This is a genomic window from Pseudomonas sp. S3(2024) (genome assembly GCF_036861315.1).
GTDB lineage: Bacteria > Pseudomonadota > Gammaproteobacteria > Pseudomonadales > Pseudomonadaceae > Aquipseudomonas > Aquipseudomonas putida_A.
Genome location: NZ_JAZAQQ010000001.1, coordinates 1 through 56145, shown reverse-complemented (window position 1 = coordinate 56145; position 56145 = coordinate 1). Strand labels below are relative to the sequence as shown.

The following is a 56145-nucleotide window of genomic DNA, read 5'->3' as shown; positions in this document are numbered from 1 at the left end:
AAAAGACTCTTGCGAACTCTGACAGTTCGTTGAAACCGGCGCGCGACAAGGTTGCCGACAACAGCGACAAGAAAGATTTCGCCAAGGATAAGTCTGCCGCCACGCAACAGACCGTTGCCGATAGCGGCAATGCCTTGCCTGCCGACAAGACCGCGTCGACCACCACCGATGATCAGGCCGCCGCTGACAAGGCCGCCGCCGATGCTGCCGCTGACAGCGCGCAGACGCCAGTGGCCGACACCACCCCGGTGGATCCGGCGCTGGATCCGGCACTGGCGCAAACCGTGCAGCCGCTGGTGACCGCGCCGGTGGTGGCAGCGCCAGTCGCTGCAACACCGGAACCGGCCAAAACCGAAACGCCGGTCGTGGCCGCCACCTTGGCGCCAGCCGTGGTCAAAGATCCGGCGGCATCAACCGATAGCGCGTTCGACCCGGCGGCCGATCCACTCGACTCGTTGCCGGCGCTGCGTATGGCGATGGAGCAGGGCGGGCACATTTCCGCCAGCAGCCAGGCCCAACCGAAAGCTACACCGGCCCAGGCTCAGGCCGACGGTGAATTGACTGCGGCGCAGAACTTCGCTGCCGGCATGGCGAGCATGCTCGACGTGCAGGCCGACAAGGACAGCACCAGTCAGAATGGTGAAAAGGCCTTCAGCGGCCTGATCGACGATGGCCTGAAAGATCTGAAGGCTGCTACCAGCGACACCCGTGTCGATGATTTCGCCAACCGTCTGGCGGCGCTGACTCAGGCGGCCACTCCGAAAACCGCGAACGCGGTGCCGGTGAATCAACCGATCGCCATGCATCAGAGCGGCTGGACCGAAGAAATCGTCAACCGCGTCATGTACCTGTCCAGCGCCAACCTGAAGGCGGCGGATATTCAATTGCAGCCGGCGGAACTGGGGCGTCTGGATATCCGGGTCAACATGGTGCCGGATCAGCAGACGCAGGTGACCTTCATGAGCGCGCACCCAAGCGTGCGCGAAGCGCTCGACGGTCAGATGCATCGCTTGCGTGACATGTTCACCCAGCAGGGCATGGGCCAGGTCGACGTCAATGTCTCCGATCAGAGCCGTGGCTGGCAGGGTCAGGGTCAGGAACAGGCGCAGCAAGGCCAGAGCGGTCGCACCAGCGCTGCAGGTGGTCGACTGGATTCGGCGGAAGAGGAGCTGACGCCGGCGGCGGTGGCTGAAGCCGCTGCACAAACCACCAGCGTGATCGGCAGCAGCGCCGTCGACTATTACGCCTGATACAACGCTGTATCCCCCCTGTGGGAGCGGGCTTGCTCGCGAATGCGGTTGTTCAATCGACATCAATGTCGGCTGACACACCGCATTCGCGAGCAAGCCCGCTCCCACATTGGTTTTACAGTGCCTTCCAATCTGTCCCGACACTTCTGGCATAACACTTGCTCTTGCCTTGCCGTGCGACTGTGAAAACCCGATTAGTGACGGATTATTGGCATGGCGAAGAGCGAAGCAGCAGCTGTAAAAGACCCCGCGACCAAAGGCAAACTCAAGATGATCATCCTGATCGTGGTGGCTCTGCTGCTGGCGATCGGTGTGTCCGTGGGCGCGACCTGGTACTTCATGCACAGCGCTCAGAGCAAGCCTGCCGCAGCGGCCGAGGCTGCGCCGGTCGGCAAGCAACCGGCGATCTTCGAGCCGATGGCGCCGGCGTTTGTCGCCAACTACAACCAGAACGGCCGTCAGCGCTACATGCAGGTGAGCATCACCATGCTGGCGCGTAACCAGGCCGATCTGGAAGCGCTCAAAGTGCACATGCCGGTGATCCGCAACAACCTGGTGATGCTCTTCTCCGGTCAGGATTTCGCCACGCTGGCGACTCCGGTCGGGCAGGAGATGTTGCGCCAGAAGGCTACCGCCAGCGTCCAGGAAGTGGCGCAGAAAGAGCTGGGCAAAGTGGTGATCGAACAGTTGCTTTTCACTAATTTCGTACTGCAGTAGGAACACGACATGGCCGTGCAGGATCTGCTGTCCCAGGATGAAATCGACGCGCTGTTGCATGGCGTCGACGATGGTCTGGTACAGACCGATAACGCTGCCGAACCCGGCAGTGTCAAAAGCTACGACCTGACCAGCCAGGATCGCATCGTCCGTGGACGCATGCCGACTCTGGAAATGATCAACGAGCGTTTTGCCCGTTACACCCGCATCAGCATGTTCAACATGCTGCGCCGCTCGGCGGACGTTGCCGTCGGTGGCGTCCAGGTGATGAAGTTCGGCGAATACGTGCACTCGCTGTACGTGCCGACCAGCCTCAACCTGGTCAAGATCAAACCGCTGCGCGGCACCGCGCTGTTCATCCTTGACGCCAAACTGGTGTTCAAACTGGTGGACAACTTCTTCGGCGGCGACGGCCGTCACGCCAAGATCGAGGGGCGTGAATTCACCCCGACCGAATTGCGTGTGGTGCGCATGGTGCTGGAGCAGGCGTTCGTCGATCTGAAGGAAGCCTGGCAGGCGATCATGGAAGTCAATTTCGAGTACATCAACTCGGAAGTGAACCCGGCCATGGCGAACATCGTCGGCCCGAGCGAAGCGATCGTGGTCTCCACCTTCCACATCGAACTCGATGGCGGTGGCGGCGACCTGCACGTGACCATGCCGTACTCGATGATCGAGCCGGTGCGTGAAATGCTCGATGCCGGTTTCCAGTCGGACCTCGACGATCAGGACGAGCGCTGGGTCAACGCCCTGCGTCAGGACGTGCTCGATGTCGATGTACCGATCGGCGCCACTGTGGCTCGCCGCCAGTTGAAGCTGCGCGACATCCTGCACATGCAGCCGGGGGATGTGATCCCGGTCGAGATGCCGGAAGACATGATCATGCGCGCCAACGGCGTACCGGCCTTCAAGGTCAAGATGGGCTCGCACAAAGGCAACCTCGCGTTGCAGGTTATCGAGCCGATCGAGCGTCGCTGAAGCGGCGCTCTTACCCCACGTATTTAACTGAATTGTTGCCCGCCGAGGACACATGATGAACGACGAAATGAACGCCCAGGACGATCAGGCACTGGCCGACGAATGGGCTGCGGCCCTGGAAGAGACCGGTGATGGCAGCCAGGCTGACATCGACGCGCTGCTGGCCGCCGACGCTGGCGCCGCAAGCTCCAACCGCCTGCCGATGGAAGAGTTCGGCAGCGTGCCGAAGAACAACGATCCGGTGACGCTGGACGGTCCGAACCTGGACGTGATCCTCGACATCCCGGTGTCGATCTCGATGGAAGTGGGCAGCACCGACATCAACATCCGCAACCTGCTGCAACTGAACCAGGGTTCGGTGATCGAGCTCGATCGTCTGGCCGGCGAGCCGCTGGACGTGCTGGTCAACGGCACGCTGATCGCGCACGGTGAAGTGGTGGTGGTCAACGAGAAGTTCGGCATCCGCCTGACCGACGTGATCAGCCCAAGCGAACGCATCAAGAAGCTGCGCTGAGTGAAACGGTTTCTCTGGGCTTTGCTGGCACTGCCATTGAGCGTGCTGGCCGCCGAGCCGTCGACGGCGACCACCGTGCCTGCTGCCACCGCGCCGATGGTCAGCAGCGGCGTGGCCGGGCAACTGACGCAACTGGTGTTCGGTCTGTTGCTGGTGCTGGGCTTGATCTTCTTCCTCGCCTGGCTGCTGCGCCGGGTGCAGCAATCGGGGCCAGCAGGCAAGGGCCAGGTGATCGAGCTGATCGGCTCCCGCGCACTCGGTCCGCGTGACCGGTTGATGCTGGTGCAGGTCGGCAACGAGCAGATTCTGCTCGGCTTGAGCCCTGGCACCATCACTGCGCTGCATGTGCTCAAGGAGCCGGTGCAAGTGCCGAGCAGCAGCGAAAAAGCGACCCCGGAATTTGCCCAGCATCTGCTGAAGATTCTCGGCAAGGATCAGAAGGATAAGAAGTAATGGGTGCGCTACGCATCGTCTTGACGCTGGCCTTGATGCTGGCCGCGCCGCTGGCGTTCGCCGCCGATCCGTTGTCGATTCCGGCGATCACGCTGGGCACCAACGCCGACGGCGCGCAGGAGTATTCGGTCAGCCTGCAGATCCTGCTGATCATGACCGCCCTCAGCTTCATTCCGGCGGCCGTGATCCTGATGACCAGTTTCACCCGGATCATCATCGTCTTCTCGATCCTGCGTCAGGCCCTCGGCCTGCAACAGACGCCGTCGAACCAGATCCTCACCGGCATGGCCCTGTTCCTCACCATGTTCATCATGGCCCCGGTGTTCGATCGGGTGAACAACGATGCGCTGCAGCCGTATCTGGCGGAAAAGCTCACCGCGCAGCAGGCGGTGGAAAAGGCTCAGGTACCGATCAAGGACTTCATGCTCGCCCAGACCCGCACCAGTGATCTGGAGCTGTTCATGCGCTTGTCCAAACGCACCGACATCGCCACGCCGGATCAGGCGCCACTGACGATTCTGGTGCCGGCGTTCGTCACCTCTGAGCTTAAAACCGCGTTCCAGATCGGCTTCATGATCTTCATTCCGTTCCTGATCATCGACCTGGTCGTGGCCAGTGTGCTGATGGCGATGGGTATGATGATGCTCTCGCCGCTGATCATTTCGCTGCCGTTCAAGATCATGCTGTTCGTGCTGGTGGATGGCTGGGCGCTGATTATCGGCACCCTGGCCAGCAGTTTCGGAGGTGTCTCGCCATGACGCCGGAAGTTGCGGTCGATATCTTTCGTGAAGCCCTTTGGCTGACCACATTGATGGTCGCGATTCTGGTGGTGCCGAGCCTGTTGGTCGGTTTGTTGGTGGCGATGTTTCAGGCGGCGACGCAGATCAACGAACAGACCCTGAGCTTCCTGCCGCGTCTGCTGGTGATGCTGGTGACCCTGATCGTCGCCGGCCCGTGGATCGTGCAGACGTTCATGGAATACATCATTCAGTTGTACAAAAACATTCCGATGGTCATCGGCTAAGCCATGCAATCGCTGCTTCAGTTGACCGACACCCAGATCAGTACCTGGGTGGCGTCGTTCATGTTGCCACTGTTTCGCGTCGCCTCGATGCTGATGGTCATGCCGGTGTTCGGCACCACGCTGGTGTCGCGGCGGATACGCCTGTATTTCGCCATGGCCATCACCGTATGCATTGCCCCGGGGCTGCCGCCGATGCCGGACGTCAGTCCGCTTGCTCTCAGCGGCTGGTTGCTGATTGCCGAGCAGATTCTGGTCGGTGCGGTGCTGGGGTTTTCCCTGCAACTGTTTTTCCAGGCATTTGCCGTGGCCGGGCAGATTGTCGCGATCCAGATGGGCATGGGCTTCGCCTCGATGGTGGACCCGGCCAACGGTGTCTCGGTGGCGGTGATCGGGCAGTTCTTCACCATGCTGGTGACCTTGCTGTTCCTGTCGATGAACGGCCACTTGGTGGTCTTCGAAGTGCTCACCGAAAGCTTCACCACGCTGCCGGTCGGCGGCGGATTGATGACGGCGCAATACTGGGAGCTGGCCGGCAAGCTTGGCTGGGTTCTCGGGGCGGCGTTGCTGCTGGTGCTGCCGGCGGTCACCGCGCTGCTGGTGGTCAACATCGCCTTCGGCGTGATGACCCGCGCCGCGCCGCAACTGAACATTTTCTCCATCGGTTTCCCGCTGACCCTGGTGCTGGGCCTGTTCATCGTCTGGGTCGGTCTGGCGGACATCCTCAATCAGTATCAACCGCTGGCCTCCGAGGCCTTGCAGTTGTTACGCGAACTGGCACGGGCGCGCTGAGCCATGGCAGAGAGCGAAAGCGGTCAGGACAAAACAGAAGACCCCACGGACAAACGCAAAAAAGACTCCCGTGAGAAGGGTGAGATTGCCCGTTCCAAAGAGCTCAACACCCTCGCCGTGATGATGGCCGGTGCCGGTGCGCTGCTGGTGTTCGGCGGCATGCTGGCCGAAGACCTGATGGAGCTGATGCGCCTGAACTTCACTCTCTCGCGCGAGGTGATCATGGATCAGGGGGCCATGGGCAGGTTCCTGTTGCAGTCGGGCCAGATGGCGCTGTTGGCGATCCAGCCGATCATGATCACCCTGTTGCTGGCGGCGCTGATCGGGCCGATCTCCCTCGGTGGCTGGCTGTTTGCCGCCGGTTCCATGGCGCCCAAATTCAGGCGGATGAACCCGGCGGCGGGCCTGAAGCGGATGTTCTCGTTCAAGGCTGTGGTCGAGCTGCTCAAGGCGCTGGCCAAGTTTCTGATCACCCTGGGGGTGGCGTTGGTGGTGTTGTCGGCGGACGTCGATGATTTCTTGCGGATCGCCCACGAGCCGCTCGAAATGGCGATCATTCACAGCGTCACGCTGGTCGGCTGGAGTACGCTGTGGCTGGCCTGCGGCCTGATCATCATTGCCGCCGTCGACGTGCCGGTGCAGCTCTGGGAAGCGCACAAGAAACTGCTGATGACCAAGCAGGAAGTGCGCGACGAGCACAAGGATCAGGAAGGTCGGCCGGAGGTCAAGCAGCGCATCCGTCAGACCCAGCGCGAGATGTCGCAGCGGCGGATGATGGCGGCGATTCCCGACGCCGACGTGGTCATCACCAACCCGACCCACTACGCCGTCGCGCTCAAGTACGACTCGGAGAAGGGCGGCGCGCCGGTGCTGCTGGCCAAGGGCAGCGACTTCCTCGCGCTGAAGATCCGCGAAATCGCCGTCGCCAACAACGTCATGCTCCTCGAATCGCCGGGGCTGGCGCGTTCGATCTACTACTCCACCGAACTCGAGCAGGAAATCCCCGGCGGCCTGTACCTGGCGGTCGCTCAGGTATTGGCCTACGTCTACCAGATCCGCCAGTACCGCGCCGGCAAGGGCAAACGCCCGGATCCGCTGAAAGACGATCTGCCGATCCCGCCGGATCTGCGGCGCGATTCCTGACTTGACAGTAACGCAATAAAAACCGCCATCCCGATTGAACGGGGCGGCGGTTTTTTTAAGCCTGAAGACATGTGTCGACTGTGAGGCCGCCTTCGCGAGCAAGCCCGCTCCCACGGGTTCGGCGTGCAGGCACAGGTTTGTGATCGACACCAATCCCTGTGGGAGCGGGCTTGCTCGCGAAGACGTCAGCAGCCACAACGCTTCATTCAAGGCTTGTCACCGATTCCTGCTACTGCGGCAACCCCAGATTATCCAGCACCCGATTCACCGCCAACTCGCCGAGCATGATCAGTTGCGCGATCCCCAGCAGCGTCCTGCGCTGCGACGCCGGTATCAGATGGGCGAAGTCATTGGCGATGGTTCTGGCTGAAGCGAGTGTTTCGCAAGCATCGGCCAGCAGTTCTTCGTTTTTGAAGTCTGCGGTCACGGCGTACATCGAGCGGGTTTTGCGTTGAATGGGCGTGGCGCCGGGCGAGCAGAGGTAGTGGTCGAGGGCGCGGTCGGCGGCTTCGTGGAGCTTTTTTGAATCGAGGGATTCGTAGGGGGAGGTGGCGTCGGATTCGGGTGGGTTGGGTGTTGGTTTGATCATGGTGAAGCTCCGTGGTTGATTTGGCCGCCACGGCTCATCGCTAAACAAGTAAAGGTGGCGGCTGTACGCAGGTTAGCGATCCGGGTCACAGAAACCCCGGGTAGACCCGAAGGTCTCCCGCGCACAGCCACCATGACGCCAAGTGCAGATAGACAAACCTGCAATTGAGACTGGGGATTGAGCGTCTGTAAGGTATCGGATCGCTAAACCCGATCGCTGATTCGTCAGCGACCGACCCACAATAGAACCCGCCCCCAAAGCGCACAAGCCGGCGGATTCTGGCGTAGCTGTAGGCAATGGCGCAAGGATGTGTAGCCTTGGAGGCGTGTCTGGAAGTGTTCTTTAAACGCTAGGATTTAAAAGGCAAAAAAGTCGGAGTGACTGCGCAGAGGGCTATCCCACTTCCCTTGTAGGATTCGCCGTCACACCGAGCACGGCGAAATGTGCTGTGCTCGGCGATTTATGCCGGAAGAGAGAAGTTTCTCAATAGTTCATTGAGAAGTTGTCTAGGATTGAGTCGCCACCTCCATCGGTTATATCTATGTATTTAATTTTTCTATTTGGTGTTTCGGTGATGTCAACCCATATTTGATTTTGTCCATCATATGGTGGTGTGGGTTCGGCTTTGACTAGTTGTAAGTTTTCTTCATAGCATTTGTAAGATGATGGGATTCTTAAATTGTCGGCAATTCCGAATCGTATGCTTTTTGCTGGGTGTTTTAGTGTGAGTCTTATAGTTGTGCGGGGGGCAAGGTATAAATGCATAGATGTTATCTGAGGGGCATGAGTATCGCCGTAAATTAAGACTTTTACATGCCCCACAACTACCGTTACCGTCATGCTGGGGAAATCCATGACTGTACCAACAGGTTTATCACCAACTGAGCCTGTCTCGAAATCCTCTAAAGTTACTAAAGGATTTTTCAATAATTTTAAAATCAAAGTCGGAAACATAATGGGCGTCAAATTATTGGTGGTGTCTGGCAATACTTCAAAGGGTAATTTCAATTCGGTGTCATGTTTAAGGGTTGCGAGTTTTTCTCTCGTCAGTGTTTCTTTTATTCCAGAGGTTGTTTCCGTATGGGTTATTTTGTGGTTGGTCAATATCGGGATTGTGTAGTCGTCATTGTTGTCGTCTTTTCCCGAAAGTTTAAGTTGTACGATGTTATCAGTGCTGATGCCTGTCCATGGCCGTACGGTAACCTCAGCGTTTCCTTCAAAAGAATTCAAATCCAGCACGTTGTCATCCGATGCCTGTGGGATTTTCGGCGAGGGTAGCCGTGGATCTTCATCTGTGATCTTCAGCAAAGTCACCCTGGCCGCATCTGATTCACCCGCTTGTCCACCATCGCGATTCAAATCCCAGCGCAATTCGATCACCTTGCCATGTCGCGCCGCCAGAAACGCCGGGCTCAATACCGTATCCACCCGCTTGTTGTTGAACTCCACCAAAGGAAACGGTGGCGTGCCTGCTGGGGGATCGACCTCCACCAAGCGTGCCTGGTCGCCGCTCAATGCTTCAAGGAATTCGATGCGCACCGTCACCCCGTCCGGGTAGGCCAGGACATCAATCGGATCGGTGGCCGGTGCTACAAGAAACGGTGGCGGCAGTTCCCCCAGCGCCGCCCCGATGCGCAACGTCAACTCATGAGAATGCCCCAGCGTCTCGCCCGTCCGCTGAATGCTGTAATCCGCGACCACCGTGCCGTTCAGGTTGGCGGTCACGTATTTTTTATCCACGGTGATGCGTACCGGCCGGCCAGCGGTGGCGGGGATCAGGTCGACATGACTACTGATGCTGCCGCCACTGGCGGAGCCGCGCCAACGGTAGCTCACGCGATCCTTGTCGCGGGTGCCGAGGTACGGCACCACCAGCGTGGCACCGGTGGGTGGCACGTTGTCCGGATCGAGCACGTCGTTGGCATCTGCGCCCTCGACTTCCGGCCGGTCGAACGTCGGCAGTGCCACGCCGACCTGCATCATGAACGGCAGCGACTCGCGAACGCTCAACAGCCCCGTTTCGCTGTTGGTGACGACGTAATAGACCTTGACGTTCAGGCCATTGAAACGCTGGATTTCGACATTGCTCACGCTGCGCAGGACGGGCTGATTGTCCGCTACGTTGCCGACCGGGCGGGGATCTTCGTAATAAACGGTGTCGTTACCGGGCGCCTGGGCCGACCAGATCAGGTTGATCAGGTCGCTGCTGTTGCGACCGGGATACCAAGGGATCTGCACGGTTGCCCAGCGCGTTTCGGGTGGCAACGTCCCGCCCGGTGCCTCGTCGACGGTGGGGGCGACTAACTGGCTGATGTCGCCAATCACGGTGACGCTGGCATTTTTTGAGCGGCGGTCGCTTTCATCGCTGCGACGGCGCACATAGCCGACCGAGGCTGCGCCTTTGGCGATGGCTTTGACGGCGGCATTGGGGATGGGGAAATCGAGTTGGAAGGGCACATACAACACCTCTTTCTCCAGCGGCCCGACGATGATCTGCGAGCCTTGCGCCGGGGTGCCGATCCAGGTCAGGAGAACCTTGTCGCCCACCGCAAAATCGTCCTTGGTGATGTACACGCGGGCGGTCACATCGTCATCCCCGAGCTGGTCGAGGTCGATGCTGTCGGTTGGAATGCCGTTGACCAGCACCTGCGGTTCGTCCAGCCGATTGCCCCCCAGGTCCACCAGCAATTCACGCGTCGCTGACCACGGCGCACGTTCGTCCGGGTAATTACCGCAGCGGTCAATGACCTGATAAGCCACCGCGACACGATCACCGTCCCCGGCGGCGTCGATAACGGCGCGGCTGAAGACAACCTCGATCGGGTTTCTGATCGGGTCCTGGGCCTGTTCCGGCGTAACGACATGCACCACTTGCTGGCTGCCCCAGCGGGCGAGAATGCGGTCGTATCGGGTGAGGTTGCGGTAGGGCACGATGTACATCGTCACCCCGCTGGGCGGCAGGTTTTCATCGACCTCGTCATGAGAGAGGGAGAACTTGAGATCGGAGTGGCCGTCATCGCCGGGAATGTCATCGTACTCGCCGGGACGCGTGAGTTTGACCAGCAGGGTCATGACCGGTTTCGAGTCCTCCGGGGCGCCCTGGTTCTTGCGCGTGATCCGGTAGAACACTGGCGTGGCATCCCCCTCAAGTACCTGGCCCTTGGCAATGGTGAAAACCAAGTCCTGGTTGAGCTCGGCATCGTGCTCTAAGGTCTTGCTCCAGACCGCGGCGCTGTCATTGCCCCAGAACACCTCGGCCAGATCGCCAATGGACATGGTCAGCCAGGCGGGGATGATGCCTTGCAGATCGCCTTCCACGGCTCTGATGGGGATGCCGCCGTCATAGTGTTCGGCAGGGCTGAGGCTGACCAGCGCCGGAAAGTACGGAGGTCTGAGGGCTTGAGGGGCGGGGTCTGCTTGGCTGGACATTTGGCGAACTCAGGTCGGGTGGCTGGGTGACGGAGTTATTGAGCGCGCGTTGGAGGAATTAGGCACCTGTCAGATCTGACAGGTGCTGGCGGGTTTCCGACAAGTGGTCATGTGGGCTGAAGGAAAGAGCCGACAAACCGCCGCCCGGTTAAATGAGGTGGCGGTTTTTTTATGCCTGAAGACATGTGTCGGCTGTGAGGCCGCCTTCGCGAGCAAGCCCGCTCCCACAGGTTCGGCGTGCAGGCACGGGTTTGTGATCGACACCAATCCCTGTGGGAGCGGGCTTGCTCGCGAAGACGTCAGCAGCCACAACGCCTCACTCAGGGCTTGTCACAGATCCCTGCTACTGCGGCAACTCAAGATTATCCAGAGCCCGATTCACCGCCAGCTCGCCGAGCATGATCAATTGCGCAATACCCAACAGCGTCCTGCGCTGCGACGCCGGTATCAGATGGGCGAAGTCATTGGCGATGGTTCTGGCTGAAGCGAGTGTTTCGCAGGCATCGGCCAGCAGCTCCTCGTTTTTGAAGTCTGCGGTCACGGCGTACATCGAACGGCTTTTGCGTTGAATGGGCGTGGCACCGGGCGAGCAGAGGTAGTGGTCGAGGGCGCGGTCGGCGGCTTCGTGGAGCTTTTTTGAGTCGAGGGATTCGTAAGGGGAGGTGGCGTCGGTTTCGGGTGGGTTGGGTGTTGGTTTGATCATCGGTAAAGCCTCTAGAGTAATGAAGCTGACACCGTTCGCTGCTAACGAAGGAGGTGGCGGCTGTACGCGGGTTAGCAGACCAGGACTCTAGAACCCGGCGCACCGAAGTGCCCCACGCAAAGCCGCCATAACGACAACGGACTTTGTGCGTCTAGAGAAAACCCGGGCTGCTAAACCCGATCACTGAACAATTAGCGACCGACCCACAATAGAACCCGCCCCCAAGGCGCACAAGCCGGCGGATTCTGGCGTAGCTGTAGGCAATGGCGCAAGAATATGTAGCCCGCAAGGCGTGTCTGGAGGTGTCTTTTAAACGCCAGCGTTTAAAGGTGCTGCGCATGATTCTGTGGTGTCGTAGATGGCCTCTTCGCGAGCAAGCCCGCTCCCACAGAGGATCTGTGTGATACCGCCAATCTGTGTTCATTGCGGCGCGATTCCTGATAATTCAGAAGACCGCGACCTTCCGTTTATCTGAAAAAGACCTCTACCTGTTAGTTCTGACAGTGGACACACAGGGCATTCAGCTATTCCATGTTCCTTGGCAGGTTTCACGGGCAAGTCGCCTTCTGACCTGTCTTTAACATTCGCCAAGGAGAAGGTCATGCCAGAGAATTACAGAAAGCTTGAAGGAATGAGGTTTGATTTCGTTTCCGGGTCGGTGGCGAAAGAGTCCGATCATATCGCTTGCACGTTCACTTTTAATGCGGTGTTGGACTTCACGCATTTCGTGCACATGAGCGATGCGTATGTGCCGGGCTATCTCGATTCGTATATCAATGCGATCACGCCAAGGTTGGACGGGGTAGCCCACCATGCTCTCTACAACAGATTCAATAGTGCCGCTGGCAACATTGGCACCGTTAAAGAGTTGGTCAGCGTTTTTTCTTCGCCCAACAACTACTACGATATATGGAGCAGCATTGGCGGTGGCCTGCTGATGCGTTATCACAAACCACAATTTCACATGATCGGTGATCAGTTACAGGTCACGGGTGGACAGGACTTTCGATGGGAGATCGAGCCGCAGATCAAGCGGAAGATCGAGCCGCAGGATGTGCCGGACATTTACTTTGTCTGGGCACTGATTGTGTTGAAGGCATTCCCCGAAGATCCTTTTCATCAGCCTGAGGAAATCGTGACTTTGGGCGATTCTGAGGAAGCGCTTGTCGACGTGGGAGGGAAGCCGATCCGTAAGGGTACGCGCTACCTGGTGGGCCGCGATTTGCGCCTTGGTGAGATTAATCCAGAGCAAATTTTGACTGCCGGGTATCCGTGAGTGCGCGGGTTTTCTGATTTTTTTCACCTGGGCTAAGGGTGATAGCCGTCTGCGTCTGTTTTGCGGTCGGCTCCATGGCGCCCAGCTTCTGGCAAGACAATTCCCTGAAGCAAACCTCAATTTCAATCCCCGGCAAAAGTTGGAAGGCTTCTTGCAGTAGCCGCCGTGCGCCTGCTTTGGGCGTCAAAAGTTTGCTTTAAAGGAACGGGGAAAACCGGTGGATCGCTCTCAGTTATTCAACACTGCTCGCTCGAATGTTGCCGACCTCAGTCGAGGCAATCTGGGCGTGCCGTTGTTGCTGCTGGTCATGCTGGCGATGATGATGTTGCCGGTGCCGCCGTTCCTGCTGGACGTGTTTTTCACCTTCAACATCGCCCTGTCGATCGTCGTCCTGCTGGTCTGCGTGTATGCGCTGCGGCCGCTGGATTTCGCGGTGTTCCCGACCATTCTGCTGGTGGCGACGCTGCTGCGGTTGGCGTTGAACGTGGCCTCGACGCGGGTGGTGATGCTCCACGGTCAGGACGGCCACGCCGCTGCCGGTAAGGTGATTCAGGCCTTCGGTGAGGTGGTGATCGGCGGTAACTACGTGGTCGGTATCGTGGTGTTCGCGATCCTGATGATCATCAACTTCGTCGTGGTGACCAAGGGTGCCGGGCGGATTTCCGAGGTGAGCGCACGCTTCACCCTCGACGCGATGCCCGGCAAACAAATGGCGATCGACGCCGACCTCAACGCCGGTCTGATCGACCAGAACCAGGCCAAGGCCCGCCGTCAGGAAGTGGCCCAAGAGGCCGAGTTCTACGGTTCGATGGACGGTGCCAGCAAGTTCGTCCGTGGTGACGCCATCGCCGGCCTGCTGATTCTGTTCATCAACCTCATCGGCGGTATGGCTGTCGGTATCTTCCAGCACAACATGACCTTCGCCGACGCGGGCAAGGTGTACGCCTTGCTGACCATCGGTGACGGTTTGGTGGCGCAATTGCCATCACTGTTGTTATCGACAGCGGCAGCGATCATGGTGACCCGTGCTTCCGGTTCGGAAGACATGGGCAAACAGATCAACCGGCAGATGTTCGCCTCGCCAAAAGCGCTGGCGGTGGCCGCTGGTTTGATGGCGGTCATGGGTCTGGTCCCGGGCATGCCGCACTTCTCGTTCCTGAGCATGGCTGCGCTGGCTGCCGGTGGTGCGTACCTGTTCTGGAAAAAACAGAACGTCGCCAAGGTGCAGGCCCTGCAAGAGGTTCAGCGTCAGCAGGAACTGTTGCCGTCGCCGGCCCGCGCCATGGAAACCAAGGAGCTGGGCTGGGATGACGTGACGCCGATCGACATGATCGGCCTGGAAGTCGGCTATCGCCTGATCCCGCTGGTGGATCGCAATCAGGGCGGGCAGTTGCTGGCGCGGATCAAGGGCGTGCGCAAGAAGCTCTCGCAGGACCTGGGCTTCCTGATGCCGACCGTGCACATTCGCGACAACCTCGATCTGGCGCCGAGCGCCTATCGCCTGACCCTGATGGGCGTGATCCTGGCCGAAGCCGAGATCTACCCGGACCGCGAACTGGCGATCAACCCGGGGCAGGTCTACGGCACGCTCAACGGCATTACCGCCAAAGATCCGGCTTTCGGCCTGGAGGCGGTGTGGATCGAAGTCAGCCAGCGCGCCCAGGCGCAATCGCTCGGTTACACCGTGGTCGACGCCAGTACCGTGGTCGCGACCCACTTGAACCAGATTCTGTACAAGCACTCCAGCGAGCTGATCGGCCACGAGGAAGTGCAGCAACTCATGCAATTGCTGGCCAAAAGCTCGCCGAAATTGGCTGAAGAGCTGGTGCCGGGTGTGGTTTCGCTGTCGCAGTTGCTCAAAGTGCTGCAGGCGTTGCTCGCCGAACACGTGCCGGTGCGCGATATCCGCAGCATTGCCGAGGCTATCGCCAACAATGCCGCCAAGAGTCAAGATACCGCCGCCTTGGTGGCCGCAGTACGCGTCGGCGTATCCCGCGCCATCGTCCAAAGCATTGTAGGCACTGACTCCGAGCTGCCTGTGATCACCTTGGAACCAAGGTTGGAACAAATATTGCTCAATAGTCTGCAGAAGGCAGGACAAGGCTCGGAAGAGGGCGTTCTGCTGGAGCCAAGCATGGCCGAGAAGCTGCAGCGTTCGCTCATCGAAGCGGCGCAGCGCCAGGAAATGCAAGGTCAGCCGGTGATCCTGTTGGTAGCAGGCCCGATCCGCGCGATGCTCTCGCGTTTCGGCCGCCTCGCAGTCCCGGGGCTGCACGTGCTGGCCTACCAGGAAATTCCGGACAACAAGCAAGTGACCATCGTTGCGACAGTAGGGCCCAACGGCTGAGGTAGTGGTTTATGCAAGTTAAGCGTTTTTTCGCCGCCGATATGCGTCAGGCCATGAAGCTGGTTCGTGATGAGCTGGGCGCTGATGCCGCCATCATTGGCAACCGCCGCATTGCCGGCGGCGTCGAGCTGACGGCGGCGCTGGATTACAAATTGTCGGCGCTGGCGCCACGGGTTCCGAACATGGAACTCGAGGACGAGCTGCGCAAGACCCAGTCGCGCATCGTGACCGCCCAGGCCGAACTGAGCCTGCGTGGCGAAGCCGACGGCAACACCAATCGCCAATTGTTCGCCGGGCTGCCGTTGACGGCCGGCCTGCCGCTGACCGCTGCCGAGCCGTTGAGCGAACCGACTTACGCCGCCCCGGCGCGTCCGGCTCCGGCACCTGCACCGGCGGCCGCTGGTGTCGATCCGCGTGCGCTGGATTCGATGCGTTTCGAATTGAACAGTTTGCGTGAGCTGATGGAAGTGCAGCTCGGCACGCTGGCCTGGAATCAGCTGCAAGGCAGCCGTCCGGCACAAGCCAATCTGTATCGTCGTCTGCAACGCATCGGTCTGTCCGGGCCGTTGTCGCGCGATCTGCTGGCAATGATCACTGACATCGAAGAGCCGCGTCAGGCCTGGCGCATGCTGCTCGCGCACCTGGCGCGAATGATTGCCGTACCGGAAGTCGAGCCGCTGGAAGAGGGCGGGGTGATTGCCATGGTCGGTCCGGCCGGCATGGGCAAGACCACCACCCTGGCCAAACTCGCTGCGCGCTACGTGCTCAAGTACGGCGCGCAGAATGTCGCGCTGGTCAGCATGGACAGTTTCCGCATCGGTGCCCAGGAACAACTGAAGACGCTGGGGCGGATTCTCAACGTGCCGGTGACCCACGTCGATCCGGGCCAGTCGCTGGTGCAGGCGCTCGACCCGCTGCTGCGCAAACGCGTGGTGCTGATCGATACCGCCGGCTTGCAGGCCAGCGATCCGGCTTTGCGCATGCAGCTGGAAAGTCTGGCCGGGCGTGGCATCCGTTCAAAAAATTATCTGGTGCTGGCAACCACCAGCCAGAAACAGGTTCTAACCGCCGCGTACCACAGTTACAAGCGTTGCGGGCTAGCCGGCTGCATCCTGACTAAACTGGATGAGACGGCCAGCCTTGGCGAAGTGTTGAGCCTGGCGATCAGTCATGAACTGCCGGTCGCGTACCTGACCGATGGCCCACGGATTCCGGATGATCTGCATCTGCCGCGCCGTCATCAACTGGTCAGCCGCGCCGTCAGCGTGCAAATGCAGGAAGAACCCAGCGAAGAAGCCATGGCTGACATGTTCGCTGATATCTACCACAGCCCGACCAAGCAGGTTGGCTGAGGTAATGAACCGTTTTTGTACCTACATCGATGGTCTGCCATGCATTGTTCCGGTTGAGAACGCGCAGCCAGTAATGTGGCCTCCGTCTATGCAAGACAAGGTAAAGAAATAACATGGGCAGCATGCATCCCGTACAGGTGATCGCGGTGACCGGCGGCAAAGGTGGCGTCGGCAAGACTAACGTGTCAGTGAACTTGTCTCTGGCGCTGGCAGAGCTTGGCCGTCGGGTCATGCTGCTGGACGCCGATCTGGGGCTGGCGAACGTCGACGTTCTGCTGGGACTGACCCCCAAACGTACTCTGGCCGATGTGATCGAAGGCCGCTGTGAGCTGCGCGACGTGCTGTTGCAGGGCCCCGGCGGGATCAGGATCGTGCCGGCCGCTTCCGGCACCCAAAGCATGGTGCACCTGAGCCCGGCGCAACATGCCGGTCTGATTCAGGCCTTCAGCGACATCGGCGACAACCTCGATGTGCTGGTGATCGACACTGCTGCGGGTATCGGTGACTCGGTAGTCAGTTTTGTCCGCGCCGCGCAGGAAGTGTTGCTGGTGGTCTGCGACGAGCCGACCTCGATCACCGACGCCTACGCGCTGATCAAACTGCTCAACCGCGACTACGGCATGAACCGCTTCCGCGTCCTCGCCAACATGGCGCAGAGCCCTCAGGAAGGGCGCAACCTGTTCGCCAAGTTGACCAAGGTCACGGATCGCTTCCTCGACGTCGCCTTACAATACGTCGGCGCCGTGCCGTACGACGAAAGCGTGCGCAAGGCAGTGCAGAAGCAGCGAGCGGTCTATGAAGCCTTTCCGCGTTCCAAGTGCGCGCTGGCGTTCAAGGCGATCGCGCAGAAGGTCGATACCTGGCCGCTGCCTGCCAACCCGCGTGGCCACCTTGAGTTTTTCGTCGAGCGCCTCGTGCAGCAAACAGCAGGGCCTGTGTTATGACCGCAAGCGGTATGAACTACTACAAGAAGTCGGCACGTGACGCGCAGTACGAGTTGATCGAGCGTTACGCGCCACTGGTCAAGCGCATTGCCTATCACTTGCTGGCGCGCTTGCCGGCGAGTGTGCAGGTTGAAGACCTGATTCAGGCCGGGATGATCGGCCTGCTCGAAGTCTCGACCAAATATGACGCCAGCAAAGGCGCCAGTTTCGAAACGTACGCGGGCATCCGGATCCGCGGCGCGATGCTCGATGAAGTGCGCAAAGGGGATTGGGCACCGCGCTCGGTTCACCGCAATACCCGTATGGTCAGCGATGCCATTCGCTCAATTGAAGCTAAAACCGGCCGTGACGCTAAAGATCACGAGGTTGCGGCCGAACTCCAATTGAGTCTCGACGATTACTACGGGATTTTGAATGACACCCTGGGCAGCCGGCTGTTCAGTTTCGACGACCTGTTGCAGGACGGCGAACACGAAGGGCTGCACGAGGATGGCGCCAGTGCTCATCTTGAGCCGTCACGCGATCTGGAAGATGAACGCTTCCAGGCGGCGCTGGCGGACGCGATTGCCAATTTGCCGGAGCGTGAGCGACTGGTGTTGGCGCTGTACTACGACGAAGAGCTGAACCTCAAGGAGATCGGTGAAGTCCTTGGCGTCAGTGAATCGCGGGTCAGCCAGTTACACAGCCAGTGCGCGGCCCGTTTGCGGGGGCGTTTGGGGGAGTGGCGAGCGCGCTGAAGGCAGTGTGGGGACACTGCGAACGAGGCTGGTGCGGTGAGAACGGCACCGGTCTTGCTCTGTTGTGCTCCAGACAGTCTTCGAGTGCTGCGCCGATTGATTGAAGTGGCGCGTCCAGGTGCTGGGCGCGTTTAAGACTGCTTGGAGGTCGAATTGAACAAAGACATGAAAATCCTCATCGTTGATGACTTCTCAACGATGCGGCGGATCATCAAGAACCTGCTGCGCGATCTCGGGTTCACCAACACCGTCGAGGCCGACGATGGCATTACCGCCATTCCGGTACTCAACAGCGGCAGCATCGACTTTCTGGTAACGGACTGGAACATGCCGGGCATGACCGGTATCGACTTGCTGCGCCACGTGCGTGCCGATGAAAAACTCAAGCATCTGCCGGTGCTGATGGTGACCGCTGAAGCCAAGCGCGAGCAAATCATCGAGGCCGCTCAGGCCGGTGTGAACGGCTACGTGGTCAAACCTTTCACGGCTCAGGCGTTGAAAGACAAAATCGAGAAGATTTTCGAACGCATCGGCTGATGACGCGCGGGGGAGCTATGGAGCATAACGAATCTTCACAGGGCGATTTCGAGTCGACCCTGAAAAAACACGCGGTCGAACTGGTCGAGAGCCTTGAAAAAGGCAGGTTCGGCGACGCTGTGCAACTGATCCATGAGCTCAATCAGACCCGTGACCGCGGCCTGTATCAGGAAGTGGGCAAGCTCACACGCGAACTGCACAGTGCGATCGTCAATTTCCAGATCGATCCGCACATGCCGCAGGCCGAGGAAGTGTCGCAAATCACCGACGCCACCGAACGCCTGGGCTATGTGGTCAAGCTGACCGAAGCCGCGGCCAACCGCACCATGGATCTGGTGGAAAGCGCCACCCCGGTGGTCAATGGCCTGGCTGAAGAAGCCCAGGCTCTGAGCACCGATTGGGGCCGCTTCATGCGTCGTGAGGTCGGAGCTGAAGAGTTCCGCGAACTGGCGCGCCGGGTCGACGGTTTTCTGTCACGCAGCAGCACGGACAACCGTGCGGTGTCGAGCAACCTCAACGACATCCTGCTGGCTCAGGATTACCAGGACCTCACCGGTCAAGTGATCAAGCGTGTGACCCAACTGGTCACCGAAGTCGAAAGCAATTTGCTCAAACTCGTCCTCATGGCTAGTCAGGTTGACCGCTTTGCGGGCATCGAACACGACCGTGCCGCGATGCTTGCAGAAAAAGATCCACAAAAACATCTCTCGCAGGGTGAAGGTCCGCAGATTCATGCCGATAAACGAGAAGACGTTGTGTCCGGTCAGGACGATGTGGACGATTTGTTATCCAGCCTCGGATTCTAGAGTTTTGGAATTTTAGGTTTTTTGGGTTTTTAGACCTGTAGGAGCACCCCATTAATGAGCTTCGGCGCCGATGAAGAGATCCTTCAGGATTTCCTGGTTGAGGCCGGCGAGATTCTTGAGCAACTGTCCGAGCAACTGGTCGAGCTGGAAAGCCGCCCGGATGACGCAGATCTGCTCAACGCAATTTTTCGCGGTTTCCACACTGTAAAAGGGGGCGCCGGCTTCCTTCAGCTCAACGAGCTGGTGGAGTGCTGTCACATCGCCGAAAACGTGTTCGACATCCTGCGCAAGGGTGAGCGTCGCGTTGATGCAGAACTGATGGACGTGGTGCTTGAAGCACTGGACGCGGTGAACAGCATGTTCAGCGAAGTCCGTGAACGTGCACCGATCACTGCTGCAACCCCGGAACTGCTGGCCGCGCTGGCGCGTCTGGCCGAACCGCAAACGGCCGACGAAGCACCGGCTTCGCCAGTGGCCGAGATGATCGAAGAACTGGTCGTCGAAGGCGATTCGAGCGATTCGGGCGACATCACCGATAACGAATTTGAACAGCTGCTGGATTCGCTGAACGCCGTCAAGGCCGAGGCCGAAGCCCCGGTTGCTGTTGCACCTGCGCCGGCTGCCGATGCGGCCGCCAGCGATGAAATCACCGACGCTGAATTCGAGTCGTTGCTCGATCAGCTGCACGGCAAAGGCCAGTTCGCGCCGGACGCCGTGGCACCGACCGCGGCCGCTCCTGCGGCACCGGCGGCGGGTGACAGCTCGGACATCACTGACGACGAATTCGAAGCACTGCTCGATCAGTTGCACGGCAAGGGCAACTTTGCCGTGGAAGCGCTGGAATCGGCGATCGCTTCGGCGCCGGCTGCACCTGCCGCACCGGCGGCCGCCGCTGCCGGCAGCGATCTGATCAGCGATCACGAATTCGAATCGCTGCTCGACGAGTTGCACGGCAAAGGCAAGTTCACCGATGTTGGCGCCGCTGCTGCGGGCACCGCGTCGACCGTGGCCGCGCCAGCCGCCAAGGCCGCGGCTGCGCCGGTTGCAGCACCGAAAGCAGCGCCCAAGCCTGAGCCGAAAGCCGAAGCGCCAAAACCGGCCGCCGCTGCTGCACCGGCGCCGGCCCGTGCTGCCGCTGCTCCGCCGCCGGAAAAACCGGCCAGCGAAGCCGAGACCACCGTGCGGGTCGATACCGCGCGTCTCGACGAAATCATGAACATGGTCGGCGAGCTGGTGCTGGTGCGTAACCGTCTGGTGCGCCTGGGTCTCAACAGCGGCGACGAAGCCATGTCCAAGGCCGTGTCGAACCTCGACGTGGTCACGGCTGACTTGCAGACCGCGGTGATGAAGACCCGGATGCAGCCGATCAAGAAGGTCTTCGGGCGCTTCCCGCGTCTGGTTCGCGACCTCGCGCGTCAGCTCAAGAAAGAGATCAATCTGGAACTGGTGGGTGAAGAAACCGACCTCGACAAAAACCTGGTCGAGGCCCTGGCCGACCCGTTGGTCCACTTGGTGCGCAACGCGGTCGACCACGGCATCGAATCGCCGGAAGAGCGCGAAGCTTCGGGCAAGGCCCGTGGCGGTCGCGTGGTACTGGCCGCCGAGCAGGAAGGCGATCACATCCTGTTGTCGATCTCCGACGACGGCAAGGGCATGGACCCGAACGTCCTGCGTTCGATCGCGGTAAAACGCGGTGTGATGGACAAGGACGCGGCCGATCGCCTGAGCGATACCGAGTGCTACAACCTGATTTTCGCCCCGGGTTTCTCGACCAAGACCGAGATCTCCGACGTGTCCGGCCGCGGTGTCGGCATGGACGTGGTGAAAACCAAGATTTCCCAGCTCAACGGTTCGATCAACATCTACTCGACCAAGGGCCAGGGCTCGAAGATCGTCATCAAGGTGCCGCTGACGCTTGCGATCATGCCGACCCTGATGGTGATGCTCGGCAATCAGGCGTTTGCGTTCCCGTTGGTCAACGTCAACGAAATCTTCCACCTTGACCTGTCGACCACCAACGTGGTGGATGGCCAGGAAGTGGTGATCGTGCGGGACAAGGCGCTGCCATTGTTCTACCTCAAGCGCTGGCTGGTCAGCTCCGCCGCTCACGAAGAGCAGCGCGAAGGCCATGTGGTGATCCTTTCGGTGGGCACCCAGCGGATCGGCTTCGTCGTCGATCAACTGGTCGGCCAGGAAGAAGTGGTCATCAAGCCATTGGGCAAAATGCTGCAGGGCACTCCGGGCATGTCCGGCGCCACCATCACCGGTGACGGCCGCATCGCGCTGATTCTTGATGTTCCAAGCATGCTCAAGCGTTACGCGACGAAGCGTATTTGAATCCGGGGCAGCGGGGCGACGACGTCCCGCTGCACCTAATGGAGTGTTTATGGCAGTCAAAGTCCTGGTGGTGGACGATTCGGGTTTTTTCCGCCGCCGCGTCTCGGAAATTCTTTCAGCGGATCCGAGCATCCAGGTGGTCGGTACGGCCACCAACGGTAAAGAGGCGATCGATCAGGCCCTGGCCCTCAAGCCGGACGTGATCACCATGGACTACGAGATGCCGATGATGGATGGCATCACGGCGGTGCGGCACATCATGCAGCGCTGCCCGACCCCGGTGTTGATGTTCTCCTCGCTGACGCACGAAGGCGCCCGGGTCACCCTGGATGCGCTGGACGCCGGTGCGGTGGATTTCCTGCCGAAGAATTTCGAAGACATCTCGCGCAACCCCGAGAAGGTCAAGCAACTGCTGTGCGAGAAGGTCCACAGCATCTCGCGCAGCAATCGTCGTTTCAGTGCCTACAGTGCGCCGGCTCCGGCCGCTGCACCGACGCCTGCGCCAGCCCCGGCGGCTTCGAGCTTCAGCAGCCACAGCGCTGCTGCACCGACGCGTCCGGCGCCTGCTCCAGCACCTGCGCGTGCGCCAGCCGCCAGCGCTTCGTCGCCGGCACCGAAACGCAAAGCCTACAAACTGGTTGCCATCGGCACCTCGACCGGCGGCCCGGTTGCCCTGCAACGGGTGCTGACCCAATTGCCGGCGAACTTCCCGGCGCCGATCGTGCTGATCCAGCACATGCCCGCGGCGTTCACCAAGGCGTTTGCCGAGCGTCTGGACAAGCTGTGCCGCATCAGCGTCAAGGAAGCCGAGGATGGCGACATCCTGCGTCCGGGCCTGGCGCTGCTGGCTCCGGGTGGCAAGCAGATGATGATCGACGGCCGTGGCGCGGTGAAAATCCTGCCGGGCGACGAGCGTCTGAATTACAAGCCGTGCGTGGACATCACCTTCGGTTCCGCAGCCAAGTCCTACGGTGACAAAGTTCTGGCGGTGGTGCTCACCGGCATGGGCGCCGACGGCCGCGAAGGCGCACGTTTGCTCAAGCAGGGCGGCAGCTCGGTATGGGCACAAGACGAAGCCAGTTGCGTGATCTACGGCATGCCGATGGCCATCGTCAAAGCCGATCTGGCTGACGCGGTCTACGGCCTGGACGACATCGGCAAGCACATCGTCGAGGCGTGTATCTGATGGATGTTTTAAGCCTTATCGGGATTATTCTGGCGTTCGTCGCCATCATCGGCGGCAACTTCCTTGAAGGCGGCCACCTCGGCGCGCTGGCCAACGGCCCGGCGGCGCTGATCGTTCTCGGGGGCACCATCGGTGCCGCGCTGCTGCAATCGCCGATGAGCGCGTTCAAGCGCGCCATGCAGATTCTCGCCTGGATCCTGTTTCCGCCACGGGTGGACCTGGCCGGCGGCATCGACCGCGTGGTCAACTGGAGCCTCACCGCGCGCAAGGAAGGCCTGCTCGGCCTGGAAGGCGTCGCCGATGCCGAACCGGACAACTACTCACGCAAGGGCCTGCAACTGCTGGTCGATGGCGCCGAACCGGAAGCGATCCGCAGCATCCTCGAAGTGGACTTCTACACCCAGGAAGCGCGCGACATCGAGGCCGCCAAAGTCTTCGAAAGCATGGGCGGCTACGCGCCGACCATCGGCATCATCGGTGCGGTGATGGGCCTGATTCATGTGATGGGCAACCTCGCTGATCCGACCCAATTGGGCAGCGGCATTGCCGTGGCATTCGTCGCGACCATCTACGGCGTGGCCAGTGCCAACCTGGTGTTGCTGCCGGTGGCGGCCAAGCTCAAGTCAATCGCGTTGCGGCAGTCGCGTTATCGCGAAATGTTGTTGGAAGGTATTTTGTCGATCGCCGAAGGTGAAAACCCTCGCTCTATCGAGCTGAAGCTTCAGGGCTTCATGGATTGATGGGGGTAATGGACTATGGCTCGCCGCAGGCATCAGGAAGAACACGTTAATCACGAGCGCTGGCTCGTGTCCTACGCGGATTTCATCACGCTGTTGTTCGCGTTCTTTGTGGTGATGTACTCGATCTCGTCGATCAACGAAGGCAAGTACAAGGTCATTTCCGAGGCGCTGATCGGGGTTTTCACTGACTCCGATCGCTCGCTCAAGCCGATCCCGATCGGTGAGGAACGGCCAAAGACCGTGACCCCGGCCAAGCCGTTGGTCAAGGACAGCGAGCAGGTCGATGCCGGTATCGCCGGGGCCAGCGATCCGCTGAAAAGTATTGCCGATGACATCAGTGCCGCGTTCGGCGACTTGATCGCTTCCAACCAGATGACCGTGCGCGGCAACGAGTTGTGGGTCGAGATCGAACTCAATTCCAGCTTGTTGTTCGGCAGTGGCGACGCAATGCCGAGTGATATCGCGTTCAACATCATCGACAAGGTGGCGGCGATCCTCAAACCGTTCGACAACCCGATCCACGTCGAAGGCTTCACCGACGATCAGCCGATCCGTACCGCGCAGTACCCGACCAACTGGGAACTGTCCTCGGCGCGTTCGGCGAGTATCGTTCGGATGCTGGCGATGCAGGGCGTCAACCCCGGGCGTCTGGCCTCGGTGGGCTACGGTGAGTTTCAGCCGGTGGCCAACAACGCCACCGCCGAAGGCCGGGCGAAAAACCGTCGTGTGGTGCTGGTGGTGTCGCGCAACCTCGATGTGCGCCGCAGCCTGACCGGTACCGGTACTGCCAATGCACAACCGGACGCGGCATTGAAGCGCGCTGGCACACAAACTGCACCGTCCCCGGTCAAGACGCCGGGACGCGAGAGTGCCGTCAATTCTCCGTCGCCCGCATTAATACGCTGAGCTATGTCTCGGTCGAGCATCTCGACCGGGAGGAACGAACCGAATGAGAGTCTGGGCAGTCGCCAATCAAAAGGGTGGTGTCGGTAAAACCACATCTTCCATCGCTTTAGCCGGATTGCTGGCGGAGGCGGGCAAGCGCGTGGTTGTGGTCGATCTCGACCCGCACGGCTCGATGACCAGCTATTTCGGCTACGACCCCGACAGCCTGGAGCACAGCAACTACGACCTGTTTCTGCACAAGGGCAGCGTGCCGCAAGGCTTGCCCGGGCAGTTGCTGCTGTCGACCAGCGACGAACGTATTTCCCTGTTGCCGTCGAGTACCGCACTCGCCACCCTTGAGCGCCAGTCGCCGGGGCAGAGTGGTTTGGGCCTGGTGATCGCCAAGAGTCTGGCGCAGCTGTGGCAGGATTTCGATTACGCGATCATCGACAGCCCGCCGTTGCTCGGTGTGCTGATGGTCAACGCCCTGGCCGCGAGCCAGCAACTGGTGATCCCGGTGCAGACCGAGCACCTGGCCGTCAAAGGCCTGGAACGCATGGTCAACACCCTGGCGATGATCAACCGCTCGCGCAAACAAGCGCTGCCGTTCAGCATCGTGCCGACCCTGTTCGACCGCCGCACCCAGGCGTCGCTGGGCACCTTGCGCGTGCTGCGTGACAAATTCCCGGAAGAGATCTGGCAGGGTTACATCCCGGTCGATACCCGTCTGCGCGACGCCAGCCGGGCCGGGGTCACGCCTTCGCAGTTCGACGGCAAGAGTCGTGGCGTGCTGGCTTACCGCGCGCTGCTCAAGCATCTGCTGGCGCAACAACTTGTTCCGCAGGTGGCTTGAGCATGAATCGGCCGATCAAACTGACGTCGCGTCCGCAACTGGCGTTGCAGTCCTATCTGGACAGCTTGCTGCAGGAAATCCCTGACGAGTTGCCGCCGGTGGAAGTGCCGGTCGAGACGCCGGTCGAGGTGGTCGAAAGCGCTGCGGCGCTGGATGAATTCCAGGCTGCGGTACTGGAAGAGCAGGCGCGTGATGCGCAGAAAGCCGCCAAGCCTGCCGCCCCGGTTGCCGCGCCTGCCGCCGCACCCATCGCCAAGGCGCCAGTGGCGTTGATCGAAGAAGCCGAGCCGCCACGCGCGCCGGTTTCGACACTCGCACCGCTGTTGCAAACCCAATTGCTGAAAACCGCGCCGGAACCGGTCGTGGCCGAACCGGTGCCGGTGGCACCGGCCCCCGTCGAACAGACGCTGGTGCCGCCAGTGGTGGAAGTGCACCTGCCACCGAGCAACACGCCGCCACCGGTGGAAACCGATGGCCGTCCGGCCTGGGCCTCGGAAGCCTTCGAATGCCTGTTGTTCGACGTCGCCGGCCTGACCCTCGCCGTGCCGCTGGTGTGCCTTGGTTCAATCTATTCGCTGGCCGGCCATGAGCTGACGCCGCTGTTCGGTCAGCCGGAGTGGTTCCTCGGGATCCTGCCGAGCCAGGCCGGCAATCTGAAAGTGTTGGACACGGCGCGTTGGGTCATGCCGGATCGCTATCGCGATGACTTCCGTCAGGGCCTGCAGTACGTGATTTCGGTACAAGGTTACGAATGGGGCCTGGCGGTGCATCAGGTCAGCCGTTCGTTGCGTCTGGATCCGAATGAAATCAAATGGAGAAGTCACCGGGGTCAGCGGCCATGGCTCGCCGGCACGGTGATCGAGCACATGTGTGCATTACTTGATGTAGCCGCGCTGGCCGAGTTGATCGCCAGCGGCGGGGCAAAGCACTTGGGTGGCCACAAGCCGCTACATAAATCGACATAGCAGCCGACATAACAGTCAGGCGAAGGCATTGTTCAATGCCTCCACACAGAACACACACCGCCCAGTGCGGTTTTTTCGAGGGGTCAGGGTATGAGTAGTCAGGCGACGAATGCAAAAGGTTCTGAAGATCCGATCCTGCAATGGGTGACCTTCAAGCTGGACAACGAAACCTACGGCATCAACGTGATGCGCGTTCAGGAAGTCCTGCGTTACACCGAAATCGCGCCGGTACCGGGTGCGCCAAGCTACGTGCTGGGCATCATCAACCTGCGCGGTAACGTGGTCACCGTGATCGACACCCGTCAGCGCTTCGGCCTGAACAGCGGCGAGATCAGCGACAACACCCGTATCGTCATCATCGAAGCCGACAAGCAAGTGGTCGGGATCATGGTCGACAGCGTGGCCGAAGTGGTTTACCTGCGTCAGTCGGAAATCGAGACTGCGCCGAACGTCGGCAACGAAGAGTCGGCCAAGTTCATCCAGGGCGTGTGCAACAAGAACAACGAGTTGCTGATCCTGGTCGAGCTGGACAAGATGATGAGCGAAGAAGAATGGTCGGAACTGGAGAGCATCTGATTGATTCTCGAGGTAGCGGTCATTGTCCTGTTCCTCTTTTGGGCAGGCACGCTGGCAATGTTTCTGGCGTACATCAAGGCGCAGCGGGTGATCGCTGCGCAACAGGCCCAGGGCGATGCGCTGCGTGACCAGCGCATCAAGGACCTGGCCAAGCGTGTCGACGACTATCAGAACGGCAACGTGCGCATGGGCGAAGCCCTGCACGAACTGCGCTCGGTAGTCGGTCCGTTGCCGGACAAGATTGTCGCGCTGGAACAACGCGACCCGTCGAGCCTGTCGTTCGCCCAGGCGGCGAAACTGGTGGGCATGGGCGCGAGCGTCGATGAGCTGACCCAGTCCTGCGGCTTGACCCAGGCCGAGGCGGAGTTGATGCGCAAGCTGCACAGAAGCTGATATGCGTAGAGGCATGTCATTTGAATAAGAATCGCCGGTCATGCCGGCGATTTTTTTTGCGCTCGATTTTGTTGCCTGATTCGCCCATGGCCGTCTGTCTGAACTGGTATTTCTGACAGTAGAGAATCTCGCTCATCGCTCCTCACACTTCTCGTGACTCGCGATAGTCCCGTCGGCTTTTTCAGGCAGACGCGTCTGATCGCCAATTCACCGATCCAGCCAATCGTGGAGTGGGTATGCATTTGCCAGCCAGAATCGAGCGCGTGAAAAAAGTCCGGTCACCCGGTGTTGCCGCCCTGTGGCTGGCAGTCGTGCTGCTCCTGACGGCTTGTCAGGCTCAGGTCAGCAGGCTTGCTCCAGAAGCCGATATTGCTGACCGGCAAAATTGTCACGGTGTCCACCTGGTCAATGTCGTTGCGCATATGGACGACGATCTGCTGTTTATTGATCCGCGGATTTCGCAAGTTCTGGCTGCCGGCGGCTGTGTGACCAGTATCTTCATGAACGGTGGCAGTTCTGGCGCCGGTTTCGACTATGTACTGAAGCGCGAAAGCGCATCGAGAAAAGCCTATGAGAAAATGCTGGGTTTTGCGATCGGGTGGACGCCTTACCTGATATTCACTGATTCAGCCATTGTGATGAGCGTCAAGGCCAATGAGCGACCTGGATTGAAGCTCATATTTTTGCGTGTGCCGGGAGGGGACGTTCGTGGTGGAGATGTGCCGCTGGCCGATTTGCTCGACCTCGATAAAACTGTTCGGAGTTGGCCCTATCTGGACTCGGCTTCAGGTCCGGTAAACCTCTACAGTCGAACATCTTTTGTGCAGCTCTTGACTGAGCTGATCGTCAATGAAGGAGCCACCCGGGTGTATGCACTCAATCCGGACACCGTCCCGTACACGGAGCATCCTGACCATATTTATTCGGCACGTTTGACGCGCCTGGCCTTGCGCGGGATCAGTGCAGATATCCCGGTGGTTTATCACGAGACCTATCCCTCGGCGGCCGTCGCTCCTAACGTGGACCCGGCAGCGGTGCAGGCGAAACGGCATGTTGTCGCCAGTTACTTTCATTTTGAAGGGGCTGAGCCAGTCAGCAGTGCGTACAGTGAAGCCACCTGGAATGGCAATTGGGTGGCGCGACTCAATTTCACGCTCAGCCATGCTCACGCTGCCGGGCCACTGGTCAATATCCCTTTCAGACCGCTAGTCAATTTCCAGACGCAACAGTGCCTGGTTGCCAATGGATTGGGGCAGCAGGTGACACTGGATGGATGTGAGCCAGACGCTGACCAGCGCTGGGCGTTTGTGCCCTCCGACATTGCAGTCGGCGCGAGCAGGGGAGTTGCACTGCTGAAAACAGCCTCTGGCCATTGCATAGCGCGTCAGAATGGCCAATTGATCGAACGCGCATGTGAAAGCAATGAGCCCTCTCAACACTGGACTCCGTGGGATTTCGGGAAAATCTATGTTCCCGGAGCGCAGGGGCAATGCCTGGACGGAGTACAGCCGAGCTTGATAGCGGATTGCAGGGAGTTTGCGGGTTCTACGTTGTGGGTGCGCAGCATCGATAACATCGACAGCAATGATTCGATGGAAGTGGCGCTGACGGGGGATGTCATCGGTGACGGGACGAACCGGACGGTACAAGTGCAGCGCCGGCAGGATGGTCCAGGTGTCGATATTTGGGTCACGTCGCTGGACGCAGACGCGATTGCATCCGAGAAATGGCATGAGGACAGACTTCTATTTGATCCAGACTCTTTTGATTCCGGGTGTGCTACAGCCCTTTGCTACGACACTACGCGCTATCTGCTGGCGGATTTCACAGGTGACGGCAAGGCTGATCTGATGGCGATATCGCCCGGAAACGCTGACGAAACCATTTTCAGGCTATTGAAGAATGAAGGCGGGCATTTTGCTGATCCGGTTATCTGGCGTTCGGTTCCGCAAGGGCATGCCTACCGGCAAGCTCAGCAATATCTGGCTGGCGACTTCAGAGGCGTCGGCAAGCAAGATGTGTTGATTGTGCAAACCCTGAATAACACAGTGTCCGATTTTTGGCTGATGGAGAATAAAGGGGCGAGTCTGGGCATTCCCGCTCATTGGGGAGATGCTCGAAAAAACCCATTGCCGGTCCATTTCTACAGCGCCAGACTGGACAACGATGGCAAGGATGATGTGCTCGCTGTTGATTCAAGTGAGCAGTTCTTGAAGCTGCTCACCTACAGGAGCAGCGGCCGTTCTCTGGATTTTGAAAAAGTCTTGGAATTGCCGGGCTTCTATTCTGCGCGTTCAAAGACCGCAGTGCTGGATTCGCCGATTACCAAACTGACCGATGTATGGGTGCTGCACGCTCGATCAGACGGTAGTGATATCAATTTCTGGAAAGTCGCAAATCCTGGCGGCGGAGAGTTCGAAGAGCCTTCGTCTCCGGCTTTCGAGACGAGCGTGCTTAATTGGGCCGACGTGCGGCCTTACGGGCTGGGGACGGGCAGGCAGATCCTGCTTCCCTATCGCGTCAACGATCCTGTGCATGAGTATTACTGGCGAATCGGGAAAGTCGGCTTCAAGGCACTGAATCTGTCCGAGCAAGGTAGGCCCGTCGGGATCAGGGATTATGGACGTTCACAGCGGTTTGAATGGGCGAACCTGCAGTGGCGAGCGCGCTTGAATTGAATGTCGAGCGGGAACGCGTGCACTTGAGCCTGTATCCGGCGCGGACTAGTAATCAGCCCCGCGTTCGGTAACGTCCTTCTCGACCATCGGCGCATCCGGGTCCTGCCCCTCGGGGAATTTCCCCTTCAGATTCCACGCGAACGCGATGATCTCGGCGATCGTGCGGTACAGCTCCTCAGGGATGCTGTCGCCCAGTTCCATCCGCGCCAACAGCCGCACCAGCTCGGCGTTTTCATAGATCGGCACTTCACAGTCGCGGGCGATGCGCAGGATTTCTTCGGCCAGTTCCTCGTCGCCCTTGGCGGTGAGGGTCGGGGCGTGGTTGCCGTCGTATTTGAGGGCGATGGCCTGGCGTGGAGCAGTGGAATCGTTCATGCGGTTTCATCGACCCAGCGATGTTCGAGGCGGGTTTGGTTGCCTTGCGGCGGGGTACCGAGGTGGCAATCGAGATCGCCGACATTCAGCCCGCGATCGAGTAGGCGCTGGCGCAGGGCGAACAGATTGGTTTCGATCAGGTCGGCGGTGTATGGGCGCTCGGCCCAGAGCTGACTCGACAGGCTGCCGGCAATCAACTGCGCCTGAATCTGCATCGGCCCCAACGGCTCCATGTCGAACGCCAGGTCGACGCGCCACAGCTGCTGTTTGGGCTCGCGTTCGTCACGGCGTTCGTTGGGTTGCGGTTCTCTTTCCGGCGCTTCTTCGCGCTGAAACTTGACCTGCAACGGCACGATGTCCTGCAGGTTGCGCATGGGGATTTCCAGCTGCCAGGTGCTGAGCAGACGGCCGTCATCGGTGACACCGGTCTGTTCCAGGCTCGCCAGCTGATGGCTTTGCAGGCGCGACACGGCGGCTGCAGCGAGGCGCAGCAGATGCTCAAGATCGCCTTCGCCGTCGAGGCTTTGCAGCAGACGGTCGGGCAACGGGAAACTGCTCGGCAGTGGTTTGGCGCTGACCTGACCGAGGGTGCCGAGGGCGTTGCGCACGAAACTCGGCAGCGCCTGTGCCAGGGTGTTAGCAGCGATGATCGCGTTGAAACTGGCATTGCCCGGCGCACCCGGCGACAGTTGCGCGATCAGCTTGAGCAGATCGGCTTTCATGTCCGGGGCCAGCGCAGGATTTTGTCCGGTCAGCAATTTGGCTTCGAGGAAGGCGCCGCTGTTGGCCAGTGCCAGGGCCACGCCTTTGGCGCTGCTCATCTGCTGCACATCGGGCAGGTTGGCGAGCAGACGCACGACGGCAGCGCGCAGATCCTGTGAGGTCTGATCGTCGTCGCTCGGCAGGTTTTGCAGAGCATTGAGCAAACCGTCCAGCGAACCTTGGCGACTCTGCTGGCCGAGCAGTTGCTGGCTCACCGCCAATTGCTCCTGGCGGCTGCTCAGCGGCACGAACTTGAGGGTTTGCGAATCTTCGACCAGTGCCGAGAGCAGAGTGCCGATGCGCAGCGGCGTCGGGCTGTCGATGTCCAGCGTGGCACCGCTCTGCGCGGTGTTGAGCAGGCTCACCAGCGAGCGGTACACCGTCGGCTGTCCCGGCACTTGCGGCAGTGTCTGCGAGGTCAGCACCTTGCCTTGCAGCAGCGTGCCGACCGGCAACTGCGCGGTGTCGATGCGGGTGAGGGCGGCGACGCTGCTGGCAATCGCCTGTTGCACGGTGATCGCCAGATTGCCCGCCGACGGCTGAGTGACGGCCAGGTTGGTGCCGGTCGGCAACGGCAGGTTGCTGCTGGCTTGCACGGTGGTCTGCCGACCGCCGTCGACGGTGACCTTGAGCAGCAATTGAAAGGTCTGATCCGCCTGCTTGAGTGACAACACCTCGGCCTGAGCGCTTTGCCCGGCGCCGATCAGGCCTTCGACCGGGGTCAACAGCTTGAGCAACTCACCGCTCATCACCAGCGGACGCGTGTTCGCCGGGGTGGTGGGCGGAAGCGGGAGGATGTTCATTTCGCCTGTCATACGCGGACACAACCTGAGGAAATTGCGCTCTTGGGAGTAAGGCACGGCATGTATAATGCCGCGCGTCTTGCGCTTCGTTCAGAAAACATAGCAATTGTTTGATCCAGCTCTCTGCTTCGCACCGTCATTGCATTTATCCTGCATCTCTTTAACGGCCGCGCCAGAGCCGACTTGAACCGTATAAGGCCCGTGATCCCTTGACCAGTCCTGTCCTGCAAACCGTTGCCCTTGCCTGTGAGCGAGACCTGCGGCTGCTCTTCGAAAATCTCGAATTGACACTGGCCAGTGGCGATATGGTGCAGATCAGCGGCCCCAACGGCAGCGGCAAGACCAGCCTGCTGCGTCTGTTGTCCGGGTTGATGCAGCCGACCAGCGGTCAAGTGCTGCTCAACGGCCAGCCCTTGACTGCACAACCGAGCGAACTGGCGCGCAACCTGTTGTGGATCGGCCACGCTGCCGGGATCAAGGACCTGCTGACCCCGGAAGAGAACCTGTCCTGGCTCTGCGCCCTGCATCGGCCGGCCGAGCGCGAGGCGATCTGGCAGGCACTGGCAGCCGTAGGATTGCGCGGATTCGAAGATGTTCCCTGCCACACCCTGTCCGCCGGTCAGCAACGCCGCGTGGCGCTGGCGCGGCTGTATCTGGACAGCCCGCCGCTGTGGATTCTCGACGAGCCGTTCACCGCGCTCGACAAACAGGGCGTGGCGCAGCTTGAAGAACACTTGGCCGGGCACTGCGAGCGCGGCGGTCTGGTGGTTCTGACCACGCACCACACGCTGAGCCGGATGCCGGCCGGTTATCGCGATATCGATCTGGGGAACTGGGCAGTATGAGTGTGTTCGGCCTGCTGGTTGCCCGTGAGTCCCGTTTGCTGTTTCGTCGCCCGGCGGAACTGGCCAATCCGCTGATTTTCTTCGCCATCGTCATCGCCTTGTTCCCGCTGGCCGTCGGCCCGGAAACTCAAGTCTTGCAAAACCTGTCCCCGGGGTTAGTCTGGGTGGCCGCGTTGTTGTCGGTCCTGCTTTCGCTGGACGGACTGTTTCGCAGTGATTTCGAAGATGGCTCCCTGGAACAGTGGGTCCTTTCGCCGCACCCGCTGCCCCTACTGGTGCTGGCCAAGGTGCTGGCACACTGGCTGTTCTCGGGACTGGCACTGGTTCTGCTCTCGCCGTTGCTGGCGTTGATGCTCGGTTTGCCGGTCGCCTGCCTGCCGGTGTTGCTGTTGTCGTTGCTGCTGGGTACCCCGGTGCTGAGCCTGCTCGGTGCGGTGGGCGCGGCGCTGACGGTTGGTTTGAAACGCGGCGGCCTGTTGCTGGCGTTGCTGATTCTGCCGTTGTACATCCCGGTGTTGATCCTGGGCAGTGGCGCCTTGCAGGCCGCCTTGCAAGGCATGCCGGCGACCGGGTATCTGCTGTGGCTGGGTAGCCTGACCGCCCTGGCGATCACCCTGACACCTTTTGCAATAGCGGCTGGCCTGAAGATCAGCGTCGGCGAATAATGAGGTCTGGTTAAAATTTAACCAGCAAAGACCCTGAGACTGCTCACAGCGATGAGCGGCACCCGTGATGGAAACAGTATGAACTGGACCTGGTTTCACAAGCTCGGCTCGCCCAAGTGGTTCTACGGCATCAGCAGCAGGTTTCTGCCGTGGCTGAGCATTGCCGCGTTGCTGCTGATCAGCGTTGGCGTCGTCTGGGGCCTGGCCTTCGCGCCGCCGGATTATCAGCAGGGCAACAGCTTCCGCATCATCTATATTCACGTGCCGGCGGCAATGCTGGCGCAGTCGATCTACGTGATGCTGGCGGTGTGCGGCGTGGTCGGGCTGGTGTGGAAAATGAAACTGGCCGACGTCGCCCTGCAATGTGCGGCACCGATTGGTGCGTGGATGACCGCTGTGGCGCTGGTCACCGGGGCGATCTGGGGCAAGCCGACGTGGGGCTCGTGGTGGGTCTGGGATGCGCGGCTGACGTCGATGCTGATTCTGCTGTTCCTGTATTTCGGCGTGATCGCGCTGGGCAATGCCATCAGCAACCGCGACAGCGCCGCCAAGGCTTGCGCCGTGCTGGCGATCGTCGGGGTGATCAACATCCCGATCATCAAATACTCGGTGGAGTGGTGGAACACCCTGCACCAGGGCGCGACCTTCACCCTCACTGAGAAACCTGCGATGCCCGCGGAAATGTGGCTGCCGCTGCTGCTGACCGTGCTGGGTTTCTACTGTTTCTTCGGCGCCGTGCTGTTGCTGCGCATGCGTCTTGAAGTGCTCAAGCGTGAAGCCCGCGCCAGTTGGGTGAAAGAAGAAGTGCAGAACAGCCTGGAGGCCGCCCGATGAGTTTCGCTTCATTCGGCGACTTCCTCGCCATGGGCCATCACGGCCTGTATGTCTGGTCGGCCTACGGCATCTGTCTGGCGGTGCTGATCCTCAACGTGGTCGCACCGATCGCGGCCCGCAAGCGCTATCTGCAACAAGAGGCGCGTCGTCTGCGCCGGGAGAACGGCAAGTGAATCCGCTGCGCAAAAAACGTCTGACCATCATTCTGGCGATCCTGGTCGGGGTCGGCGCTGCCGTCGGCCTGGCCCTCAGCGCCCTGCAGGAAAACATCAACCTGTTTTACACGCCGACCCAGATCGCCAACGGTGAAGCGCCGCACGACACGCGCATCCGCGCCGGCGGCATGGTCGAGAAGGGCTCGCTGCAACGTTCGCCGGACTCGCTGGACGTCAAATTCGTTGTCACCGACTTCAACAAAGCCGTGACCATCACCTATCGCGGGATCCTCCCGGATCTGTTCCGCGAAGGGCAGGGCATTGTCGCCCTGGGCAAACTCAACGCCGACGGCGTGGTGGTGGCCGATGAAGTGCTGGCCAAGCACGACGAGAAGTACATGCCGCCGGAAGTGACCAAAGCGCTGAAAGACAGTGGTCAATCGGCACCGACCCAAGCGAAGGAGGGTTGATCGATGACTTCTGCACTGTTTATTCCCGAACTCGGCCATCTGGCGATGATTCTGGCGCTGTGTTTTGCGCTGGTGCAGGCCGTGGTGCCGCTGTTCGGTGCGTGGCGCGGCGATCGTATGTGGATGGGCCTGGCCCAGCCGGCAGCGTGGGGCCAGTTTGCGTTCCTGTTGTTTGCCTTCGGTTGCCTGACCTACGCGTTCATGACCGACGATTTCTCGGTCGGTTATGTGGCGATGAACTCCAACAGCGCCTTGCCGTGGTACTACAAGTTCAGCGCGGTGTGGGGCGCCCACGAAGGTTCGCTGCTGCTGTGGGCGTTGATCCTCGGTGGCTGGACTTTCGCCGTGTCGGTATTCTCCCGGCAGTTGCCGCAAGTCATGCTCGCCCGTGTGCTGGCGGTGATGGGCATGATCAGCACCGGTTTCCTGTTGTTTCTGATCCTCACCTCCAACCCGTTCTCGCGAATTCTGCCGCAGATTCCGGCCGACGGGCGTGACCTCAATCCGCTTTTGCAAGACATCGGCCTGATTGTGCATCCGCCGATGCTCTACATGGGGTACGTCGGCTTCTCGGTGGCGTTCGCCTTCGCCATCGCTGCACTGCTCGGTGGTCGTCTCGACGCCGCGTGGGCACGCTGGTCGCGCCCTTGGACGATTGTCGCCTGGGCCTTCCTCGGCATCGGCATCACCCTCGGTTCATGGTGGGCGTACTACGAACTCGGCTGGGGCGGCTGGTGGTTCTGGGACCCGGTGGAAAACGCCTCGTTCATGCCATGGCTGGTCGGCACCGCACTGATCCACTCGTTGGCGGTCACGGAAAAACGTGGCGTGTTCAAGAGCTGGACGGTGTTGCTGGCGATTGCCGCATTTTCGTTGAGCCTGCTCGGTACGTTCCTCGTGCGCTCCGGCGTGCTGACTTCGGTACATGCGTTTGCCTCGGACCCTGAGCGCGGCGTGTTCATTCTGATCTTCCTGCTGTTCGTGGTCGGCGGTTCGCTGACGCTGTTTGCGTTGCGCGCTCCGGTGGTCAAGAGCCAGGTCGGCTTCAACCTGTGGTCGCGGGAAACCCTGCTGCTGGGCAACAACCTGGTGCTGGTGGTGGCGGCGTCGATGATTCTGCTCGGCACCCTGTATCCGCTGATTCTCGATGCCTTGAGCGGCGCCAAACTGTCGGTTGGCCCACCGTACTTCAACGCGTTGTTCATCCCGTTGATGGCGTTGCTGATGGTGGTGATGGCGGTCGGCGTGATCGTGCGTTGGAAGGACACCCCGGTGAAGTGGCTGGCGAACATGCTGACCCCGGTGTTGCTCGGCAGTGTCGCATTGGCCGTGGTGGCTGGTGTCGCTTACGGCGATTTCAACTGGGCGGTGATCGCGACGTTCCTGCTCGCCGCGTGGGTGTTGCTCGCCGGGGTGCGCGACATCTTCGACAAGACTCGCCACAAGGGCCTGATCAAAGGTCTGCCAACCCTGACCCGCAGCTACTGGGGCATGCAGATCGCGCACTTGGGCATCGCCGTGTGCGCCCTCGGCGTGGTGCTGTCGAGTCAGAACAGTGCCGAGCGCGACCTGCGTCTGGCGCCGGGCGAATCGATGTCCCTGGCCGGTTATCAGTTTGTTTTCGAAGGTGCCAAGCACTTCGAAGGGCCGAACTTCACCTCCGACAAGGGCACCATCCGGGTGATCCGCGACGGCAAGGAAATCAGCGTGCTGCACCCGGAAAAACGCCTGTACACCGTGCAGAGTTCGATGATGACCGAGGCCGGGATCGATGCCGGTTTCACCCGCGATCTCTATGTTGCACTGGGCGAGCCGCTGGAAAACGGCGCGTGGGCGGTACGGGTTCACGTCAAACCGTTCGTGCGCTGGATCTGGTTCGGCGGTTTGCTGACCGGTCTGGGCGGATTGCTGGCGGCGCTGGATCGGCGTTATCGAGTCAAGGTCAAAGCCCGGGTGCGTGAAGCCCTCGGCCTGCAAGGAGCGGCTGCATGAGACGTTGGTTGATGCTGGTACCCCTGGCGATTTTCCTGCTGGTGGCGGTGTTTCTGTATCGCGGTCTGTACCTCGATCCGGCGGAGCTGCCGTCGGCGATGATCAACAAGCCATTCCCGGAGTTCAGCCTGCCGAACGTGCAGGGCGACAAGAACCTGACCAAGGCTGACATTCTCGGCAAACCGGCACTGGTCAACGTCTGGGGCACCTGGTGCATTTCCTGCCGGGTCGAGCACCCGGTGCTGAACAAACTGGCCGAGCGCGGTGTGGTGATCTACGGCATCAACTACAAGGACACCAACGCCGATGCGTTGAAGTGGCTGGCCGAATTCCACAACCCGTACTCGCTGGATATCCGTGACGACGAAGGTTCGCTGGGCCTCAACCTCGGCGTGTACGGCGCGCCGGAAACCTTCTTCATCGACGCCAAGGGCATCATCCGCGACAAGTACGTCGGGGTGATCGACGAGCAGGTCTGGCGCGAAAAACTCGCAGCCAAATATCAGGCGCTGGTCGATGAGGCCAAGCCATGAAGCGCTTTATCGCTGCCATGGTCTTGGGCCTGAGTCTGGCCGGTGTGGCGCATGCCGCGATCGACACCTACGAGTTCGCCAAGGAAGGTGATCGCGAGCGCTTTCGTGAACTGACCAAGGAACTGCGCTGCCCCAAGTGCCAGAACCAGGACATCGCCGACTCCAATGCACCGATTGCCGCCGACCTGCGCAAAGAGATTTTCCGCATGCTCGGCGAGGGCAAGGACAATCAGCAGATCATCGATTTCATGGTCGATCGCTACGGTGATTTCGTCCGCTACAAACCGGCGCTCAATGCAAAGACAGCCTTGCTGTGGTTCGGCCCGGCCGGCCTGTTGTTCGGCGGTCTGGTGGTGATCGCAGTGATCGTTCGCCGACGCCGCGCGCAACGCACCGAGACCCCGCCATCGCTGTCCACCGAAGAGCGTCAGCGCCTCGACCAACTGTTGGATAAAAACCAAGAATGATTGATTTCTGGCTTGCCGCAGGGCTGTTGCTTCTGGTCGCCCTGAGTTTTCTGCTGATCCCGGTTTTGCGTGGCCGTCGCGCCCAGCGTGAAGAGGATCGAACTGCCCTGAACGTGGCGCTGTATCAGGAGCGCGTGGCCGAGCTGCAAGCGCAGCAGGCTGAAGGCGTACTCGATGCCGCGCAAATGGACAGCGGGCGCGCGGAAGCGGCGCGTGAGCTGCTCGCCGATACCGAAGGCGTTGCCGCACCGCGTGTGTCGAAACTGGGCAAGCCGTTGCCGTTGTTGGCAGCGGTGCTGGTGCCAGTGTTGGGCTTGGGTCTGTACCTGCATTTCGGCGCTGCCGATAAAGTCGAGCTGACCCGCGAGTTCGCCCAGGCGCCGCAGTCGATGGAAGAGATGACCCGGCGTCTGGAGCGTGCCGTCGCCGCGCAACCGGATTCGGCGGAAGGCCTGTACTTCCTCGGGCGCACCTACATGGCCCAGGATCGTCCGGCGGACGCGGCCAAGATGTTTGAGCGCGCCGCCAACCTTGCGGGTCGCCAGCCGGAGCTGCTCGGCCAGTGGGCGCAGGCGCAGTATTTCGCCGATGGCAAAAAGTGGTCGGAGAAGATCCAGGCCCTGACCGATGAAGCGCTGAAAGCCGATCCGAAAGAAGTCACCAGCCTCGGCCTGCTCGGCATCGCCGCGTTCGAGGGTGAGCGTTATCAGCAGGCAATCGACTATTGGAACCGGTTGCTGGCGCAGTTGCCAGAGGGCGACAACTCCCGCGCCGCCTTGCAGGGCGGGATCGAGCGAGCCACCGAGCGTCTGCAAGCCAGTGGCGGCAAGGTCGCCGCCGCGCCGGCCGCCAAGGTTGCCGCACTGCTCAAGGTGCGTGTCGATCTGGCCAGCGAACTCAAAGGCAAGGTGCAACCGGGCGACAGCGTGTTCATCTTCGCCCGCGCCGTTTCCGGCCCACCGGCACCGCTGGCGGCCAAGCGTCTGACCGTGGCCGATCTGCCGGTCACTGTCGAACTGGGCGATGCCGACGCGATGATGCCGCAGTTGAAACTGTCGAACTTTCCTGAAGTCCAACTGGTTGCACGCATCTCTCGCGCCGGTCAGCCAACCGCCGGGGAGTGGGTAGGTCGCAGCGGCCCGCTGGCCAGCAGCACCACCTCGCCGCAAACACTGACCATCGACAGCCCCGACAAATAACCCCGGAACCCACAGGAAAGCACCGCCATGCACAGCCTCGCCCGCATCTCCGTCATCACATTGGCCTTGAGCATGAGCGCATGTGCGGTGCACCGACCGGAACCGACCACCAACCTGCCACCGATCCCGCCGTCACAACCAAGCCCGACCCCATCGACCTCGCCGACCCCGGGCAAAAGCATCCCGGCCAAACCGTCCAAACCAGTCCCACGCACCTCAGCCAGCTTCGCCCCACCACCGGGCGGCAACAGCCACTGGGACCAGAAGCTCGGCGTCTACGTCCTCGACGACCAGCCCAACACCTTCTACCGCCAGCGCACCTACTTCCGCTGGAACAACGGCTGGACTCGCTCCGTCAGCCCCAACGGCCCTTGGGAAGACACCGATATCCACGGCGTACCGCCGGGATTGGGCAAACAGTTCGGGCAGTAATGAAAAACGGCGATCTCTGGATCGCCGTTTGTTTGTCTGGTGTTCACAAAATGATTATTCAGAGAATCGCACGATAGGCGCTTAGCGCCCGAACTGACTCAACCAATCCCTGTCGCTGCAAAAGATCCAGAAACGGCTCAACGGCTATTGGCGGCAATTTAAGTTGTTGGCGCTGCCGTTGCGCTGCAGCGATAACTGCTGCCGGATCAAGGTGAAACAGGTTTTCGACAAACTCATCAGGGTGTTGGGCCTCGACGCCATAGGGGGCGAGGCAGGCATCGGGAAAATCTTTCAGATTGAACGTGACGATCACCCCAGCGCCACAGCGTATGGCTGCAGCCAGTACATGGCGGTCGTTGGTATCGGGTAAGGAAAGTCCGGTGATCAGGTCTTCAAAATCGTAGACACAGGCATCCGGGATCGCACGGTCCATAAGCTCGGAAGTGCGATCCAGTTGCTCTATCGTCAGATCGGTTCGGTTTTTCAATAAATTGCGTTTCCATTCGCGGTGAATCTGCTGAGTCCATCGGGCCCGAAATCGCCCCGATAGCGCGAGCCACATCAGGAAGTCTCTCAATGGGGCGGGGTACAAAACACATGCATCGTATACAGCGGTGAAAGGTGAATGCCTCACTCGTATCCTGTCCTTAACGCCTGTGCCTGCTCCGCGAGAAGCGCCATTGCCTGCTCGCTGGCGGTATCGCGCCGGGTTTTATAGTCCATCAAATCGGCGAAACGCACACGTCGGTGCTTGCCGGTTTTGTGGTAGGACAACTCGCCACTTTCCAGCAGTTTTATCAGGTGCGGGCGTGAGACGTTGAGCAGGTCGGCGGCTTCCTGAGTGGTCAGCTCGGCATGCACCGGTACGACTTTGACTGCGTTGCCCTCGGCCAGCGCCGCCAGAATATCCATCAGCAGTTGTAATGCCGAGGTCGGCAGCTCGACCTGATGCGCCTGGTTCTGTTCGTCGAAAATCTGGATGTGCTGTGTTTCGAATTGGGTCGCCAGGTAGGCGGCGAGCGCGCGTTTGCCTTCAATTGCGGCTTTGACTTCGCGCTCCACCGGGAGGTTGAGAGAGGGGTGAAGGACGATCGACATAATGAATTCCAGCATTCTGAAGAGAGGATGCTGGAACGTTATTCGAATTAAACGAAAATCGCAATAAACGAAACAGAAGCCGGTTCAGTTCAGGTGTGTCAGCAAATTTTCCATGTATTCCACAAACACCCGCGCCTTCGCACTGACCATCCGCCCAGTGGGAAACACCGCCCACAAGTCCTGATCCGGCAATACCCAGTCACTCATCACCGCCCTGACCGCGCCGCTTGCCAGCTCCGGAGCGAACATCCATTGCGAGGCGATGGTCAGGCCCTGATCGGCCAGCACGGCTGCACGCAAACCCTCGGCGGCGCTGACACGCAGGCGGCCGGTCAGGGTTTGCGTCTGCTGTTCGCTGCCTTGGGTGAAGGTCCAGGTGGCGCCGCCGCTGAGGTTGTAGACGATGCCTTGATGCTGATTAAGGTCGGCAGGACAGCTCGGCTCGCCGTGGCGGGCGAAGTAGGCCGGGCTGCCAAGCACCACGCGGCGGCAGTCGGCGATCTTGCGCGCGGTGAGGCTGGAGTCGCTGAGCGGGCCCATGCGCAGGGCGACATCGATGCCTTCTTCGACCAGATTGATATTGCGGTCATCGAGCATCAGGTCGATGTTCAGCTGTGGATGCTGTTCGAGAAACGGCCCCAGCTGCGGCACGACGTGCAGGCGACCGAAAGTCACCGCAGCGCTGATGCGCAGGTTGCCGCTTAAACCGCTGGCGCTGCCACGGGCGGCGTTATCGGCTTCGTTGGCTTCATCAATGGCACGCCTGGCCCGCTCGAAAAACGCGAGTCCGGCTTCGGTCGGGGTCAGGCCGCGGGTCGAGCGCAGCAACAGGCTTACAGCCAGGCGTTTTTCCAGCTGAGCGATGGTTTTCGACACGGCGGGCTGGCCGATATTCAGCCGTCGGGCGGCGGCGGAAAACGAGCCGGTTTCGACCACGTAGACGAAGGTTTCCATGGCGGCGAGGCGGTCCATCAGTTTTCCTGCAAATCTGAAAGTTGTCGTAGTCCCCTTGTGGGAGCGGGCTTGCTCGCGAAAGCGGTCTGACATTCAGCACATGTATTGGCTGATCCAACGCCTTCGCGAGCAGGCCCGCTCCCACAGGGAATTGGGTGCTGAGTGTAATCCGCGTCCATTCAATCACATGCGGTAAAACAACCAAACGTCGTCCTGCAGATTTATGTGCTTGAGTAAAGATAACTCTAGAGTTACTTTTACTCGGCCGAAGCAAGGAGGCGCCAGGTGCAAAGCAGGCTATTGATCAAGGAGCTGGAGGAGGCAGGCTGGACGCTGGATCGAGTCACCGGCAGTCATCACATCTTCACGCATCGTTACAACCCGTACACCATTCCCGTTCCTCACCCTAAAAAGGATTTGCCGCTGGGGACGGTCAAAAGCATCAGGAGGCGTGCCGGGTTATACCACCCGCCAGCCAGCTACAAGGGAGATCCATAATGCAATATCCGATCTGCATCGAATGGGGTGACGACAACACCGCCATCGGTATTCAGATACCTGACATTCCCGGCGCCGTCACGGCCGGGGACACTTTCGAGGCCGCCTATAACGCAGCCGTTGAAGTCGCCCATCTCATGTTGCAGGAGATGGCGGCGGACGGGGAATCGATTCCGATGCCGACGTCGGCAGCGGCGCATCGCAATAATCCGGAGTTTGCCGACATGGGCTGGGGGATGCTCGAGCTGGATATCTCGCCGTACATGGGCAAGACCGAGAAGGTCAACGTGACGTTGCCAGGCTATGTGATCCAGCGCATCGATCGTTATGTGCGTGAACACAATGTCAAAAGCCGCTCTTCGTTTCTGGCAGATGCGGCGATGGAGAAGCTGGTTCGGTATTAAGCGTCATCGCTCTCACAGGCCCAGTGAGCAACCTGTGGGAGCGAGCTTGCTCGACATCTTAGGCCGTTGCCAAAGCACCACGCTGCGACGCACTCAGGAACCGCAACAACGCCAGCAGCGGGAACGCGCTACCGACAATCACGATCCACAACCAGCCGCCATGCTCATACACCGCACTGGCGACCGACGAGCCGAAAGCACCGCCGATGAAGATGCTGGTCATGTACAGCGCGTTGAGGCGACCACGGCTTTTGGCGTCCAGCGAATAGACCGCGCGCTGGCCGAGAACCATGTTCATCTGCACGCAGAAGTCCAGTACCACGCCGGTCACCGCCAGGCCGATGACGCTGTAGGCCGGGTGAATGAAGGCCGGTAGGAAGCTCAGGCTGGCGAACAGCATGGCCAGCAGCGAAGCGATGCGGGTGTGGCCGGCGTCAGCCAGGCGTCCGCTGATCGGCGCGGCGATGGCACCGATGGCACCGACCAGCGCGAAGATCGCAATCTCGCTTTGCGACAGGCCATGGTTGCGCGCCAGTTCCAGTGGCACCGCTGTCCAGAACAGGCTGAAGGTGGCGAACATGCAGCCCTGATAAAACGCCCGCTGACGCAGCACCGGTTGCTGGCGCAGCAGGGTCCACAGCGAGCCGAGCAACTGGCCGTAGGAAGCGCTGTGATCCGGTTGACGCTTGGGCACGGTCAACGCCAGCACCATGCTGATCGCGGCCATCAACGCCGCGGCAATCATGAACATCGCGCGCCAGCCGAAATGGTCAGCCACTACGCTCGACACCGGCCGCGCCAGCAGGATGCCCAGCAGCAGGCCGCCCATGATCCCGCCGACCACCCGGCCACGGGATTCTTCCGGCGCCAGATGCGCGGCCAGCGGAATCAGGATCTGCACCGACACCGAACTGAAACCCACCAGCAACGAGATCAGCAAAAACACATTCGGCTGGCTGGTGAACGCTGCACCGAGCAGGCTGGCAATCGCCACCACGGTGGTGATGATCATCAGCCGGCGGTTTTCCAGCAGGTCGCCCAGCGGCACCAGGAAGAACAGGCCCAGCGCATAACCGATCTGCGTCAGCGAGACGATGAAGCTGGCCATGGTGTCGGAGAGACCGATGTCCGGCGCGATCAGCCCGATGATCGGTTGCGCGTAGTAGATGTTGGCGACGATTGCGCCGCAGCAGAAGGCGAACAGCAGCACCATGCCTCGGGTCATTGCGTGAGTTGTGGCGTTCATAAGGTTTCTCGATCCAGCGAAAGGGAATGCGGTGAGGCTAAGGGACGCACCGAAGCGGCGGTAGAAGCCTTGTATCGATATCAGTTATTCCGTTGCGGAATGATTGGCTTCAGCGGCGGTGTCGTCCATCGGCGAACCTTGCGTCCGGCCGGGGAGGGCAGATGATACATTCACTTACATCTTCTTCGATAGCGTGCTTATGTTTACCGCTGCGCTTTTACTGTTCATCACCGGAGGATTGCCATGTTGCGCCAGCTGCTGCGTCACACCACCACGATTGCCTTGATTGGCCTGCTCAGTGCCACTGCGGTGCAGGCCGCCGATGCCCCGGGCATGCGTTTCGGCGTGCGCGGCGAGATCACCGGGGTCAGCGCCGATTCGCTGAAAGTCCACGTCAACAGCGGCGAGAACGTGGTGATCCGGTTGACTGCGGACACCAAGGTGCGTGCCGTCACGCTGGCGAATATCGAAGACATCAAACCCGGCAGCTACATTGGCTCGGCCGCCATGCCGCAGGAAGATGGCACGCTCAAGGCAATGGAAGTGCACGTATTCCCGCCGGAACTGGCCGGCAGCGGTGACGGTCATCGGCCATTCGACCTGGCCAAGGGCAGCAGCATGACCAATGGCAGTGTCGGTGATCTGGTGGTCAGCAATGGCCGGGTACTGACCGTCAACTACAAGGGCGGGCAGCAAAAGATCCTGGTGCCGGAGGACGTGCCGATCGTCAACCTGACGCCGGGGGATCGCAGCTTGCTCAAGGTCGGGGTGAAGATTGTCAGCTTCGTGACCCAGGACGCAGACGGCACGTTGACCGCGCAATCGATTTCCGCCGGCAAGGATGGCGTGACCCCGCCGATGTAACTGGCTGACAAACAATCCCCTGTGGGAGCGGGCTTGCTCGCGAAGGCGGTGTGTCAGTCAAATACATGTATCTGACACACCACCTTCGCGAGCAAGCCCGCTCCCACAGGGGGAAGTGTGGTGATTTCCAATGCCCACAAAAAAGGCGACCTGTAGAGGTCGCCTTTTTCGTTACGGCCTAAGCCTTACTGGCCGGTATAAATCTGATCAAAGATTCCGCCATCATTGAAGTGGGTCTTCTGCACCGAACGCCAGTCGCCGAAGGTTTTCTCCACCGACAGGAAGTCGACTTTCGGGAAACGGTCGGTGTACTTCGCCAGTACCGCCGGGTCCCGTGGACGCAGGTAGTTGGCGGCGGCGATTTCCTGACCTTCCGGCGACCACAGATATTTCAGGTATTCATCGGCGGCGGCGCGGGTGCCTTTTTTGTCGACCACTTTGTCGACCACCGACACCGGTGGTTCGGCCTCGGCGGAGACGCTTGGGTAGATCACCTCGAACTGATCGCGACCGAACTCGCGAGCGATCATCTCGGCTTCGTTCTCGAAGGTGACCAGCACGTCGCCGATCTGGTTGGTCATGAACGTGGTGGTCGCGGCGCGGCCACCGGTATCGAGCACTGGCGCTTGCTTGAACAGTTTGCCGACGAAGTCCTTGGCCTTGTTCTCGTCACCGCCATTTTTCAGCACGTAGCCCCAGGCCGAGAGGTAGGTGTAGCGGCCGTTGCCCGAAGTTTTCGGGTTCGGCACGATCACTTGCACGCCGTCCTTGAGCAGGTCCGGCCAGTCTTTCAGGGCTTTCGGGTTGCCTTTGCGGACGATGAACACGGTGGCCGAGGTGAACGGTGCGCTGTTGTTCGGCAGGCGGCTGACCCAGTTTTCCGGCACCAGTTTGCCGTTGTCGGCGAGGGCGTTGATGTCGGTCGCCATGTTCATGGTGATGACGTCAGCCGGCAGGCCGTCGATCACCGAACGCGCCTGCTTGCTCGAACCGCCGAAGGACATTTGCACGGTGATGTTTTCGTTGTGCTCGGCCTGCCAGTGTTTCTGGAACGCAGTGTTGTAGTCCTTGTAGAAATCGCGCATCACGTCATACGAGACGTTGAGCAGGGTCGGTGCGGCTTGAGCCACGCTGCCAAAGGCAAGACCGGCGGCGAGAAGTGAGGCGCCAAAGAGTTTTTTCACTGCGCATTCCTTGTTGTGTCGGTGATAACGGTCGGGGGTGATACCGTTTTGCCAGCGACTATAGCCGGGCTGGCATAGTCGTTTAAAGATTAAAAAGCTCTGTGCTTATTCCACTTTCTTAAACAGCTGACTGCCGCACCGCGAGCAAAACGCTGCGTTCTGTTCATGGCTGTTTTTCTTGCACACCGGGCAGTCATGTTGCAGCTGTTCGCCGCGCATGGCGTTGGCCAGTTCTGCAGTGAAAATTCCGGTGGGCACGGCGATGATCGAGTAACCGGTGATCATCACCAGCGACGAAATCACCTGACCCAGCGGGGTCTTCGGCACGATGTCGCCGAAGCCGACGGTGGTCAACGTCACGATAGCCCAATAGATGCCTTTGGGGATGCTGGTGAAGCCATGTTCCGGGCCTTCGATCACGTACATCAGGGTGCCGAACACCGTCACCAGGGTGCAGACGCTGACCAGAAACACCACGATCTTCTGCTTGCTGCCACGTAGCGCCGACATCAGGTAGTTGGCTTGCTTGAGGTACGGGCTGAGCTTGAGCACGCGAAAGATCCGCAGCATCCGGATGATGCGGATGATCAGCAGGTACTGCGCATCGCTGTAATACAGCGCCAGAATTCCCGGTACGATCGCCAGCAGATCCACCAGTCCGTAGAAACTGAAGGCGTAGCGCAACGGTTTCGGTGAGCAATACAGGCGCAGGATGTATTCACCGAGAAAAATGACGGTGAAACCCCACTCGATGTAGGCCAGCACATTGGCGTAGTTCTGGTGAATGCTGTCGATGCTGTCGAGCATCACCACCACCAGGCTGGCAAGGATGATCAACAGCAAGGTGCCGTCGAAGCGCCGCCCGGCGAGGGTGTCGCTCTGGAAAATCATCACGTAAAGCCGTTCGCGCCAACTGTTGCTGCTGTCCATGGATAACGCCTGAATTGAAGATCAGCGCAGCCTAGGTTGATTGTCCCCCTGTGCGCAAGGCGTGGCGTCGACGGCCGCTTTGCCAAGCATCTGGATCCCGGCGCGGATCAGCCAGCAAGCGAGGATGAACGGCGCGGTCAGCGTCGCCAGACCGAGAGCGACGAACAGCGGGGTGACCAGCAGCGCAAGGACGATGCCCAGCAGCGACAGCCACGGTTGCTGGCGCTGCGCACTGAAGGCGAGGGCGGCGAGTACCGCGTTGTAACTGCCCAGTCCCAGCAATGCAGCAGCGGTTTCGTGGTGCAGCAGACTGGATGCGAGACCGATGGCCGACGCCAGCAGCGCCCAGCAGAACGCCCGGCGATCAGCGATCAGCAAGCCAATGCCGATCAACGCACCGGCCAGCGGATGATCGAGGAACATCACCTGACCTAATCCACGCAGTTCTGCGGCGAGCAGGTTCAGCGTGTTCATCTCGATGTGCGCTGTCGGCGCGGACGGCTCGGCGAACAGCAGCAAAATCCAGCCGATTGCCACGAACGGCGAGGTATAAGCCGGTATCGATCGACTGCGGTACACGTGTTTGAGCCACTGCTGAGTGAGCATCGCGCTCAGCCCGCCAGCGGCCAGAATCAGCGGCGGCAGCAGCGGTGACCAGGGGAAATACAGGCTCAGCAACAAACCGAGCAGCACGCCGTTGTAACTGAACAATCCGGCCTGACGATCCGCCTTGGCATAGTTACGTCGCTGTGCGGTGAGCAGTCCAGCGACCGCCCCGAGCAGCGCGCCGGCAAACAGCACCGGCGCAGTGAGCAGGATCGCCAGCAGGCACAACAGGCCGCATAGCGGGTGGCGCTGAAGGAATATCTGACTGAAACCGTTGAGCAAAGCCTCGGCCCAGTCGGGGCAGTGGGTGTTGAAATGATTGGCAGGCATGGGCAGTTCTGAAAGTCAGTGAAACCGAGTTGCCTTCTTCGCCAGCAGGCTGGCTCCCACATTGAATCTTTGTTCAGTCATTGAGTTTGTGATGCACACAAATCAACTGTGGGAGCGAGCCTGCTCGCGAAGAGGCCGGTACAGGCGCTAAATCAATGTTTCAATCCGTAGCGAGTTAGTCGAACCAGGCTGCCCGAACGGCACCCCCGCAGTGATCAGCAACGTATCGCCACGCTCGGCCATGCCTTGCGCCTGAGCGATTTCCAGCGCGGTCGAACACACTTCATCGACCTGACGCAGGCGATCGTTGACCACCGAATGAATGCCCCACGCCACGCTCAAACGTCGTGCCGTCTGCAGGTTCGGCGTCAGGTTGAGGATCGGCGCTTTCGGCCGTTCCCGCGCGGCACGCAACGTCGAAGCGCCCGACTCGCTGTAGTTGACCAGCACCGCCACCGGCAGCACGTTGCTGATGCGGCGGATCGCGCAACTGATGGCATCGGACACCGTCGCTTCGGCTTTCGGTCGGCTGACATCGAGTTGGGTCTGATAATCCGGGCCGTTTTCCACTTGGCGAATGATTTTGCTCATCATCTGCACCGCTTCCAGCGGGTATTCGCCGGACGCGGTTTCGGCCGAGAGCATCACTGCATCCGCGCCTTCAGCCACAGCGTTGGCCACGTCAGTGACTTCAGCACGGGTCGGTGCCGGGGAGAAGCGCATCGATTCGAGCATCTGCGTCGCCACCACCACCGGTTTGCCGAGTTCGCGGCAGGTGCTGATGATGTTCTTCTGGATCTGCGGCACGCTTTCCGCCGGCACTTCGACACCGAGATCGCCGCGAGCGACCATGATCGCGTCGCTCAGCTCGGCGATTTCGCGCAGTTGTTCAACCGCCGACGGCTTCTCGATTTTCGCCATCAGGAACGCCTTGTCGCCGATCAGTTCGCGGGCCTCGAGAATGTCTTGCGGACGTTGCACGAACGACAGCGCCACCCAGTCCACGCCCAGCTCCAGACCGAAGCTCAGATCGCGGCGATCCTTGGCGGTCAGCGGGCTCAGTTCAAGTACCGCTTGCGGCACGTTCACGCCTTTGCGGTCCGACAGTTCGCCGCCGTTGAGCACGGTGGTGTCGATCGCGTCGGAGTATTTGCTGACCACGCGCAGGCGCAGTTTGCCGTCATCCAGCAGCAGATCCATGCCGGCTTCCAGCGCGGCAATGATCTCCGGATGCGGCAGATTCACCCGGCGTTCATCGCCCGGTGTGGCGTCCAGATCGAGGCGGAACGCCTGACCACGATGCAGCTGCACCTTGCCGTCGGCGAACTTGCCGACGCGCAGTTTCGGCCCCTGCAAATCCATCAGAATGCCCAGCGGATAGTTGAGCTGGCGTTCGACTTCGCGGATCCACTGATAGCGCTTGGCGTGGTCGGCGTGATCGCCGTGGCTGAAGTTCAGGCGGAAGATATTGACCCCGGCCTCGACCAGTTCACGGATGTCTTCGATGCCATCGACGGCAGGCCCGAGGGTGGCGAGGATTTTGACCTTTTTATCAGGCGTCATGATTTGCAGTTCTCAAGGATCAGGATGGCGCGGAAGTCGTTGACGTTGGTGCGGGTCGGCTCGGTGACGATCAGCGCATCGAGCGCCTCGAAGTAGCCGTAACCGTTGTTGTTATCCAGCTCGTCGCTGGCGCTCAAACCGAGGGCGGCGGCGCGGGCGTAGCTGTCCGGGGTCATGATTGCGCCGGCGTTGTCTTCCGAACCGTCGATGCCGTCGGTGTCGCCGGCCAGCGCGTAAACGCCGGGCTGGCCCTTGAGGCTGTCGGTCAGGCTCAGGAGGAATTCGGCGTTGCGCCCGCCGCGACCATTGCCGCGCACGGTGACCGTGGTTTCGCCGCCGGAAAGAATCACGCACGGCGCCGCCAACGGCTGACCATGATTGATGATCTGCCGAGCAATGCCGGCGTGGACTTTCGCCACCTCGCGGGATTCACCTTCGAGGTCGCCGAGGATCAGGGTGCTGAAACCGGCCTGACGGCATTTCACCGCCGCGGCATCCAGCGATTGCTGCGGGCGGGCGATCAACTGGAAATGGCTGCGGGCCAGGCTCGGATCACCGGGTTTGACGGTTTCCGATTCCGGGCTTTGCAGCCAGTTGCGCACCGTCGCCGGGACTTCGATGTTGTAGCGTTTGAGGATCGCCAGCGCTTCGGCCGAAGTGCTCGGGTCGGCCACGGTCGGGCCGGAGGCGATGACCGTGGCGAGGTCGCCCGGTACATCGGAAATTGCGTAGGTGTAGACGGTGGCAGGCCAGCAAGCCTTGCCGAGGCGGCCGCCCTTGATCGCCGAGAGGTGCTTGCGCACGCAGTTCATCTCGCCGATGGTCGCGCCGGATTTAAGCAGGGCTTTGTTGATCGACTGCTTGTCGGCCAGGGTGATGCCTTCGGCTGGCAGCGCGAGCAGGGCAGAACCGCCACCGGAGAGCAGGAAGATCACGCGGTCGTCTTCAGTCAGATTGCTGACCAGTTCCAGCACGCGTTTGGCCACGGCCAGGCCGGCGGCGTCCGGTACCGGATGCGCGGCTTCGACCACTTCGATTTTTTCGCACGGAGCGCCGTGACCGTAACGGGTCACCACCAGACCGGATACTTCACCCTGCCAGCAGCGCTCGACCACCTGGGCCATGGCGGCTGCGGCCTTGCCAGCGCCGATGACGATCACCCGACCCGTGCGATCGGCGGGCAGATGGGCTTCGAGGACCTGGTTCGGATGGGCCGCGTCGATGGCTGTGGCAAACAGCTCGCGCAGCAGTTGTTGCGGATCGACCGACATGGCGGGCTCCCGGAATTCTTGTTATTGGGATGGAACGACAACGGTGCAGCGACGCGATCCTTGTGGGAGCTGGCTTGCCAGCGATTCAGGCGCCGCGGTCATTCAGACGGACCGAGTCGATGCCATCGCGGGCAAGCCCGCTCCCACAGGGAGCGAGCCAGAAGCGCAGATTATTTTTTGTCGCGAATCGAGAAGTTGGCCATGTGTTCCAGACCCTTGATCAGCGCCGAGTGGTCCCAGTTGCTGCCACCGATCGCCGCGCAGGTGCTGAACACTTGCTGGGCGTTGGCGGTGTTCGGCAGGTTGATGTTCAGCTCCTTGGCGCCTTGCAGGGCCAGGTTCAGGTCCTTCTGGTGCAGGCTGATACGGAAGCCCGGATCGAAGGTGCCTTTGATCATGCGCTCGCCGTGCACTTCGAGGATCTTCGACGAAGCGAAACCGCCCATCAGCGCTTCACGCACCTTGGCTGGATCAGCGCCGTTTTTCGAGGCGAACAGCAGCGCTTCAGCCACGGCCTGAATGTTCAGCGCGACGATGATCTGGTTCGCCACTTTGGCGGTCTGACCGTCGCCGTTGCCACCGACCAGAGTGATGTTCTTGCCCATGGCCTGGAACAGCGGCAGTGCGCGTTCGAAGGCATCGGCGTCGCCACCGACCATGATGCTCAGGGTTGCAGCCTTGGCGCCGACTTCCCCACCGGATACCGGGGCGTCGAGGTATTGCGCGCCTTTTTCGTTGATCTTCTTGGCGAAAGCCTTGGTGGCGGTCGGCGAGATCGAGCTCATGTCGATCACGACTTTGCCTTTGCCGATGCCGGCAGCAACGCCGTCGGCGCGGAACAGCACGTCGTCGACCTGCGGGGTGTCCGGCACCATGACGATGATGAATTCAGCTTCCTGCGCCACTTCGCGCGGGTTGGCCAGGGCGACCGCGCCAGCGGCCACCAGGTCGGCTGGAGCGGCGTCGTGGTGCGCCGACAGGAACAGGCTGTGACCGGCTTTCTGCAGGTTCGAAGCCATTGGGTGGCCCATGATGCCGGTGCCGATAAATCCGATTTTAGCCATGAGAAAATCCTCTTGTTTTTGTCTTGCTCAAGCGAAATAGGGGGTGTTGCTTTGGGTGGGAGCGGGCTTGCTCGCGAATGCGGTGGAACATTCAATATCCGTGTTGACTGAACCACCGCATTCGCGAGCAAGCCCGCTCCCACAGGTTTTTTTGCAGTGTTCTTAAATGGCGTTGTGGGTTTTCAACCAGCCAAGACCCGCTTCAGTGGTGGTCAGCGGCTTGTATTCGCAACCCACCCAACCCTGATAACCAATGCGATCCAGGTGTTCGAACAGGAACCGGTAGTTGATTTCACCGGTGCCCGGTTCGTTGCGCCCCGGGTTGTCCGCGAGCTGCACGTGGTTGATCTCGGCCAGGTGCGATTGCAGGGTGCGAGCCAGATCGCCTTCCATGATTTGCATGTGATAGATGTCGTATTGCAGGAACAGATTGGCGCTGCCGACCTGCTCGCGAATCGACAGGGCTTGCGCCGTGTTGTTCAGGTAGAAGCCCGGGATGTCGCGGGTGTTGATCGCTTCCATCACCAGTTTGATACCCGCCGCCTGCAGCTTGTCGGCTGCATATTTGAGGTTGGCGACGAAGGTTTTTTCCACGGTGGCATCGTCCACGCCTTGCGGACGGATACCGGCCAGGCAGTTGACCTGGGTGTTGCCCAGCACTTGCGCGTAGGCAATCGCCAGATCGACCCCGGCGCGGAACTCTTCAACGCGATCCGGCAGACACGCGATTCCGCGCTCGCCCTTGGCCCAGTCACCGGCCGGCAGGTTGAACAGCACTTGGGTCAGACCGTTGGCATCGAGCCTGGCCTTGATTTCGGCAGAGCTGAAGTCGTACGGGAACAGGTATTCCACACCACTGAAACCGGCCTTGGCGGCGGCGTCGAAACGGGCAAGGAAATCCTGTTCGGTGAACAGCATGGACAGGTTGGCAGCGAAACGCGGCATGGTGGTCTCCTAAAACGGTTTTGACGCGGGTGGTCAGACTAAACCCAATCAGTCCCCTCTCCAGGGGGAGAGGGTTAGGGTGAGGGGGGAATCAGGGTTGGCCCCAAATTCCCCGAACGACACAAAATCGCTCCCTCACCCCAGCCCTCTCCCGGAGGGAGAGGGAGCCAGTTACGTTCAGTCGAGCAACGAAATCGCCGTTGGCGCGTCGTTGCCGACCAGCGCCAGGTCTTCGAATTCGTTGACGGCGTTGATCTCGGTCCCCATGGAGATGTTGGTCACACGCTCCAGGATGATCTCGACAATCACCGGTACCTTGAACTCTTCGATCATTTGTTCGGCCTTGCGCAGGGCAGGGGCGATTTCCGACGGTTCGAACACCCGCAGGGCTTTACAGCCGAGGCCTTCGGCGACTGCGATGTGGTCGACACCGTAACCGTTGAGTTCCGGCGCGTTCAGGTTATCGAAGGACAGCTGCACGCAGTAGTCCATTTCGAACCCGCGCTGGGCCTGACGGATCAGCCCCAGGTACGAGTTGTTCACCACGACGTGGATGTAAGGCAGTTTGAACTGAGCGCCGACCGCCAGCTCCTCGATCATGAACTGGAAGTCATAGTCCCCCGACAGGGCCACGACTTTCCGGCTCGGATCGGCCTTGACCACGCCCAGCGCTGCCGGAATGGTCCAGCCCAACGGGCCGGCCTGACCGCAGTTGATCCAGTGACGCGGCTTGTAGACGTGCAGGAACTGCGCGCCGGCAATCTGCGACAGACCGATGGTGCTGACGTAGCAGGTGTCTTTGCCGAACACCTGGTTCATCTCTTCGTAAACGCGCTGCGGCTTGACCGGCACGTTGTCGAAGTGGGTCTTGCGCTGCAGGCTGGCCTTGCGCTGCTGGCAATCCTGCAGCCAGGCGCTACGGTTTTTCAGCTTGCCGGCGGCTTGCCATTCACGGGCGACTTCGATGAACACGGTCAGCGCGGCAGCGGCGTCGGAGACGATGCCCAGATCCGGAGTGAACACGCGGCCGATCTGCGTGCCTTCGATGTCAACGTGAATGAACTTGCGGCCTTCGGTGTAGACATCCACCGAACCGGTGTGGCGGTTGGCCCAACGGTTACCGATACCCAGTACCACGTCGGATTTCAGCAGCGTGGCGTTGCCGTAACGGTGCGACGTCTGCAGACCGACCATGCCGACCATCAGCGGGTGATCGTCCGGAATGGTGCCCCAGCCCATCAGGGTCGGGATCACCGGAATACCGGTCAGCTCGGCGAACTCCACCAGCAGATCGCTGGCGTCGGCGTTGATGATGCCGCCACCGGCCACCAGCAATGGACGCTCGGCCTGATCAAGCAGGGCCAGAGCCTTCTCGACCTGAATGCGGGTCGCGGTTGGCTTGGCCAGCGGCAATGGCTGGTAGGCGTCGATGTCGAATTCGATTTCAGCCATCTGCACGTCGAACGGCAGGTCGATCAGCACCGGGCCTGGACGGCCGGAGCGCATTTCGTAGAAGGCTTTCTGGAACGCGTAGGGCACCTGGCCCGGCTCCAGAACGGTGGTCGCCCACTTGGTGACGGGCTTGACGATGCTGGTGATGTCGACCGCCTGGAAGTCTTCCTTGTGCATACGGGCGCGGGGTGCCTGGCCGGTAATGCAGAGGATCGGAATCGAGTCGGCCGAGGCGCTGTAGAGCCCGGTGACCATGTCGGTACCGGCAGGGCCGGACGTACCGATGCACACGCCGATGTTGCCGGCCTTGGTGCGGGTGTAACCCTCGGCCATGTGCGACGCGCCTTCGACGTGGCGAGCGAGGACGTGATCGATGCCACCGACTTTCTGCAAGGCGGAGTACAGCGGGTTGATCGCAGCACCCGGAATGCCAAAAGCGGTATCAACCCCTTCACGGCGCATCACCAGAACGGCGGCTTCGATTGCTCTCATTTTGCTCATGGTTTTGTGCCTCTTTACGTTTTGTAATTGTATACAAGTGGCTTTGCGCAGAGTGTATTCACGGCGGACGGCGCAGGTCAATCCATTTTCTCAAGCGCCTGTTTCATTCGTCGAAAGCCCGGTTCTGCTGTGGCTTTTCGTCGCATGTGGCGCTTTTCGAGAATTATTGTATACAAAAAAATAATTCATTGTGTTCTATTTGTGGCATCGGCCTGCGGCACTTGAGCGCAGTCCCACGACTTTCCCAATAACAAAATGAGGACGGCACCATGAGCGCTTTAACCTTGAAAGTCGCAGTCAACCTGGTCAGCGAAGCCATCAGCGCGGGGCGCGAGATCAACGCCGCGCCGCTGACCATCGCGGTACTCGATACCGGCGGACACCTGATCACCTTGCAACGCGAAGACGGCGCCAGTCTGCTGCGCCCGAACATCGCCATCGGCAAAGCCTGGGGCGCCATCGCTTTGGGCAAGGGCTCACGCTTGCTGGCGCTGGACGCCCAACAACGCCCGGCCTTCATCGCCGCACTCAACAGCATGGGCCAGGGCAGCGTCGTCCCCGCCCCGGGCGGGGTGTTGATTCGTGATCAGGCGGGGAATGTGCTGGGGGCGATCGGCATTAGCGGCGATCTGTCGGATATTGATGAGCAGGTGGCGATCAAAGCGGTGGAGGCGCTGGATTTGAGGGCGGATGCGGGGGTGGCGGCTTGAATCTGCGTTGATTGATTAACCGCTATCGCGAGCAGGCTCACTCCTACAAGGGATCTTGGTTGGACACAAAATGTCTGAACACCACAAACCCCTGTAGGAGTGAGCCTGCTCGCGATAGCTATCTATCTGACACATCCTGCCAACAGTCTGCCCAACCATTTGAAATCACCGAGCTAGCCTTCTCATGACCTGATCATGGGAGGCAAAGGAATGCCGGATTTTCCCGCTGCACATCGATTGCGAGCCGGACGTTATGCCGAGCCCAATCGAATCTATCTACTGACAACCAACACACTTGATCGCAAACCGGTCTTTGCCGATTTTGCTTTGGGTCGATTGGTGGTTCATCAATTTCGCCGTGCACAAGATCTCGGCTTGGCGAACTCACTGGCGTGGGTGGTGATGCCGGATCATTTTCATTGGTTAATCGAATTGCAGAGCGGGTCTTTGAGCGAACTGATGCAAAAGACCAAATCGCTGAGTACCAAAGCGGTGAATCAGGCTACCGGTAGAAATATTGGCCTCTGGCAAAGAGGGTTTCATGACCGGGCACTGCGGCGGGAGGAGGATTTAGTGAAGATGGCAAGGTATGTCGTCGCCAACCCATTGCGGGCTGGACTGGTGGAGAGGCTTGGCGACTATCCGCTGTGGGATGCGATTTGGGTTTGAGCCGAAACCGTGTTGCCTCGATCGCGAGCAGGCTGTAGTGGTTCAGTTTTTTTAAACCACTCCGTAGGAGTATTAGGCCGCCTGCTGCTCAAACAGCGCAGGCGGCAATTGGTTCGAGGCAGA

At 60.4% G+C, this 56145-nt stretch carries 57 protein-coding genes (1 of these 57 only partly in view); 40 read left to right on the top strand and 17 right to left on the bottom strand.

Annotation, left to right across the window (positions count from 1 at the left end; genetic code table 11):
• The 9 genes from VLA07_RS00285 to flhB all read left to right on the top strand — a co-directional run.
• Positions 1–1250 carry the 3' portion of a flagellar hook-length control protein FliK gene (locus VLA07_RS00285; RefSeq protein ID WP_333988211.1) on the top strand. The gene continues 142 nt to the left of window position 1, outside the view, so only the last 1250 of its 1392 coding nucleotides appear in the window; its start codon lies off the left edge, out of view; its stop codon occupies positions 1248–1250.
• Positions 1251–1463: 213 nt separating this feature from the next.
• Entirely contained in the window at positions 1464–1967 is a 504-nt protein-coding gene (gene fliL, locus VLA07_RS00280) for a flagellar basal body-associated protein FliL (protein WP_047599975.1), read from the top strand.
• A gap of 9 nt (positions 1968–1976) precedes the next feature.
• A complete protein-coding gene (gene fliM, locus VLA07_RS00275; protein ID WP_003222890.1) occupies positions 1977–2945 on the top strand; it encodes a flagellar motor switch protein FliM in 969 nt (322 codons plus the stop codon).
• A 55-nt stretch (positions 2946–3000) separates the two neighbouring features.
• Positions 3001–3459 carry a flagellar motor switch protein FliN gene (fliN, locus tag VLA07_RS00270; protein ID WP_003222891.1) on the top strand — a complete coding sequence of 153 codons (459 nt, stop codon included), beginning with the start codon at positions 3001–3003 and terminating at the stop codon, positions 3457–3459.
• Positions 3460–3912 (top strand): flagellar biosynthetic protein FliO, encoded by a 453-nt coding sequence (fliO, locus tag VLA07_RS00265; RefSeq protein ID WP_103368107.1) that lies wholly within the window; start codon positions 3460–3462, stop codon positions 3910–3912.
• Positions 3912–4670, top strand: a complete 759-nt coding sequence (fliP, locus tag VLA07_RS00260) for a flagellar type III secretion system pore protein FliP (RefSeq protein WP_003222895.1) — start codon at positions 3912–3914, stop codon at positions 4668–4670. The genes fliO and fliP overlap by 1 nt, the downstream gene beginning before the upstream one ends.
• Positions 4667–4936, top strand: a complete 270-nt coding sequence (gene fliQ / locus VLA07_RS00255; RefSeq protein WP_007920026.1) for a flagellar biosynthesis protein FliQ — start codon at positions 4667–4669, stop codon at positions 4934–4936. The genes fliP and fliQ overlap by 4 nt, the downstream gene beginning before the upstream one ends.
• Positions 4937–4939: 3 nt before the next feature.
• Positions 4940–5725: a flagellar biosynthetic protein FliR gene (gene fliR, locus VLA07_RS00250; protein WP_330207325.1), complete on the top strand. Its 786-nt coding sequence runs from the start codon at positions 4940–4942 to the stop codon at positions 5723–5725.
• Positions 5726–5728: 3 nt separating this feature from the next.
• Complete coding sequence (gene flhB / locus VLA07_RS00245) at positions 5729–6868, top strand: flagellar biosynthesis protein FlhB (RefSeq protein ID WP_333988208.1); 1140 nt, start codon at positions 5729–5731, stop codon at positions 6866–6868.
• 229 nt (positions 6869–7097) lie between these two features.
• Here the strand turns inward: flhB and VLA07_RS00240 are convergent, their stop codons facing one another.
• From VLA07_RS00240 to VLA07_RS00230, 3 genes are all read right to left on the bottom strand, one after another.
• The gene (locus tag VLA07_RS00240; RefSeq protein ID WP_333988207.1) at positions 7098–7457 is read right to left on the bottom strand and encodes a DUF6124 family protein; all 360 of its coding nucleotides are present in this window, start codon (positions 7455–7457) and stop codon (positions 7098–7100) included.
• Between the two features lie 483 nt (positions 7458–7940).
• Complete coding sequence (locus VLA07_RS00235; RefSeq protein ID WP_330207328.1) at positions 7941–10886, bottom strand: hypothetical protein; 2946 nt, start codon at positions 10884–10886, stop codon at positions 7941–7943.
• Positions 10887–11229: 343 nt separating this feature from the next.
• On the bottom strand, positions 11230–11589 hold the full coding sequence (locus VLA07_RS00230; RefSeq protein ID WP_333988206.1) for a DUF6124 family protein: 360 nt from the start codon (positions 11587–11589) through the stop codon (positions 11230–11232).
• A gap of 601 nt (positions 11590–12190) precedes the next feature.
• Here VLA07_RS00230 and VLA07_RS00225 point away from each other — a divergent pair.
• From VLA07_RS00225 to VLA07_RS00150, 16 genes are all read left to right on the top strand, one after another.
• Entirely contained in the window at positions 12191–12865 is a 675-nt protein-coding gene (locus VLA07_RS00225; RefSeq protein ID WP_333988205.1) for a hypothetical protein, read from the top strand.
• A gap of 217 nt (positions 12866–13082) precedes the next feature.
• Positions 13083–15212 (top strand): flagellar biosynthesis protein FlhA, encoded by a 2130-nt coding sequence (flhA, locus tag VLA07_RS00220; RefSeq protein ID WP_027613918.1) that lies wholly within the window; start codon positions 13083–13085, stop codon positions 15210–15212.
• Positions 15213–15223: 11 nt separating this feature from the next.
• On the top strand, positions 15224–16564 hold the full coding sequence (flhF, locus tag VLA07_RS00215) for a flagellar biosynthesis protein FlhF (RefSeq protein ID WP_095139383.1): 1341 nt from the start codon (positions 15224–15226) through the stop codon (positions 16562–16564).
• Positions 16565–16677: 113 nt separating this feature from the next.
• Positions 16678–17508 (top strand): flagellar synthesis regulator FleN, encoded by an 831-nt coding sequence (gene fleN, locus VLA07_RS00210; RefSeq protein ID WP_003222917.1) that lies wholly within the window; start codon positions 16678–16680, stop codon positions 17506–17508.
• Complete coding sequence (gene fliA, locus VLA07_RS00205) at positions 17505–18245, top strand: RNA polymerase sigma factor FliA (protein ID WP_007920004.1); 741 nt, start codon at positions 17505–17507, stop codon at positions 18243–18245. Before fleN ends, fliA begins: the two co-directional genes overlap by 4 nt.
• A gap of 165 nt (positions 18246–18410) precedes the next feature.
• Positions 18411–18782, top strand: a complete 372-nt coding sequence (locus VLA07_RS00200) for a chemotaxis response regulator CheY (RefSeq protein WP_008072643.1) — start codon at positions 18411–18413, stop codon at positions 18780–18782.
• A gap of 17 nt (positions 18783–18799) precedes the next feature.
• On the top strand, positions 18800–19588 hold the full coding sequence (locus VLA07_RS00195) for a protein phosphatase CheZ (protein WP_027613919.1): 789 nt from the start codon (positions 18800–18802) through the stop codon (positions 19586–19588).
• 54 nt (positions 19589–19642) lie between these two features.
• Positions 19643–21925: a chemotaxis protein CheA gene (locus tag VLA07_RS00190; RefSeq protein WP_333988200.1), complete on the top strand. Its 2283-nt coding sequence runs from the start codon at positions 19643–19645 to the stop codon at positions 21923–21925.
• Between the two features lie 49 nt (positions 21926–21974).
• On the top strand, positions 21975–23111 hold the full coding sequence (locus VLA07_RS00185; RefSeq protein WP_095139385.1) for a protein-glutamate methylesterase/protein-glutamine glutaminase: 1137 nt from the start codon (positions 21975–21977) through the stop codon (positions 23109–23111).
• Positions 23111–23851: a flagellar motor protein gene (locus VLA07_RS00180; RefSeq protein ID WP_007967839.1), complete on the top strand. Its 741-nt coding sequence runs from the start codon at positions 23111–23113 to the stop codon at positions 23849–23851. The genes VLA07_RS00185 and VLA07_RS00180 overlap by 1 nt, the downstream gene beginning before the upstream one ends.
• A 15-nt stretch (positions 23852–23866) precedes the next feature.
• On the top strand, positions 23867–24757 hold the full coding sequence (motD, locus tag VLA07_RS00175) for a flagellar motor protein MotD (RefSeq protein ID WP_027613922.1): 891 nt from the start codon (positions 23867–23869) through the stop codon (positions 24755–24757).
• Between the two features lie 43 nt (positions 24758–24800).
• Positions 24801–25589, top strand: a complete 789-nt coding sequence (locus VLA07_RS00170; RefSeq protein ID WP_003222933.1) for a ParA family protein — start codon at positions 24801–24803, stop codon at positions 25587–25589.
• 2 nt (positions 25590–25591) lie between these two features.
• The gene (locus VLA07_RS00165) at positions 25592–26554 is read left to right on the top strand and encodes a chemotaxis protein CheW (RefSeq protein WP_333988199.1); all 963 of its coding nucleotides are present in this window, start codon (positions 25592–25594) and stop codon (positions 26552–26554) included.
• 90 nt (positions 26555–26644) lie between these two features.
• Entirely contained in the window at positions 26645–27130 is a 486-nt protein-coding gene (locus VLA07_RS00160) for a chemotaxis protein CheW (RefSeq protein ID WP_003222936.1), read from the top strand.
• Positions 27131–27523 (top strand): DUF2802 domain-containing protein, encoded by a 393-nt coding sequence (locus VLA07_RS00155; RefSeq protein ID WP_007961680.1) that lies wholly within the window; start codon positions 27131–27133, stop codon positions 27521–27523.
• A gap of 236 nt (positions 27524–27759) precedes the next feature.
• Complete coding sequence (locus VLA07_RS00150) at positions 27760–30201, top strand: carbohydrate-binding protein (RefSeq protein WP_333988198.1); 2442 nt, start codon at positions 27760–27762, stop codon at positions 30199–30201.
• Positions 30202–30246: 45 nt separating this feature from the next.
• On the opposite strand, the gene VLA07_RS00145 is transcribed toward VLA07_RS00150, so the two are convergent.
• Entirely contained in the window at positions 30247–30576 is a 330-nt protein-coding gene (locus VLA07_RS00145; protein ID WP_007961677.1) for an EscU/YscU/HrcU family type III secretion system export apparatus switch protein, read from the bottom strand.
• Positions 30573–32153: a flagellar hook-length control protein FliK gene (fliK, locus tag VLA07_RS00140; RefSeq protein ID WP_333988196.1), complete on the bottom strand. Its 1581-nt coding sequence runs from the start codon at positions 32151–32153 to the stop codon at positions 30573–30575. The genes VLA07_RS00145 and fliK overlap by 4 nt, the downstream gene beginning before the upstream one ends.
• Positions 32154–32350: 197 nt before the next feature.
• Between fliK and ccmA the strand changes: the two genes are divergently transcribed.
• The 10 genes from ccmA to VLA07_RS00090 all read left to right on the top strand — a co-directional run bounded on the left by ccmA (position 32351) and on the right by VLA07_RS00090 (position 39733).
• A complete protein-coding gene (gene ccmA, locus VLA07_RS00135) occupies positions 32351–32986 on the top strand; it encodes a cytochrome c biogenesis heme-transporting ATPase CcmA (protein ID WP_145593019.1) in 636 nt (211 codons plus the stop codon).
• Positions 32983–33651 (top strand): heme exporter protein CcmB, encoded by a 669-nt coding sequence (gene ccmB, locus VLA07_RS00130; RefSeq protein ID WP_003222942.1) that lies wholly within the window; start codon positions 32983–32985, stop codon positions 33649–33651. Before ccmA ends, ccmB begins: the two co-directional genes overlap by 4 nt.
• Before the next feature lie 78 nt (positions 33652–33729).
• On the top strand, positions 33730–34485 hold the full coding sequence (locus VLA07_RS00125; RefSeq protein WP_003222943.1) for a heme ABC transporter permease: 756 nt from the start codon (positions 33730–33732) through the stop codon (positions 34483–34485).
• Positions 34482–34658, top strand: coding sequence for a heme exporter protein CcmD (ccmD, locus tag VLA07_RS00120; protein WP_003222944.1), 177 nt, complete (start codon positions 34482–34484; stop codon positions 34656–34658). The genes VLA07_RS00125 and ccmD overlap by 4 nt, the downstream gene beginning before the upstream one ends.
• Positions 34655–35110 (top strand): cytochrome c maturation protein CcmE, encoded by a 456-nt coding sequence (ccmE, locus tag VLA07_RS00115; protein ID WP_096796249.1) that lies wholly within the window; start codon positions 34655–34657, stop codon positions 35108–35110. The genes ccmD and ccmE overlap by 4 nt, the downstream gene beginning before the upstream one ends.
• Before the next feature lie 3 nt (positions 35111–35113).
• Positions 35114–37102, top strand: coding sequence for a heme lyase CcmF/NrfE family subunit (locus tag VLA07_RS00110; RefSeq protein WP_115990410.1), 1989 nt, complete (start codon positions 35114–35116; stop codon positions 37100–37102).
• Positions 37099–37635 carry a DsbE family thiol:disulfide interchange protein gene (locus VLA07_RS00105; RefSeq protein WP_115990409.1) on the top strand — a complete coding sequence of 179 codons (537 nt, stop codon included), beginning with the start codon at positions 37099–37101 and terminating at the stop codon, positions 37633–37635. The genes VLA07_RS00110 and VLA07_RS00105 overlap by 4 nt, the downstream gene beginning before the upstream one ends.
• Positions 37632–38102 carry a cytochrome c-type biogenesis protein gene (locus VLA07_RS00100; RefSeq protein ID WP_333988194.1) on the top strand — a complete coding sequence of 157 codons (471 nt, stop codon included), beginning with the start codon at positions 37632–37634 and terminating at the stop codon, positions 38100–38102. Before VLA07_RS00105 ends, VLA07_RS00100 begins: the two co-directional genes overlap by 4 nt.
• Complete coding sequence (gene ccmI / locus VLA07_RS00095; protein WP_333988193.1) at positions 38099–39301, top strand: c-type cytochrome biogenesis protein CcmI; 1203 nt, start codon at positions 38099–38101, stop codon at positions 39299–39301. The genes VLA07_RS00100 and ccmI overlap by 4 nt, the downstream gene beginning before the upstream one ends.
• A gap of 27 nt (positions 39302–39328) precedes the next feature.
• A complete protein-coding gene (locus VLA07_RS00090) occupies positions 39329–39733 on the top strand; it encodes a hypothetical protein (RefSeq protein ID WP_134785764.1) in 405 nt (134 codons plus the stop codon).
• 58 nt (positions 39734–39791) lie between these two features.
• On the opposite strand, the gene VLA07_RS00085 is transcribed toward VLA07_RS00090, so the two are convergent.
• From VLA07_RS00085 to VLA07_RS00075, 3 genes are all read right to left on the bottom strand, one after another.
• Positions 39792–40367, bottom strand: a complete 576-nt coding sequence (locus VLA07_RS00085; protein ID WP_333988192.1) for a PIN domain-containing protein — start codon at positions 40365–40367, stop codon at positions 39792–39794.
• Complete coding sequence (locus VLA07_RS00080) at positions 40364–40831, bottom strand: helix-turn-helix domain-containing protein (protein ID WP_047599956.1); 468 nt, start codon at positions 40829–40831, stop codon at positions 40364–40366. The genes VLA07_RS00085 and VLA07_RS00080 overlap by 4 nt, the downstream gene beginning before the upstream one ends.
• Before the next feature lie 84 nt (positions 40832–40915).
• On the bottom strand, positions 40916–41803 hold the full coding sequence (locus tag VLA07_RS00075; protein ID WP_333988191.1) for a LysR family transcriptional regulator: 888 nt from the start codon (positions 41801–41803) through the stop codon (positions 40916–40918).
• A 267-nt stretch (positions 41804–42070) separates the two neighbouring features.
• On the opposite strand from VLA07_RS00075, the gene VLA07_RS00070 reads away from it, so the two are divergent.
• Positions 42071–42283, top strand: coding sequence for a type II toxin-antitoxin system HicA family toxin (locus VLA07_RS00070; protein WP_027613935.1), 213 nt, complete (start codon positions 42071–42073; stop codon positions 42281–42283).
• Positions 42283–42687, top strand: a complete 405-nt coding sequence (locus VLA07_RS00065) for a type II toxin-antitoxin system HicB family antitoxin (RefSeq protein ID WP_333988190.1) — start codon at positions 42283–42285, stop codon at positions 42685–42687. Before VLA07_RS00070 ends, VLA07_RS00065 begins: the two co-directional genes overlap by 1 nt.
• Before the next feature lie 58 nt (positions 42688–42745).
• On the opposite strand, the gene VLA07_RS00060 is transcribed toward VLA07_RS00065, so the two are convergent.
• Positions 42746–43933, bottom strand: coding sequence for an MFS transporter (locus VLA07_RS00060; protein WP_333988189.1), 1188 nt, complete (start codon positions 43931–43933; stop codon positions 42746–42748).
• A 243-nt stretch (positions 43934–44176) separates the two neighbouring features.
• On the opposite strand from VLA07_RS00060, the gene VLA07_RS00055 reads away from it, so the two are divergent.
• Positions 44177–44797 (top strand): DUF5666 domain-containing protein, encoded by a 621-nt coding sequence (locus VLA07_RS00055; RefSeq protein WP_333988188.1) that lies wholly within the window; start codon positions 44177–44179, stop codon positions 44795–44797.
• 185 nt (positions 44798–44982) lie between these two features.
• Here VLA07_RS00055 and VLA07_RS00050 read toward each other — a convergent pair whose 3' ends face one another.
• The 8 genes from VLA07_RS00050 to gcl all read right to left on the bottom strand — a co-directional run bounded on the left by VLA07_RS00050 (position 44983) and on the right by gcl (position 54643).
• Entirely contained in the window at positions 44983–45981 is a 999-nt protein-coding gene (locus VLA07_RS00050; protein ID WP_027613937.1) for a sulfate ABC transporter substrate-binding protein, read from the bottom strand.
• 105 nt (positions 45982–46086) lie between these two features.
• Positions 46087–46911 (bottom strand): ion transporter, encoded by an 825-nt coding sequence (locus VLA07_RS00045; RefSeq protein ID WP_103369706.1) that lies wholly within the window; start codon positions 46909–46911, stop codon positions 46087–46089.
• Positions 46912–46932: 21 nt separating this feature from the next.
• A complete protein-coding gene (locus tag VLA07_RS00040) occupies positions 46933–47847 on the bottom strand; it encodes an urea transporter (RefSeq protein ID WP_333988187.1) in 915 nt (304 codons plus the stop codon).
• Positions 47848–47994: 147 nt separating this feature from the next.
• On the bottom strand, positions 47995–49410 hold the full coding sequence (gene pyk, locus VLA07_RS00035; protein WP_150367866.1) for a pyruvate kinase: 1416 nt from the start codon (positions 49408–49410) through the stop codon (positions 47995–47997).
• Entirely contained in the window at positions 49407–50681 is a 1275-nt protein-coding gene (locus VLA07_RS00030) for a glycerate kinase type-2 family protein (RefSeq protein ID WP_096796236.1), read from the bottom strand. Before VLA07_RS00030 ends, pyk begins: the two co-directional genes overlap by 4 nt.
• Positions 50682–50851: 170 nt before the next feature.
• Complete coding sequence (locus VLA07_RS00025; RefSeq protein WP_003222962.1) at positions 50852–51745, bottom strand: 2-hydroxy-3-oxopropionate reductase; 894 nt, start codon at positions 51743–51745, stop codon at positions 50852–50854.
• A 162-nt stretch (positions 51746–51907) separates the two neighbouring features.
• Positions 51908–52690: a hydroxypyruvate isomerase gene (gene hyi, locus VLA07_RS00020; RefSeq protein WP_096796235.1), complete on the bottom strand. Its 783-nt coding sequence runs from the start codon at positions 52688–52690 to the stop codon at positions 51908–51910.
• Between the two features lie 177 nt (positions 52691–52867).
• On the bottom strand, positions 52868–54643 hold the full coding sequence (gene gcl, locus VLA07_RS00015) for a glyoxylate carboligase (RefSeq protein WP_103369708.1): 1776 nt from the start codon (positions 54641–54643) through the stop codon (positions 52868–52870).
• Positions 54644–54912: 269 nt separating this feature from the next.
• On the opposite strand from gcl, the gene VLA07_RS00010 reads away from it, so the two are divergent.
• A complete protein-coding gene (locus VLA07_RS00010; protein WP_095139405.1) occupies positions 54913–55353 on the top strand; it encodes a GlcG/HbpS family heme-binding protein in 441 nt (146 codons plus the stop codon).
• A gap of 210 nt (positions 55354–55563) precedes the next feature.
• Positions 55564–56022, top strand: coding sequence for an REP-associated tyrosine transposase (locus VLA07_RS00005; RefSeq protein WP_330207344.1), 459 nt, complete (start codon positions 55564–55566; stop codon positions 56020–56022).
• The last annotated feature ends 123 nt before the right edge of the window (positions 56023–56145 follow it).

What these genes read in the sequence shown, in the direction of transcription:
- fliA (WP_007920004.1), top strand. Translation starts at nt 17,505, where the DNA reads ATGACCGCAAGCGGTATGAACTACTACAAGAAGTCGGCACGTGACGCG.
- VLA07_RS00170 (WP_003222933.1), top strand. Translation starts at nt 24,801, where the DNA reads ATGAGAGTCTGGGCAGTCGCCAATCAAAAGGGTGGTGTCGGTAAAACC.
- VLA07_RS00225 (WP_333988205.1), top strand. Translation starts at nt 12,191, where the DNA reads ATGCCAGAGAATTACAGAAAGCTTGAAGGAATGAGGTTTGATTTCGTT.
- VLA07_RS00145 (WP_007961677.1), bottom strand. Translation starts at nt 30,576, where the DNA reads ATGAACGATTCCACTGCTCCACGCCAGGCCATCGCCCTCAAATACGAC.
- VLA07_RS00240 (WP_333988207.1), bottom strand. Translation starts at nt 7,457, where the DNA reads ATGATCAAACCAACACCCAACCCACCCGAATCCGACGCCACCTCCCCC.
- gcl (WP_103369708.1), bottom strand. Translation starts at nt 54,643, where the DNA reads ATGAGCAAAATGAGAGCAATCGAAGCCGCCGTTCTGGTGATGCGCCGT.
- ccmD (WP_003222944.1), top strand. Translation starts at nt 34,482, where the DNA reads ATGAGTTTCGCTTCATTCGGCGACTTCCTCGCCATGGGCCATCACGGC.
- VLA07_RS00025 (WP_003222962.1), bottom strand. Translation starts at nt 51,745, where the DNA reads ATGGCTAAAATCGGATTTATCGGCACCGGCATCATGGGCCACCCAATG.
- VLA07_RS00195 (WP_027613919.1), top strand. Translation starts at nt 18,800, where the DNA reads ATGGAGCATAACGAATCTTCACAGGGCGATTTCGAGTCGACCCTGAAA.
- VLA07_RS00160 (WP_003222936.1), top strand. Translation starts at nt 26,645, where the DNA reads ATGAGTAGTCAGGCGACGAATGCAAAAGGTTCTGAAGATCCGATCCTG.
- flhF (WP_095139383.1), top strand. Translation starts at nt 15,224, where the DNA reads ATGCAAGTTAAGCGTTTTTTCGCCGCCGATATGCGTCAGGCCATGAAG.
- VLA07_RS00200 (WP_008072643.1), top strand. Translation starts at nt 18,411, where the DNA reads ATGAAAATCCTCATCGTTGATGACTTCTCAACGATGCGGCGGATCATC.
- hyi (WP_096796235.1), bottom strand. Translation starts at nt 52,690, where the DNA reads ATGCCGCGTTTCGCTGCCAACCTGTCCATGCTGTTCACCGAACAGGAT.
- VLA07_RS00105 (WP_115990409.1), top strand. Translation starts at nt 37,099, where the DNA reads ATGAGACGTTGGTTGATGCTGGTACCCCTGGCGATTTTCCTGCTGGTG.
- VLA07_RS00075 (WP_333988191.1), bottom strand. Translation starts at nt 41,803, where the DNA reads ATGGACCGCCTCGCCGCCATGGAAACCTTCGTCTACGTGGTCGAAACC.
- flhB (WP_333988208.1), top strand. Translation starts at nt 5,729, where the DNA reads ATGGCAGAGAGCGAAAGCGGTCAGGACAAAACAGAAGACCCCACGGAC.
- VLA07_RS00055 (WP_333988188.1), top strand. Translation starts at nt 44,177, where the DNA reads ATGTTGCGCCAGCTGCTGCGTCACACCACCACGATTGCCTTGATTGGC.
- VLA07_RS00150 (WP_333988198.1), top strand. Translation starts at nt 27,760, where the DNA reads ATGCATTTGCCAGCCAGAATCGAGCGCGTGAAAAAAGTCCGGTCACCC.
- fliM (WP_003222890.1), top strand. Translation starts at nt 1,977, where the DNA reads ATGGCCGTGCAGGATCTGCTGTCCCAGGATGAAATCGACGCGCTGTTG.
- ccmI (WP_333988193.1), top strand. Translation starts at nt 38,099, where the DNA reads ATGATTGATTTCTGGCTTGCCGCAGGGCTGTTGCTTCTGGTCGCCCTG.
- VLA07_RS00040 (WP_333988187.1), bottom strand. Translation starts at nt 47,847, where the DNA reads ATGCCTGCCAATCATTTCAACACCCACTGCCCCGACTGGGCCGAGGCT.
- VLA07_RS00165 (WP_333988199.1), top strand. Translation starts at nt 25,592, where the DNA reads ATGAATCGGCCGATCAAACTGACGTCGCGTCCGCAACTGGCGTTGCAG.
- VLA07_RS00045 (WP_103369706.1), bottom strand. Translation starts at nt 46,911, where the DNA reads ATGGACAGCAGCAACAGTTGGCGCGAACGGCTTTACGTGATGATTTTC.
- fleN (WP_003222917.1), top strand. Translation starts at nt 16,678, where the DNA reads ATGGGCAGCATGCATCCCGTACAGGTGATCGCGGTGACCGGCGGCAAA.
- VLA07_RS00190 (WP_333988200.1), top strand. Translation starts at nt 19,643, where the DNA reads ATGAGCTTCGGCGCCGATGAAGAGATCCTTCAGGATTTCCTGGTTGAG.
- VLA07_RS00010 (WP_095139405.1), top strand. Translation starts at nt 54,913, where the DNA reads ATGAGCGCTTTAACCTTGAAAGTCGCAGTCAACCTGGTCAGCGAAGCC.
- pyk (WP_150367866.1), bottom strand. Translation starts at nt 49,410, where the DNA reads ATGACGCCTGATAAAAAGGTCAAAATCCTCGCCACCCTCGGGCCTGCC.
- VLA07_RS00125 (WP_003222943.1), top strand. Translation starts at nt 33,730, where the DNA reads ATGAACTGGACCTGGTTTCACAAGCTCGGCTCGCCCAAGTGGTTCTAC.
- VLA07_RS00235 (WP_330207328.1), bottom strand. Translation starts at nt 10,886, where the DNA reads ATGTCCAGCCAAGCAGACCCCGCCCCTCAAGCCCTCAGACCTCCGTAC.
- VLA07_RS00065 (WP_333988190.1), top strand. Translation starts at nt 42,283, where the DNA reads ATGCAATATCCGATCTGCATCGAATGGGGTGACGACAACACCGCCATC.
- VLA07_RS00180 (WP_007967839.1), top strand. Translation starts at nt 23,111, where the DNA reads ATGGATGTTTTAAGCCTTATCGGGATTATTCTGGCGTTCGTCGCCATC.
- fliR (WP_330207325.1), top strand. Translation starts at nt 4,940, where the DNA reads ATGCAATCGCTGCTTCAGTTGACCGACACCCAGATCAGTACCTGGGTG.
- fliL (WP_047599975.1), top strand. Translation starts at nt 1,464, where the DNA reads ATGGCGAAGAGCGAAGCAGCAGCTGTAAAAGACCCCGCGACCAAAGGC.
- VLA07_RS00100 (WP_333988194.1), top strand. Translation starts at nt 37,632, where the DNA reads ATGAAGCGCTTTATCGCTGCCATGGTCTTGGGCCTGAGTCTGGCCGGT.
- VLA07_RS00090 (WP_134785764.1), top strand. Translation starts at nt 39,329, where the DNA reads ATGCACAGCCTCGCCCGCATCTCCGTCATCACATTGGCCTTGAGCATG.
- VLA07_RS00005 (WP_330207344.1), top strand. Translation starts at nt 55,564, where the DNA reads ATGCCGGATTTTCCCGCTGCACATCGATTGCGAGCCGGACGTTATGCC.
- VLA07_RS00060 (WP_333988189.1), bottom strand. Translation starts at nt 43,933, where the DNA reads ATGAACGCCACAACTCACGCAATGACCCGAGGCATGGTGCTGCTGTTC.
- VLA07_RS00110 (WP_115990410.1), top strand. Translation starts at nt 35,114, where the DNA reads ATGACTTCTGCACTGTTTATTCCCGAACTCGGCCATCTGGCGATGATT.
- VLA07_RS00185 (WP_095139385.1), top strand. Translation starts at nt 21,975, where the DNA reads ATGGCAGTCAAAGTCCTGGTGGTGGACGATTCGGGTTTTTTCCGCCGC.
- fliQ (WP_007920026.1), top strand. Translation starts at nt 4,667, where the DNA reads ATGACGCCGGAAGTTGCGGTCGATATCTTTCGTGAAGCCCTTTGGCTG.
- motD (WP_027613922.1), top strand. Translation starts at nt 23,867, where the DNA reads ATGGCTCGCCGCAGGCATCAGGAAGAACACGTTAATCACGAGCGCTGG.
- fliN (WP_003222891.1), top strand. Translation starts at nt 3,001, where the DNA reads ATGAACGACGAAATGAACGCCCAGGACGATCAGGCACTGGCCGACGAA.
- ccmB (WP_003222942.1), top strand. Translation starts at nt 32,983, where the DNA reads ATGAGTGTGTTCGGCCTGCTGGTTGCCCGTGAGTCCCGTTTGCTGTTT.
- VLA07_RS00080 (WP_047599956.1), bottom strand. Translation starts at nt 40,831, where the DNA reads ATGTCGATCGTCCTTCACCCCTCTCTCAACCTCCCGGTGGAGCGCGAA.
- VLA07_RS00030 (WP_096796236.1), bottom strand. Translation starts at nt 50,681, where the DNA reads ATGTCGGTCGATCCGCAACAACTGCTGCGCGAGCTGTTTGCCACAGCC.
- fliK (WP_333988196.1), bottom strand. Translation starts at nt 32,153, where the DNA reads ATGACAGGCGAAATGAACATCCTCCCGCTTCCGCCCACCACCCCGGCG.
- VLA07_RS00230 (WP_333988206.1), bottom strand. Translation starts at nt 11,589, where the DNA reads ATGATCAAACCAACACCCAACCCACCCGAAACCGACGCCACCTCCCCT.
- fliP (WP_003222895.1), top strand. Translation starts at nt 3,912, where the DNA reads ATGGGTGCGCTACGCATCGTCTTGACGCTGGCCTTGATGCTGGCCGCG.